Origin of the sequence: Acinetobacter sp. BY419, assembly GCF_019038395.1 — a bacterium.
Taxonomy (GTDB): Bacteria; Pseudomonadota; Gammaproteobacteria; order Pseudomonadales; family Moraxellaceae; genus Acinetobacter.
The window spans coordinates 1-51,195 of the sequence record NZ_JAGFXZ010000024.1; the positions used below are offsets into that span (position 1 = coordinate 1).

Here is a 51,195-nt window from a genome sequence, read left to right on the forward strand (position 1 = left end):
AATTACGCAGAATAATTCGGTACTATTGAACATCAGGACTAGAGTTGTGAGTTTGGTGTGGTAACTCAACTGATGGCTCTAGTCCTCTTATTTTTCAAGTCAATTTCTTATCCGCGATTCGGGTTAAATTAACAAACTTAAATGAGGCAAAATTTCCAACTCCCCGAATCATGCAAATGGTCGCCACAAGTTAAAAAGTCTGCAATCAATACAGAAATAAAGCAATTCAATTGTCAGTAGCAAAATAATAATGTTAGATTTTACCTATCCTCTCTTTTCAGGCACATTTCCGACATGCAGGCCATTATTCTTGATACCGAAACGCATACTTTAAATGGTCAACCCATTGAAATTGCCTATGCGCCTGTCGAAATTGTCGACCATAAAATCAGTCTGGATAAAAGCCGCCTGTTTGATCAGCTTTATTCATGCGATGAAGCAATATCTTTTGCCGCCATGGCCGTCCATCATATTCTAGAATCGGATCTGGAAGGTCAGCCACATTACAGCACTTTTAGCCTGCCTGATGAGACCGTCTACATGATCGGACATAATATTGATTATGACATCCGTGCCATTGAAAAATGTGGTGTAGATACTTCAAAAATTAAAGCGATTTGTACTCTGGCTTTAGCACGTCGGGTCTGGCCAGATGCTGAAGCACATAATATTTCTGCACTGATTTATATGATCACCAAAGGTAGCGAAAGAGCGCGTGAAATGATCCGTAAAGCGCATCGTGCCGATATGGATATTATTTTAACTGCCAATATTCTAATGCATATTGTGCACCATTTAAAAATTAACAGTATGCAGGAATTATTCGATGCTTCTGAAGATGCCCGAATTCCACGTACGATTAATTTTGGTAAACATCGCGGCACTGCAATTGCGGAATTACCTGTTGACTATGTGCAATGGCTATTGCGTCAGGATGAACTGGATCCTTATTTACGTAAGGCACTGGAGAATACAGCGATAACGACATTATAGTTTTATCGAAACAAGCATTTGTATTTTAATAAATACTTCATATTAATGTAATTTTCACAGACTATGCTCTAGCTGAATTCAAGCAACAATCTATTCAGCTATGATGCATTTTCATAAAACTCAACGTGGGATCGAGGTACTACAGGATCGCTCCATTCCACTGACCACACGACAACGCTGTCTACTGGTTCTGATCGGCAGCCAGGATTTCAATTTATTAAATGATGGTTTAAAGCAACAACTTGCTCCTGCCAAACTCTTAGAACAACTTCATGCCATGGATTTAATTGTTCCGGCTGGAGCTGGCAATACAGTAAACAATCAAAAACCTGCTGATGTAAAAGCGGATCTAAGAATTGATTTGGCGCACTCCGAGATTCACCGATCGTTAAGTTCATCTAGACCAGTGACTTCAATGAGGAAAGATCTTGATCCTGAGATGGAATCTATCAAAGCACCGCAGAACATTCCATCGACTGAAACAGATTCAGGACATGAACAAAAGCTCCCTGAACTGTACCCCCTCTCTTTTGAAGATCTCAAATATATGATGATGGAAACTTTACAGAAAAATTGTGGCTTGATGGCCAAGCAGCAAATTCAGCATATTTTACAGGCAGCGGATGTGCGCAGTTTGAAGCTTTGCCAAATACAATGGATTACCTCACTTCAGGAAAGCCGCCTTGCTCCCCAGGAATTGAGTCACATTCATAAGCGGATCAATTTTGCTTTAAATCAATTAAAGTAAAATGAAGCTCATAAATAAGAATTTCTTAGTCTTTTAAACTCTTAAATGAGCGGGTTTAACAATGAGGCAGCTTTAATTTTTTAAGATAACCAATTGTTTAATTGAAGTATTTATATCTGACCGGAAATTAAAGCTCGTAATATCAGACTTAAGCGTGATAGCAAAACAATAACAATCCCGCCATATAGTGAGCATAGTCATCCGATTGGATCATGTATATGTCACACTATTTAGAATTCGATGCATTTGATAATCCCATGCAACTCAGCAAAGTCGGAAACTGGGTAATTACTTTTTTAAGTCCGATTGAAGAACCGCAACTTGTGCAACTGGCGATTACCTATGTGCTTCCTCGCCAGATTAGTGATAGTTTGCAACCGCGTCGTGTGCTGATTGAAAAAGCTCCCCTCGAACATCACTGGCTGATTCAAGCCATTGAATGCTTTGACAGCACGACTCGTCAGGAAATTTCTTTAAGCCCTGAACATAGAATAGCTCAACAAACTTTAATGCAAATTTTGCAAGAATTTGAAAAATATGACGTAAATGTAAGACTTAAGTAGATTTAAGTGTTTGCTCCCTCTGTTAATTTTTTGATCAAAATTAAATATCGCTTCAGCCCATCAAGACCCATTACCATGTTGTCATGTGTAGTCTTCGATCTTGAAATACACTTCTACTTACAAGCTGCATAAATCTATAGTCAAGTTCTCAATTACCAACCTATAAAAAACTCACCTTTTGGGTGAGTTTTTTATAGGTTGGATTGCTGATTTCGGATAAATAAGTTCAATTTTTCTCTACCTACCGGAAGTACACTGATAAAATTATTCTATAACACGATAAATATGTGAAGATTGCTGACTTTCAAACAACAGCTCAATGCTTGGCAGAATGGTTTCACCATCAACCACGATATGTTCAATTTTTTTAACCAGTTCAATCGCCTGATGATTATTGTGCTCGACAAAGGAACGCAGCATGGCTTTCGCTTCAATCACTTTGCTAAACTGATCTTTTACCTTGATATCGATCATCTTTGACATTTCTTTTCCTCCTAAATTATCCAGTTTGCAGTTTTTTATACCACACTTAGTCAAACGATTAAGGTTAAAGATGTTAGCGAATTTGGCAATGTAAACTTTTTTATAGGGATGAATTGTGCGAAAAAGAATATTAAGCTAAGTGCAATATTATTTTAGCCAGATATTAAAAAGCTCGCATTTCTGCGAGCTCTGTGTTGGATGGCTAGTGCTAGATCTTTTGTCTGATGATAAACGTCAAACTCAACTAACTGTCATTGATCCGTCCAACTTATCGGTAGCGTCTTCTTGGTTTTACGACCTACCATGAGTTCAATATAGCAGTATTTTTTTAGCCGACAATACCCTTTTACACTTCTGAAAAAAGACTTATACAAGATTCCAATTGTGATTTTTTTAGAGCATATTAAAATATTATTGGCTCGTTTTATTAAAAATTTTCTATTTAAATAAACCTTATTTAATTCTTTGATTTCTAAAATATCATTTCAAGTACGTGACTTACTGTTGAATAGTTAGCTCAATAATTCCTTAATCTCAATAAGATTTTCAAAATTTAAGCTGGAATACTATTTTGGTAGTGTCCAAAAACAACGTATTTTAATCTAGAATAAATTTAAAAATGGCTGAGCAATAAATCCTAAACATGATCATAGAAACGATAAGCTACGTATATACCCGTTGCCAATCAGCAAATATCTATAAGAACGGGCATAATAAAAGTGGGAATGCGCAGTTCAGATGTAAAGATTGCGGTCGATCAAGTGTGCTCAAACCTAAAATCAAATACACAGAAGAGCAAAAAGAACTCATCATCAATACTTATCTTGAGCAAGGTAGTTTAAGAGGCATGCAGCGTCTATTTGGTGTTGCACCTGATACACTTATGGGATGGATAAAAAAAAGTAAAAACAAGGAAAATCAGTGATGAATTGCTAGATGCAGAACCTACAGATGTACTCGAATTGGATGAACTCTGGAGCTTTGTAAAACTCGTCGTCATAAGGTTTGGACTGATTGCACTCTGTCGTCGTACGCGTCAGGTTGTCGCTTATGTAGGTGGTCAGCGTAATGATAAAACATGCACAGATTTACGTTGTCGTATTCCTTCAGACTATTTTAATTTAGCAACATGTAGTGATTATTGGTCAAGTTATGCTGAGGTATTTAATCCTAAGACCCATCGCTCTGTGGGTAAGCATACAGGTTTAACCAACCTTGTTGAGCGGTTCAATGCCACATTAAGAAATCGCTTAGGACGTTTTACACGGAAAACGTTAAGCATTTCGAAAAAGAAAGAAAATTATGAAGCTGTCTTGCATATGTTTTTATTGAAGTACAATCTGGATATGAAAGATAAGTGGATAGCATGTCAGATTTAAGCACTACCCAAAATTCAAGTTAGCCCTGCTGCTCAGTGTTCGCAAATTTTCACAACAAATGAGCAAGATGGATCATCATATTAATACAGATCCTTTAACCGGCCTGTTGAATCGTCGTGGCTTGAATTACGTCATGACTCAAAAAATGAAGATGAACACTCCTTTTTCAGTTGTGTTGATGGATGTAGATCACTTTAAAAAAATTAATGATAATTATGGTCATGATCAGGGTGATATTGTTTTAAAGGATATTACCAATACTATGCAGCGAAAATTTCGAAAAGATGATATTTGCTGCCGTTATGGCGGTGAAGAATTTATCATTATTATATCGAACAGCAATCTAGCCGAAGTTTATGAAAGTGCAGAAAGGTTCAGAAAAGAGATTGCCTGTAAAGAGATTGAGAATATAGGTCATATTACCATTTCGATTGGCATTGCTTCCTGGCCAGACAGCTCTAAAAATATTCTAGAAGTTTTAAAAATTGCTGATAACAATCTGTATCGGGCTAAAAATGAAGGGCGAAACTGTGTTCGTCACTAATTTGATTTATTTTTCAGTTTTAGACAGTGAATAAATGGTGCGCTCAGCGGGACTCGAACCCACGCCACAGGCTTCGGAGACCTGTACTCTATCCAGTTGAGCTATGAGCGCATCTTTTTTTGGATCGCGCACATCATAACAAAAAAAAGCATAAGGTAAAGCAACTATCTCTAACTTCATCATTTTTATGCTTAAGCTTTATACAATGTTCCAAAATAGCAACACAGAATTGCATGTGAATCACTTGGCTTATTTTGTTAGATCACTCACAATATCTCAACTTTTCACCATTTGAGATATTCATGACTGATGCACTGATCTTAAGGGATTTGTCAAAGACCTATCGCAATGGCTTTCAGGCATTGAAAGGAATCAACTTAAATGTACCAGAAGGTGAATTTTATGCGCTACTGGGACCTAATGGCGCAGGCAAATCCACTACCATCGGTATTATCAGCTCATTAACAAAAAAAACATCCGGTACAGTCGAAATTTTTGGTCATAATCTGGACACCCACCCTTCTGAGGCCAAACAATGCCTAGGTGTAGTACCTCAGGAATTCAACTTTGCCCAGTTTGAAAAAACCTTTGATATTTTGGTAACTCAGGCAGGCTATTATGGCATTCCTAAAAAAATTGCACAGGAACGGGCGGAGATTTATCTGACCAAACTGGGTTTATGGGAAAAGCGTTCCATTCAGGCCCGCATGTTATCAGGCGGGATGAAACGCCGCCTCATGATCGCGCGCGCTATGATGCATGAACCTAAACTTCTTATCCTGGATGAACCGACTGCAGGTGTTGATATCGAGCTGCGTCGTTCGATGTGGGAATTCTTGAACGAGATGAATGAAAAAGGCACATCCATCATTCTGACCACGCATTATTTAGAAGAAGCGGAAATGCTGTGTCGCCGCATTGCGATTATTGATCGCGGGGTGATTAAAGAAGACACCACCATGAAAAACTTCTTGAGTCAGCTCAATGAAGAATCGTTTATTTTTGATCTGGCAGAACCGATAGAACCTTTGCATCTGGATATTATCGGCGTGCGTTTTAACCTGATTGATCCGATGACCTTAGAAATTACCATGGACAAGGCGCATAGCATGAACGATCTGTTCCAGTTACTGGAATCACAGAATATTCAGGTGCGCAGTATGCGAAATAAATCCAATCGCCTGGAAGAACTTTTTGTCAAAATGGTCGAAAAAAATCTGGATGGAGCTGCACAATGAATATCAATCAGCTCAGCGTAGCCTTATATACCATTATCCATAAAGAAGTCCGCCGCTTTATGCGCATCTGGCCGCAGACCCTGTTGCCACCAGCCATTACCATGAGCCTGTATTTTGTGATTTTCGGTAACCTGGTCGGCTCACGAATCGGAGAAATGGGCGGCTATAGTTATATGGAGTTCATTGTGCCTGGTCTGATCATGATGGCCGTAATCACCAATAGCTATGCCAACGTGTCTTCGAGTTTTTTCAGCTCAAAATTCCAGAAAAGTATTGAAGAGCTGATCATGAGCCCGGTACCGATGCATGCCATTTTGTGTGGCTATGTGCTGGGCGGTGTAGTGCGCGGAATACTTGTTGCAATCATTGTCAGTGCAATGAGCCTGTTCTTTACCGACTTATATATCACCAACTGGTTTGTGACTATATATACAGTATTGATCACTTCCCTGCTGTTTTCTCTGGGGGGATTTATCAATGCCGTCTATGCCAAATCTTTCGATGATATCTCAATCATCCCGACTTTTGTTTTAACGCCACTGACCTATTTGGGTGGTGTATTTTACGCCATTTCATCTTTAAGTCCGTTCTGGCAAAATTTATCTTTAATTAATCCTGTCGTATATATGGTCAACGCTTTCCGCTATGGCATTTTAGGTCATAGCGATGTCAATGTCAGCGTTTCACTAACAGTGATTACCTTATGTTGTGCCGTGCTGTACGTCGTGGCCTATCATTTACTCTCCCATGGTTCAGGAATGCGTGAATAATGAGTGTAGAACAATCTCTCCTTGGTAAAGACACCAATTACCCGACAGAATATCAGCCTGATGTTCTGTTTCCGATTTCGCGCGCGCCTGCCCGTGAACAATATGCACATGTTGAAGCGATTCAACAAGGCACGGACTGGTGGCATGTTTTTGAAATTTCCTGGTTAAATCTGGCGGGCGTACCGCAAGTTGCGATTGGCCGGATCAGCCTGCCAGCATCTTCGCCAAATCTGATCGAATCTAAATCCTTAAAACTGTACTTTAATAGCCTGAATTTCGCCAAGTTTGAATCTAAAGATGCATTTATCGCAACGGTCGAAAAAGATTTATCTGCTGCGGCCGAAGCTGAGGTCAAACTGGCACTGTTTCCGGTCGATGAATTAGATATCACTAAACCGGAAGGTATCTGTATTGATGAGCTGACACCTGAGCGTCTGGAAAACCATCCTGATGCCAGTTTGTTGGCTCTGGATATGAACGATACAGCAGAAGGTGAAATCCAGCTGTATTCACATTTACTCAGAAGTAATTGTCCAGTCACTGGCCAGCCGGACTGGGGAACAGTTTTTATACGTTTTCAGGGTAAAAAACCTTGTTATAAGAGCATTTTAGCTTATATTATTTCTTACCGTCAGCATAACGGTTTCCACGAACAGTGTGTCGAGCAGATGTTTGCCGATATCTGGCAGCAACTGAAACCGGAAAAGTTGATGGTATACGCAACTTATACACGCCGTGGTGGATTGGATATCAACCCTTGCCGTGTATCAGACTTAACATGGATGCCTCGCCCTATTCGTTTAGCGCGACAATAAAAACATTGAGGTTTAACAATGCCATTTTTTGGGTTTATTCCTTCTGCAGAGCTTTTAAATACAATTCAGACTGCACAACAAAATAAAAATTCAAGTGAACCGCTTTACCCATTGCGTGACAAAACCGCATTAATGATTAATGATGAAATTATTGATGCGATTCTCACCGAACTGGTGCGGCGCTTTCCTGCAAGCGACAAACGCGATACCGCAGAAAAGCTGGCTGGCTATATCAAGTCTACTGTTGCCGTATTACTGAAGCAGTTATTGAGTAAGGCTCCCAATGATGTGGTGAAGCAATCCATTGCTTTTTCTGAGCGCAGTCTGTTTAAAGACCCGGAAGGACATTTCCGTATCGGTGAGTCACTGGATGCCAATCTGGTGACCAACTTAAAACATCATTATGCGGAACTTAAAGCCGGTCAGAGTATCGATAAACAGACCTTCAGCAATCTGTACAAGCAGTTTGGTGAAGCGACAGTACGACATTTTATGATCGACTTTAATAAAACCCTGGATCTTGGCATGATCAAACGCAAGGCAGCAGATATTGGTGCCTCCGCAGTGATCAAGGCCATTAATATGGCAGCAGATAAAATCATTCTGAATCTGAACAAGGATGAGCTGCGCGCCATGGCCGAATATCATGACACTTTGTTCTATACAGAGTAGTTTTGGAGAGCATGAGCTCTGGATTTTCTGTAAATCTTGAGAAATGAGCCTGACTTCGGTCAGGCTTTTTTATGAACAGTGAAATAGCTTGTTACAGATAAGCAGCTTCACAAGACAGACTGCCGCAAAAATAGCCAGTCTTTTGCTATTTTTGTATAAGCGGCTAGGTCTCTTAATCATCCGAATGTTATCTTTAATCCGGCGCTTTAAGCCTCATGATTGAAAAAATTTATCAATCTTTTTCATGGCATGATTCAAATGACATCGCCAGCAACTCATCTAAAAACTGGAAATCGTACCAAGATGTTGAAATCGGATTTTTATAAAAAATTTAAGCAGCTTTCAATCGCATTTACCGCATTCGGTCTCAGCAGCTTTAGTCTGGCCAACGATTTCCAATATCATCCCTCTTATGCAGGTTTTAAGCAGAATACCATGCAGAGCTATGGGCTCAGTGCCCAGCAAGTAGATTCCGCCATGAGCGGTGCGCGCAACCTGCCCAATATCATTAATATCATGAATCGCCCAGGTGAAAGCAAGCCTTGGTATTCGTATAAAACCAACTTCCTGGCTGAATCAACCATTCAGCGCGGGGTACGCTTTAAACAGCAATATGCAGATACGCTTAATCGTGCCGAACAGCAGTTTGGTGTACCGCAATCAATCATTTTAGGCATTTTAGGCGTAGAAACCGGTTTTGGTAGCAACAAAGGCTCTTTTGTCACCCGTGATGCCCTGGCAACATTAGGTTTCGGCTATGAACGTCGTGCCCAGTATTTTCAGGATGAACTGGCTGCCCTGATCGCCTGGTCTTATAAAGATGGTGTTGCACCCTCTTCTGTAGTGGGCTCATATGCCGGAGCTGTCGGCTACCCACAGTTTATGCCAAGCAACATTCCAAAATTCGGTGTGGACTACGATGGCAATGGTCATATTGATCTGCGTAATTCAGCGGTGGATGCGATTGGCTCGATTGCTAACTATCTGGCACAGCATGGCTGGCAACGTAATCAGCCAATTGCCTTTCCCGCACGTTATAACGGTTCAAATCCCGATACAGTGATTGCCAAGGATCTGACCCAGCCTATCCCCTATGGTGTGCTAAAAACTCAAGGCATTAGCCCAATGAATCCGATTGTAAAAATTGATGATCTGGATTTGGTCAATGTAATTCAATTACAAGAGAATTATGGCTCAATTTACTACATCACTTACCCTAATTTTCAAGTGATTACCACTTATAATCGCAGCCGCATGTACGCCACTGCATTGTGGTTATTAGGTACCGAAATTACCAGCCGTTAACACTAAAAATTAATACAAATTGTGAAAGTCAACATTTTTGTGGGTTGATTTGTACATAAATTAATCAATTTTAACACCATGTTACAATATTGGTTATTTATTGATCAACCATTGTTTATTTTGCGTTCTTTTTTTAACTATTTTAATTAAATGCTAGACAGGGTGTTGCTGGCATGAATATTATCCATTTCGTTAAATGTAGTTGCATAAGTTAAATATCAGGCATGTTTACATGGTTATTCAGCCATTTATGAACAACCAATTAGATATGCTGTTAGGAGTTGATTCGATGCATTCTTCAATTTTGAAGTCTTTTATGGCCATTGCCACGATCGTCACGCTGACGCAATCGCAGGCAGATATGGTCCCGTCATCTTCATTTACCAATGAAAATGACCATTCGCGTCTTGCCACGCGAGTATTAAATAAAGAAGCTCAAAGCTTCAATTCAAATTTCACAAATTTAAACAGCCTTTCAATCACTGAGCGTTCTGGCGATAAAGTTCGCCGTGAAACCATTGCAGCGAAAATTGAACTTCCTGCAGAAGAGCCTTCAGTGATTGAAAAACTGAATACAGTGGCTTCCAATACTGTTCGCAAATTCAGTCAGACAGGTACAGCGTCTTGGTATGGTCGTCAATTTCACGGCCGTAAAACTGCAAGCGGTGAAACCTTTGACATGAACGCAATGACGGCTGCTCATCGTAGCTTGCCATTGAACTGCTATATTCGCGTAACCAACCGCAATAACGGCAAAAGCGTAGTGGTTAAAGTTAATGACCGCGGCCCTTTCCATGGTAACCGTGTCGTTGATTTATCTTACGGTGCTGCGAAACAATTAGGTATTACCAGTGCAGGTACTGCAAAAGTCAGTATTGAGCGTGTCGCTGGTCCAAATTCTTAAGATTTGACCTGCAGTACATTTAACAAAAAGCCACAGCAATGTGGCTTTTTTATTGCACTCATTTTGCAGAAGAATACAAATCCCTTTGCTTAACCCTATTTTTAAAGTGATTTGAGGACAATTTTGGTATGCTCATCATGCTGGAAAAATTTACTTGCTAGCATGAATAACTTTTGACCACACCCAGATTCTGCTTTATATTTCCAGACAAGTAAAACGTGTTCATGGAATGGAGCGAATAATGAAAACAATATCTGAATGGTTGGATGAATATAGTGACAGCCATCAAAATAAAACCAACAAGCTGATTCACTGGGTCTGCGTACCGACCATCTATTTTTCGATTATTGGCATTCTGGCGCATTTCAGCGCTTTACTGACAACCCTACTATTAGTATTGGCTTTTATCTTCTATGCACGCCTGGATCTTGTATTGGCAGTTGCCATGGCTACCTTAACCTTAATCATGGCTTGGCTCATCTGGATTTTGCCAGTCGGTGCCAGTTTCTTTATCGCCTTATTTGTCTTCGCCTGGATTGGACAATTTTATGGGCATAAAGTTGAAGGTAAAAAGCCTTCCTTCTTCAAAGACCTCCAATTCCTCCTCATTGGCCCAATTTGGTGCATGGACGCCTATTTAGGTAAAATCCTACCTAAATGGAAATTACGCCACAACAGCGCAATTGTGAGCGTATAAACGCTACATTCGTTTTATCCTATTGGAAGAACTTTATTGATAGGTTCTTCCTTGATGTTTTAACCAGCAATCCCTATTGTCTTGTGCCGGGTCATAATGGGTCAAGTGAATTACCCCACCTTTTGGCTATACTCATATTCGACGAAGAATTCATCCCATCACCTTTTTGAATATTCTGGATACGTGGTGCCAGATCGATATTGTGAGCCACCAGTCAAGTCTGCCCATTCGACAATTCTCAGCATAAATCTCTGATGGTGTGCCCCTTCATTCTCATCTTTCAATAGAGCGATCACCTGAGCTTAAGAACGGACCTGAAGATCACTTTGTCTTTGGTGGAATACCACGTAGATTTTATTGGTGTCATCTTGAGTAGCAACCCATGTTTGCTAGAACATCAGGATTTGGCGCTACTTGTTTTTATTTTGTGTTAAATGGGATAAGTCATTCATTCCAATATCAGCAGCTGAGAGCAAGCCGATGAATTGGGTTAGACCAATATGGGTATTTTTTAACATTATATTTATTCAATACTTTATTTAAGTACTTTCAATCCTGACAATCTTATTTTTTTGAACCAGATCATCTGCTTAAATTTTTCCATTTTAGAGCAAAAAAAGCCCCATCAGAGACGGGGCTTTTTTCTAATTCGTTAGCGAATTATTTTGCAGCAGCCTGAGCAGCAGCAACTTCTTCAGCGAAGCTCATTTCTGCTTTTTTCTCAATGCCTTCACCCACTTCGAAACGAACGAAGTTTGCAACTGTAGTACCAGTTGCTTTAAGAACGTCTGCAACTTTCTTGTCGTTGTCGATAACGTATTGTTGACGTTCAAGAACAACTTCATTCAAGTATTTCTCAACAGAACCTACAACCATCTTCTCAACGATGTTTGCTGGCTTGCCAGATTCAAGTGCTTTCGCTTCAGCAATTTCTTTCTCTTTCGCGATAAGCTCAGCAGAAACGCCTTCAGCATTTACAGCGACTGGGTTGAACGCAGCAACGTGCATTGCCAAGCCTTTACCAGTTGCTTCATCACCAGTGTAAGAAACAACAACACCGATTTTAAGACCGTGTTTGTAAATTGCAAGGTTTTCGCCTTCAACAATTTTCGCACGACGTACTTGGATGTTTTCACCGATTTTTTGAACAAGAGCGATACGCGCTTCTTCAACAGTCGTACCATCTTCTAGTTTCAATTCAGCGATTTGAGCAGGATCAGTTACGTTCGCAGCAAGTGCAGCAGCAGCAACTTTCGCAGAAAAACCAGCAAAGTTTTCGTCTTTCGCAACGAAGTCAGTTTGACAGTTAACTTCTAGAAGAAGTGCTTTGTTGCCGTCTTGAGCAATTGTGATTGCGCCATCAGCAGCAATGTTACCTGCTTTTTTAGCAGCTTTCGCTTGACCAGATTTACGTAGGTTGTCGATCGCTAGTTCAACATCGCCGCCCGCTTCTGTCAAAGCTTTTTTACATTCCATCATTGCAAGACCAGTACGATCGCGCAATTCTTTAACCATGCTTGCTGTAACTGCAGTCATGTTTATCTCCTAAATTCGGTAGAAAATGAATTCTTTTTAGAACAGAAACGGCCCAGAGGAGTTCTCATGGGCCGCCTGCATACATAACGCTTACTTTGCCACCATCACATGTCGCAAAAATGACAAGCTTGCGTCAAACGCATTAAGCCTCAGAAGCTGGAGCTTCTTCTGCTTTAGCTTGTGCATTCGCTTGTGATTGAGCGTATTCTTTACCAGCAAGAATCGCATCAGCCATAGCAGAAGCATACAGTGTTACTGCACGGATCGCATCATCGTTACCCGGAATAACGTAATCTACGTTGTCTGGGTTAGAGTTTGTATCAACGATACCGATTACAGGAATACCAAGGTTCTTCGCTTCTTTGATTGCAATCGCTTCGTGATCAACGTCGATTACGAATAATGCGTCAGGTAAACCACCCATGTTTTTCACGCCGCCAAGACCGCGTTCAAGTTTTTCCATCTCACGAGTACGCTCTAAAGCTTCACGTTTAGTTAGCTTAAGGAAAGTACCGTCTTGAGATTGAGTTTGAAGGTCTTTTAAACGGTTGATAGATTGGCGAAGTGTTTTCCAGTTCGTCAACATACCACCTAACCAGCGGTGATCTACATATGGTTGACCAGCGCGTTGAGCTTGTTCACGGATGATCGCAGAAGCTGCACGTTTAGTACCAACGAACAAAACTTTGTTCTTTTTGCTAGCCAAGTTGTTAGCAAAGTTCAAAGCATCATTTAACGCAGGAACAGTGTGCTCAAGGTTAATGATGTGAATTTTGTTACGCGCACCAAAGATGTATTCACGCATCTTTGGATTCCAGAAACGAGTTTGGTGACCAAAGTGCGCGCCAGCTTGAAGAAGGTCGCGCATGCTTACGTTGTAATCTGCCATTTTCTTTACCTTAAAGTTTGGGTTAGGCCTCCATATACCCGCATTCTCCACCCCAAAGGGCACCCAGAGTAATGTGTCGGTATATGTGCGGATTTTTTTGCCTCATCGCACAAAGCCCGTGAAATTTATTCACGAAAAAGCATTTGATAAAATGGGCGGCTATTTATACCATAGTCACACACAAATTTCCAAAAGTTTTTAGAGATCATGAACAACACTTACCAAGCTCCACGTCGACTCATCAAAACCCCTGACGAAATTGAAAAAATGCGTGTGGCAGGGCGACTGGCGGCAGAAGTATTGGATATGATCAAACCGCATATTGTTCCGGGTGTAACTACTCTGGAACTTGATACGATTTGTCATGACTATATCGTCAATCAGCAACAGGCGATTCCGGCATGCTTGGGCTATGGCGCTGCACCGGGTCGACCTGCCTTCCAACATTCAATTTGTACTTCTGTGAACCACGTAGTATGTCACGGCATCCCATCAGACAGTAAAAAACTAAAAAAAGGTGACATCCTGAACATTGATGTGACCGTGATCAAAGATGGCTACCACGGTGACACCAACATGATGTATATCGTCGGTGGTGAAACCACCATTCTCGCCAACCGTCTATGTAAAGTAGCGCAAGAAGCCATGTATCGGGGTATCGAAACTGTAAAACCGGGTTCAACCATTGGTGATATTGGTCATGCCATTCAGCAGTATGTTGAATCCGAACGTTTTGGTGTAGTACGTGAATATTGTGGTCATGGGATTGGCACGACTTTCCATGATGAACCGCAAGTCCTGCATTATGGTCAACCAGAAACCGGTATGGTACTTGAAGAAGGCATGACCTTTACCATTGAACCGATGGTCAATGGCGGCGACTGGAAAACCAAATTACTGGGTGATAAATGGACGGTGGTCACCAAAGACCATTCCTTATCGGCACAATATGAACACACACTTCTAGTGACTAAAACTGGCGTGGAAATTTTGACAGCACGCCCGGATGAAGATTTGTCACGCTTCACTGCATAACTACAACTGTAACGCAGTAAAATGGCCACTTTAAAGTGGCCATTTTTATTTTATAATTCATAAATTGTGATAATTTGACTAGGTGTATAAAGATTTTTAGTTCTGCCCTTTTAGCATCGAAGTTCAAGATAAAGGTCAGTCAATACACCATTTTCTCCTTAAAGTTTTCCAAATTCTTTTGCCCTAACTGCACCATTTTAGGCTAAGATAATGTGCTTTTTATTTTTTAATCCCTATAAGAAGGAATACTGCCGTGGACGTACGTCTCTCTGATCGTGTAAATGCCATCAAACCGTCCCCAACGCTTGCTGTGACCAATAAGGCCGCTGAATTAAAAGCTGCTGGTCATAATGTCATTGGTTTGGGCGCAGGTGAACCAGATTTTGACACACCGCAACACATCAAAGATGCAGCAATTGCAGCGATTAACAACGGTTTCACTAAATACACCGCTGTTGACGGTACGCCAGGTCTAAAAAAAGCAATTATTGCTAAATTTAAACGTGACAACAATCTAGATTACGCAGCAAACCAGATCCTGGTTTCTTGTGGTGGTAAACAGTCTTTCTTTAACCTGGCGCTTGCTTTGTTAAACAAAGGTGATGAAGTGATTATCCCTGCTCCTTTCTGGGTAAGCTACCCAGATATGGTGATTATCGCTGAAGGGGTTCCTGTTATTGTGAAATGTGGTGAAGAACAACGTTTCAAAATCACACCTGAACAATTAGAAGCTGCTATCACTGACAAAACTCGTTTAGTGGTATTGAACAGCCCATCTAACCCGACTGGCATGATCTACACCAAAGAAGAACTTCTTGCTTTGGCTGACGTACTTCGTAAATATCCAGAAGTGTTGATCGCATCGGATGATATGTACGAACCAATCCGCTGGGAAGACGAGTTCTACAACATCGCAACTGTTGCACCTGACCTTTATGACCGTACCATTGTATTGAATGGTGTATCTAAAGCGTATGCAATGACTGGCTGGCGTATTGGCTATGCAGCGGGTCCTGCCAAGCTGATCGGCGCGATGAAGAAAATCCAGTCTCAATCGACTTCTAACCCGACTTCAATTTCGCAAGTTGCTGCAGAAGCTGCATTGAATGGTCCTCAAGACGTACTTGAGCCAATGATTGAAGCATTTAAACGTCGTCATGACCTAGTTGTGAAAGGTTTGAATGACATCAAAGGTATTTCTTGTCTTCCTGCTGATGGTGCATTCTATGCATACGCAAACATCAAACCATTAATTCGTGCCAAAGGTCTTAAATCTTGCACAGAATTCTCTGCATGGTTACTGGAAGAAACTGGTGTTGCAGTAGTTCCTGGTGATGCATTCGGTCTAGGCGGTTTCATGCGTATCTCTTATGCAACTGCCGACGAAGTACTGGTTGATGCACTTGCACGTATCAAGAAAGCTGCTGATTCTATCGAAGGCGTAGATGAAGCAATTGCTTCAATCGAAGCTGAAAAAGCTGCTCAATAATCTGATTGAAACAGCAGATTTGAAAAACCCGCGAACTTCGCGGGTTTTTTTATGTGCTACGAATATAATGTCGGTACTTTAGGCCCAAGCATAGTAAACATAAACAAGCAGCGACTGTATAAGCAATGGCAAGCATCCACCAAAAGCCATGTATTCCCAAGGGATTGAAACCAATATTCATAAATGAAATGGGATGATAGGCAATATACCAGCCACCACCCAGACCAAGCACCAAAACTGTACCTGTAAAAATAAACATGGGCAACACCACTTCTTTCCAGCAGCGCAGCATATTTACACTAATCACCAGAATGGCATCAAAGATATGCATCCAACACACCAGCATCATCAAACTGAATGCCACAGCCAATACCTGCTGGTCACCACTAAATAAAGCAATAATCCAACCTTGAAATATCCACACAAAACTAGCGAGGCACAATCCAATCGACAGAACAACTACCACTGCTTTTTTGCTTAATTGCCATGCTGAATCAATATGTTCTGCGCCAATTTTCGTGGATACCAAAATACTAAAGGCAGATCCCATTGACAGCGGCACCATGAACATCAATCCCATCAGACCCAGCATAATTTGATGAGAATTTATAATAATATTACCCAAAGGTAAAATCAGCAGTGCAATCGCACTTACTGCAAATACATCCACAAACGTGACAATACCATTCGGCACACCAATTCTGAGAATTTTAACTAAGGTAGCCCAATGTAAAAATGTGCCTGACCATTGAATTTTTAATTTTTTCTCTAGAAATACAAAATAATAAACAAATAAAAATAACCACTGTATAACCAAACTTGAAATGAAAGCACCTTGCACACCATAAGCAGCGATATAACCTTCAACACCAAAAATCAAGCAATACCCTAATATAACCTTGAAGATCAAATACAAAATATTGGCATAAAATACACGTTTAGCCTGCCCACAAGTTTGCGTCAGAATATATAAAATACGTAATAAAAGATGGCCGGGAATTATCCATGCCATTAACAACAAACATGGTCTAATCAGGGCTTGCAGTTCATCATCGGCTTTTAAAAGATTCAATAAAGGTGTGGCATGGGTAAATAACCAAGCAGCCAAAACAGACAGTGCAAGTACGACCAAAATACCTTGTTTCACAATCCGCTGTAGATCAGGAAAAGCTTGACGCCCCTTGGCTTCAGCCAGTTCTTGCATCATGCCTTGCAGGATTCCGACACCTGAAACAAAACACAATGAATAAATTGAAAGACACACAGCCATAGCAGCAACATGCTGAGGTGAAAAATGTGACAGGAAAATCACATCGAATAAACCACTTAGCATAATAATGGCATTACTTAAAAAAATAGGCACCCAAAGATGCAAAAACTGTTTCATTTCCCCATCACTCAATTTTTTATTCTTTTATAAAGATTCGTTTTTTGGCAGATTATTGAAATCTGAGATCTATCATTAGAAATATATACCAGTATCATGCTAAAAATCTTTAAATTTATTATTTTTATAAAAGAATTTGCTCAATAGCATTCATTTTAATTATGACGAATACACACTTTATGATGACCGCAACTTGCTATTATCGATGTTTCACTTTTAAATAAAGCTCAGGCAACCTAAGAATAATTACAGGAAAAGCAGAATGAATCCAAAAGAAATGAGCGGTTTGGCCTTATTACAAGCGATGCGGAATGGGGAAATTCCAGCAGCCAGTATTAGCGAAACCATGTCGATGCAACCCACTGTGATTGAAAGCGGTCATGTCGAATTTAAGGTCAAAGCCGATCATCGGCATTTAAATCCTTTAGGCGGCGTACATGGTGGTTTCGCTGCAACCGTTTTGGACACCGTGACAGGCTGTGCGATTCACACTCTACTCGAAGCAGGGGTCAGTTATGGCACAATTGATTTAAATATTAAAATGTGCCGTCCGATTCCTCGAGACCAGCAGCTCAAAGCGATCGGAAAATCAATTAATCTCAGTAAGAATTTAGGGATTTCTGAAGGTCAGATTCTGGATGAAGAAGGTCGCCTGTATGCCCACGCCACCGCGACCTGTATGATTATTCGTACTGAAGAAAAATGAATAGTCTATACAATCCATCCGATACTTTATTTAAATAATACTGCTTTTCGCCTGCCCTGCTTCAACAAATGACAAGCGTGGTCGGCTTAGCCCCCGAAACTCAAAATAATGTTTGGAAACATTGGCTAACTCCACCTCTTGGGTTTGGGTTGCTGATGCTTGCCATGCTTTAGACTGATTGCTACCCGTCAAAAGATTGCCTGAAATGGCATAAATAAACAGGTCTTTGCTTTGCTCTTTCAGATAATCTGCATTCAGGAAAACTTCAAAATTAAATTGACGTTCAGTTTCTACTAACCATTTTTCTGCAAACCACAATTGCAGCAAATCACCTAGATACAAGGATTTTTGCGCCAAGGGCCACAGGGTGATATGAGCATCCGTAACAGGAATATAATACTGTGCTGGATCGGCAATAATCTGCAGATAGTTTTCTTGATAATAAGCGAGTTGAGAGAAAATTTGAGGGATGTTGAGCGTATTCATTCGCTGTCTCCGGTTTAGCCATTTTTGTGCTGGCAAGTAGGTTTAAATCCACACTGTTTGACCATTTGGTCAAACTACTTTATGGCTTTAATCTAGCAAGTGAAATTTATTCTGACAAGTATTTTTCATAAAATTTATGCAATTGCCTAAATTAAAAACATATAAGCTGAATTTATAATAAATATGACAGTTTTTGCTTGACCCCTGTTAAAATCTCTCTATAATCGCTTTCAGATTCTCCAATAGCTCAGTCGGTAGAGCGACGGACTGTTAATCCGCAGGTCCCTGGTTCGAGCCCAGGTTGGAGAGCCAAATTCAGGAAAGCCCACTTATTATGAAGTGGGCTTTTTTATTGCCTTAAGATTTTAGCTTATGATGTTCATACAGTTAAAATAAGCAGACTTGCTGAAAAATGAAAAAAATAATCAATTTCGTCCACAATAGAATTCAACAAATTTACGCAGCCATTCAAGCAATGGAGCTATAAAAAATCCCCCATAAATGGAGGATTTTTAAATTTCGCTGAGATTAAGCTGCTTGAGCCGGAACACCGCTATGAAAACGGAAAGTTTCATCAGGTGTCTGAATCAGCTGCTTTTCGACTTCCCGGATATGTTCAATACGAGTTTGAATATCCTCTTTCGGATTTTTCAGTTTCGCAGTCGTTGCTACATCCATAGCCAAAGCCAGATAATCTTCAAAGTGACGAGATTCAGACTTAAGCAGATAACGGTAGTAACGTGCCAGCTCGTCATCTACACGTGAAGCAAGCGCGTAGAAACGCTCACAGGAACGTGCTTCCACAAAGGCACCAATAACCAACACGTCAATCAGGGCTTCAGGCTCAAAAGTCCGGATTTCTTTACGCAAGCCACCAGCATAACGCCCTGCACTCAAATTTTGCCAAGCCTGACCACGCTTGTTCATCAGTTCAAGCACTTGTTCATAATGCAGCATTTCTTCACGTACCAACTGCGCCAGTTTCACCTGCAGATCAACAAAATAGCTGTAGCGAAACATCAGGTTCATGGCTGTGCTGGCTGCTTTTTTTTCACAGTTGGCATGATCTTGCATCAAGATTTCAAGATTTTCGACCGCCATATTTAACCATGCTTGCGGCGTTTCACAACCCAAGAAAGCAATCACGGGCTGCATCAGTTCATCATAATTTATATTCGACATAACGACTCTGATCTTACCGCGCTGACTTAATCACAGCTTTCATTTGCTGGACGGCTTGTGCCAGACCTAAAAATACGGCATCTGCAATCAAAGAGTGGCCAATATTAAGTTCATGAATCTGTGGAATCGCGGCAATTGGCGTTACATTATCGAGGTTCAAACCATGACCTGCATTCACTATCAAGCCTTTCGATGCTGCATATTCAGCACCTTTAACAATGCGCTCAAGCTCCGCCTGCTGTGCCTCAGGTGTTTCTGCATCGGCATAAGCCCCAGTATGAATCTCGATGGTCGGTGCGCCACAAGCAACTGCTGCATCAATTTGTGCAAAGTCGGCATCAATAAACAAAGATACATCACAACCAATGGCTGCCAGTTCTTGCGTAGCTGCTTTGACTGATTCGAAATGACCGATTACATCCAGACCACCTTCGGTTGTCACTTCCTGACGTTTTTCAGGCACAAAACAGACATGCTGCGGCTTGATTTCCTTGGCAAAAGCCACCATTTCATCCGTTACCGCCAGCTCTAGGTTCATACGGGTTTTCAGCGCAGGACGCATACGACGCACATCTTCATCCTGAATATGACGACGGTCTTCACGTAGATGCAAGGTAATTCCCTCTGCCCCGGCATGCTCGCAGATCAATGCAGCATTGACTGGGTCTGGGTACGTCGTACCACGTGCTTGTCTTAATGTTGCGACATGGTCAATATTGACACCAAGTAATGCAGCCATAATCTTTTCCTAACTACGTTTGAGATTGAGAGTTTTGAATCCACAATTGCCGACTTTTCAGCGGCCGATCACCGAGCAAGGCCGTGATCACTTGTCGATACAGTTTCGTCAGTAATTGTAACTGTTCCGGATTAAAATCCCCACCATTTTCATGCTTCAACATGCTTAAAATCTGCTGACCAGACATGGTTGAGCGTAAGGCTTTGGCTGATGGCATAAAACCGGCATTGAGCTGAAAATAATATTGCTGTAGCGGATCGATGTGTACCTGATTGGCATCTAGTGAAAAATCCAGACCATAACCAAGCTCTTCCAGCAAAATATGTTCAAACTGACGCAAGATCTGTTTTAAATATAAGTTTGGATTCGATTGCTCTGATAATTGCTGCAATGCGGTTAAGGTTTCTGCATATTTGGCAAAGGTTTGCGGCATTTCGACTTCTAAGGGACATAGCCTTAGCAGGATTTCATTCAGATAAAAACCCGAGAAAAAGGCATCGCCAAAAAAGAAAATTGGCTGATTGACAATTTCCAGCTTAGTAAAATTTTTGAGTTCTGATTTACCCGAGGCTTGCAAACGAATGGGCTGGTATTGTGGTGGTGGCATCTGCCGGAGAATCCCGTCAATACGGCCGTATTCCTGGGTAAATAAATGCACAATATGACTGCGTTCACGGTACTTACGATGATGAATCAGATAGCCATGCAGTACTTCATTACGCATAAGCGGACACTTTAATCCTTATCTTTTTTTGATTTTTTATCATCTTCTTCGTCATCCCCATCCGGGATGACCGCGCCCACAACAGCCGCAGTCCCTTTGACTGCGACTTTTGTGGTTTTATAAGCAACTTTCACAGGAACAGTGACAATTTTATGAATGCAGCCCTGCAGGAATAAAACACATGCAACCACGGCCACTACTTTCATCATCACGACATTCCTTGAGGCGTATTATAAATTAGATATCACTATAACCTAAACTTTTTAATGCACGTTCATCATCAGACCAGCCGCCTTTGACTTTCACCCAAAGCGTCAGCATGATTTTCTGTTCGAACATTTTCTCCATGTCGAGGCGTGCATCTATCCCAATTTTTTTCAGTTTGACGCCTTTCTCACCAATCACAATGGCTTTTTGACTGGCACGATCGACAAAAATTGTGGCGTCAATATAGGTACAGGCCGGCTTCATACGACCGGTTTTCTCATTCATCACCGGTTGTTCAGTTTTGAATGATTCAATCTGAACAGTTAAATCGTATGGAAGTTCTTCACCCAGCTGACGCATGATTTTTTCACGGATAATTTCAGAAGCCAAGAAGCGCTCTGAACGATCGGTCAGCTGATCCAATGAATATAGCGGTGGCTGGAACGGAAGATATTTGGCAATCGTGTTACGCAAATGATCAAGGTTAGCACCACGAAGTGCAGATACTGGTACGATTTCTGCAAAATTCATCAGCTTTTCGCGCTCACGAATAAGCGGCAAAGCTTCATTCTTGTTTTCAAACGTGTCTAATTTGTTGATCACCAGAATCACCGGCATCTCAGCATTTTTCAGCTTTTCTAACACCAGATCATCATTCGGCGTCCACTTCTGCGCATCCACCACAAATAAAACCAGGTTGACATCACGTAAAGCCGAATGTGCCGCACGGTTCATCATTTTATTGATGGCACGTACTTCTTTTTTATGCATCCCCGGCGTATCCACGAATACCGCCTGAGACTTTTCACGTGAATCAATCCCGACAATTTTATGACGTGTCGTTTGTGGTTTACGTGAGGTAATTGAGAGTTTCTGACCCAAAATATGGTTCATTAAGGTAGATTTACCCACATTCGGGCGGCCTACAATAGCCACAAAACCACTGCGATAATCCGATGGGATTTCGGTACCTTGTGCGCTAAAAAATTGATTTACCAGGTCGTGACTGTCGCTTTGCGACTCGTGATCAGCATCAATGTGATCGGAATGAGTAGTCATTAAGACTTATGCTCCAAAAGTTTCAAAATATCTGCCGCAACGGCTTGTTCAGCAAAACGTCGGCTCGCACCTTCGCCCTGCATGGTCGGCAAGCCCGCAATCTGGCATTCCACTGTAAAATGCTGATTGGGTGCATCACCTTGAATATCTACAACCTCGTAAACTGGGAGAGGTTTCTTACATGCTTGTAAATACTCTTGTAAGCGGGATTTAGGGTCTTTAAGCTGATCTGTCGGCTCAATATGGTCTAAATAGGGTTCGTACCATTTTAACACAATCGGTTCTAGTACGGCGAGATCACCGCAATCGATATAGATCGCGCCAATAATGGCTTCTACCGTATCTGCCAGTATCGACTCCCGATGATGACCGCCAGATTTCAATTCACCGGTACTGAGAATTAAATGTTGGCTCAGCTTTAAATCATTGGCAATTTTTCCTAATGCTTCCTGACGAACCAGGGTGGCACGCATACGCGTCAACCGGCCTTCGTTTTCGCTTGGATAGGCATTAAAAAGATAATTCGCAATGATCATCCCTAAAAGCGAATCGCCCAGAAATTCCAGGCGTTCGTAGTTGTGTTTATGACTGACTGAACGATGAGTCAATGCCAGTTTCAGCAAATCAGCCTGTTTAAACTGATAGCCGATTCGTTTGGCAAGACGTTCATCATTTAGCTTTGACTGTGCTTTGATCAAACTCTTTCTCAAACTTCATCACTAAATCGATATTCATTATGAAATTTTTACGAATCTCATAATTCTTGTGTACCTGTAAACCATCGGTATTGATGACTTTGGCAATTCCATCAAAGGTCAGATCACGAATATTATTCATCGCTAAACGCTGACCCATCTGCTGACGGAATTGTTCTGGCGTTATATTGGCTGGAGCGCTTTTTAACAGCGCCTCAATCTCACCATCAACCATCCGATCGTCAAAGTATGGCGCCCACACTGCAATTGCTACTTTTGCCAGAAATGCAAAGCCCACAATTGCAAATAAAACCCCAATATAAGAAGCACCTTGTTGATGTCTCATTTTTTATTTTCCTGCTTGAAACAATTAATCAATTGTTCCGTTTCGACTAAACGATGGCAATTTAAAGCCAGGTTCTTTATGCATCCAGATATAGAATGCACGACCTGTTAAGTTTTCTTCCGGAACAAGCCCCCAGAAACGACTGTCAGCACTTTGATCGCGATTATCCCCCATCGCAAAGTAATAACCTTCTGGCACTTTCACTTCCCAATATAAACCATTTTCACCTGAATATTTACCATTTTCCAAATAGTTAATATAAGGTGCCTGGCGAGCGACATTCACCCCTTCCAGCTCGCGCATGGTAAAGGTATGATCGCCGAGAGTCTCTTTATGATAAATGGCATTCGGGGTATCTAAACGGTCTTTTTCGCGACTGAATTCCACTGGAACTTTCGCCACTTTTTCACCATTAATGCTCAACTGACCATGATCATAAACAATATGATCACCTGGCAAGCCGACAATACGCTTGATATAACTGATGGTCGGTTGTGGTGGATAACGAAAAACAGCTACATCGCCACGTTCCGGACTACCGGTATCAATAATTTTGGTGTTCACTATAGGCAGTTTTATGCCATAGTCGAATTTATTCACCAAAATAAAATCACCGGTTTCCAGGGTTGGCACCATCGAGTCAGATGGAATATTAAATGGTTCAAATAAAAACGAGCGCAGCACCAGCACAACGGCCAGTACCGGCCAAAAGTCATAAGCCCAGGTGATGATAAAATTCTCATTGCCCTTGCCACGGGTTTGTCTCTGTTTCAAAACAAACTTGTCTAGCAACCACACTGCGACAAAAAATAAAGTCGCAGGCACAAGAATCAAATTAAAATCAAAATCCATGGGCTTATATCCTTATTATTTTAGCGTTCGACTTTCAATACGGCTAGGAACGCTTCTTGCGGGATTTCGACACTACCCACCTGTTTCATGCGTTTCTTACCTTCTTTCTGCTTAGACAGAAGTTTTTTCTTACGTGATACGTCACCACCATAACACTTGGCCAATACGTTTTTACGCATGGCTTTTACAGTGGAACGTGCAATGATTTGTGCACCAATCGCCGCCTGAATCGCCACATCAAACATTTGACGCGGAATCAGCTCTTTCATTTTTTCAACCAACGCAATACCACGATGACGTGCATCATTACGGTGACAGATCATCGCCAAGGCATCGACTTTTTCACCATTGATCAGTACATCTACTTTGACTAAAGATGAACTTTCAAAACGGATAAAGTTGTAGTCGAGTGAAGCAAAACCACGTGAACATGACTTCAATTTATCAAAGAAGTCCATCACCACTTCAGCCAGTGGAATTTCAAAGGTAATTGATACCTGATTCGCCATAAACTTCATGTCTTTTTGCACACCACGGCGCTCAACACACAATGTCATGACATTACCCAGGTATTCTTGCGGCACGAGTATATGACATTCAGCAATCGGTTCACGCAAATCTTCGACGGTTGAACCATCCGGCATTTTTGATGGGCTGTCGATATAAATCGTCTGGCCATTCTTCATGACCGCTTCATAAATTACGGTTGGCGCAGAAGAAATCAGGTCAAGATCGTACTCACGTTCTAAACGCTCCTGTACAATCTCCATGTGCAGCATGCCAAGGAAGCCACAACGGAAACCAAAACCAAGCGCATCTGAACTTTCAGGTTCAAAAAACAAGGCCGAGTCATTAATTTGTAGTTTATGTAACGCTTCACGGAAAGGTTCAAAATCACTGGCATCAATCGGGAACAAACCGGCATATACCTGCGGTTTGACCTTTTTAAAGCCCGGTAATGTTGCAACGCCAGGTGTTGTTGCCAGAGTAATCGTATCACCGACAGGTGCGCCGAAAATATCTTTAATCCCTGCAATCACAAAGCCTACTTCACCCGCTTCCAGCATACCTGTTTCAGTATGTTTCGGGTTAAAGATACCCACAGAAGTAATGATGTGCGTTTGACCGGTTGATTTAATCAACATCTTGTCGCCTTTACGCACACGACCTTGCTTGACCCGAACCAGAGATACAACACCCAGATAGTTATCAAACCACGAATCCACTATCAGGGCTTGCAGCGGCGCTTCACGATCACCTTCCGGTGCAGGAATCACATTGACCAGTGTTTCAAGCACGCCTTCAATACCTAATCCTGTTTTTGCAGAACAGGTCGGCGCTTCCGTAGCTTCAATACCGATAATGTCTTCAATTTCCTGAATGACACGCTCAGGTTCGGCTTGCGGCAGGTCAATTTTGTTCAGTACCGGAAGTACTTCCAGACCTTGTTCAAGTGCAGTATAGCAGTTGGCAACAGACTGAGCTTCTACACCCTGTGCTGCATCTACGACCAGTAAGGCACCTTCACAGGCAGCGAGCGAACGTGATACTTCATAAGAGAAGTCAACGTGTCCCGGCGTATCAATAAAGTTCAACTGATACTCTTGACCATTTGGATGAGTATAGTACAAGGTCACCGAAGTGGCTTTAATGGTAATCCCACGTTCGCGCTCAAGCTCCATTGAGTCAAGGACTTGCGCCTGCATTTCACGATCTTGCAAACCGCCACAAGTCTGAATAAAGCGATCTGCTAGGGTCGATTTACCGTGGTCAATGTGCGCAATAATCGAGAAGTTACGAATGTTTTTAATATCAACAGATTTTTTAGCTTGCGCCATGGGTTACCTTGAGAAAAAACGCGTTATGTAATTTAAAAATATTACATAACAAAAGCCGAATAGAAATTGCGAAGGATTATAGCAGAATGGTGATCTAGAAAAAGAATTATATTTTTTCCTTTCTTTACTCTGTCCCCTAAACCTCAATCAAATAAAATCTGAATCATCGCGATGAGACTTTAACTGCTAGACTACATTTCTTCCTCAATTGGCACCCAGATGCGATGCTCAAGCTGGACAAGCTATGCCTCATTCATCCAGATATAAAGTTGAAAAATCAAAAGGGTTCATACGGTCTGAAAGTGGCTGATAAGCCTGGGTAAATGTCGGTGACATGCGTTTAGGACGCCCGGTGGCCATTTCTATGCAGGCCCATTGCGTACTTCCGGTAAATAACAGGGTTTGATCCTGTGGCCGATAAAATGCGTATTGTCTAAATGAATACAGGGCATTGATATCATTAAGCCAGGTTCGCAGAATAATTTCATCTCCCTCGAAAGCTGCCTTGCGATATTGCACCTGATGCTCAACTGCCACCATGGCATGTTTCAATTCCACATACTGCTTTAATCCCAAGCCCAGTTTTTCAATATGGGCTGATGCGACATCCTGCATCCATTGCACATACACCACATTATTCACATGACCCAATCCATCGATATGTTTAGTTTGAACCTTTAAAGCAAGATCAAAAATACCGCTCACTTTTCTCTTATCCTTTCCATGATTTTAAGGCTATAGAGTCTACCGAATTTATCACCGGGATAAATTGCAAAAAACAAAAACCGCTTTTCAAAAGCGGTTTTCTATATGAGGAAGTCTCGATCGGATTAGATTCGCATCCCGACAACTGCAAGCTGCCCCTCGCGAATCAAGGTGACACGCGCGATGCTACCCTTCTTCAACTCGGATATTTCTTGTACAAACTGATTGGAATTCAGTACTGTCTGGTTATTAATCTGGGTGATCACATCATTCGGCATGATTCGTGCCTGTGCTGCAATACCACCCGGACGTACATCCTGAATCACCACGCCACCCTTGATTTCCATGCGCGCTAACTCTGCTGGATTTAGATCACGAATTGAAACCCCGATGACTGGCCCTTTGCCTGGTTGAGCCAGAGCGCCTGCTTTTGCTGGGGTATCATCTGGTGCTGCACTTAAAGTCGCTGTAACATTACGGCGTTTATCATCTCGCAAGATTTCAAGTTGTACCTGCTGCTGAGGTGCCGTACGGTTCAGATAGTTTAACAACTCGCTGGTACGTAAGATTGGGGTGTCGTTATATTTTAAGATCACGTCACTGGCACGCAGACCTGCACGTGCTGCCGGTGAGTTTGGCGCAACCTGGGTAACCAGGGAACCCTCAGGTTTAGGCAGGTTATAGGACTCGGCCAGGTTACGGTCGATATCCTGCAAACTCACACCCAGATAAGAACGGGTCACTTTACCATTCTTCTTCAGCTGATCAGCAACTTCAATCGCGACATCAATCGGAATCGAGAAGGACAAGCCCATATACCCACCGGTTCCACTAAAAATCCGAGAGTTAACACCCACCACTTCCCCACGCTGGTTAAACAGCGGTCCACCAGAGTTACCTGGGTTGAGGGCCACGTCTGTCTGGATAAAAGGTACTGCAGTTTCGCCCATCATGTTACGCATTTTGGCACTGACGATACCGGCAGAAGCTGAATAATCAAAACCAAATGGCGAGCCAATCGCAAGTACAGGCTCACCGACACGTAAGCGACCTACATCCCCGGTACGTAATTCGGGAAAATTCGAACCATTGACCTTAAGTAAAGCCACGTCGGTACGTGCATCACTCCCAACAACAGTGGCATCAATTTCGCGGCGGTCATTCAGGGTAATCGTGACTTTCGAAGCATCCTCAACCACATGATGATTGGTCAGCAGATAACCATCCTTGCTGATAAAAAATGCACTGCCATAGCCGGTTTTTTCCTGTGGCATACGCTGCTGCGGGATAATCACCTGATTACCAAAGAAGCGACGTAGAATTTCCGGAACTTGTTGTTGTAAGAGTTCTTCTTCGCTCATTTTTTTAACGACATTGACACTGACCACCGCAGGACTGACCTGCTCGACCAGGTTTGAAAAATCAACCGGCGTGACGGCCTGCAATTGTGCAGCACTCATGATCAGGGTCGCTGCAAATAATCCTTTTTTTAAATCTAGAATTTTCATATAAATTATTCACTCAAATTATTGATAATTTTATGTAAATAGGTTTTATCACAAACTTTGTAAAGTTTAAGTAATAATATGTTTCAATGCTTCGTCCTAGACAATATCTTATTATTAAAACACTAAGTTAAGGCTTTGATTAGTTTTTTCATCAATAAATGAGCACTTAAATGCTTGCATTTTGTACAAAAAAGCGCTGTGATGAGCGAACTTTTTCAAATTAGCGGATGGACATGTCTAATTTATCCCTGACCCATCATTTTGACGTGATTATTGTGGGCAGCGGCGGTGCCGGTTTAAGCTTAGCCCTCTCGCTCCCTGATCATTTCAACATTGCCATCTTAGCAAAATCCACGCTCAGCGATGCCAGCACTTTTTATGCGCAAGGAGGTGTGGCTGCGGTACTGGATGAAATGGATTCGATTGAACAGCATATTGATGACACCATGATTGCCGGTGCACAACTCTGTGAAATGGACGCGGTCAAACAGACGGTGGAAGGCGGCAAACCTTCAGTCGATTTTTTGCTGAAACACGGCGTGCAATTTACCTTGGATGGTCAGGAACAGTTACATCTCACGCGTGAAGGTGGCCATTCACAGCGACGCATTATTCATGCTGCTGATGCCACAGGTCGTGCAATTTCCAACACCTTGGTACAACGTGCTCAAGAAAAGCCGAACATCAGCATTTTTGAAAATTATATTGCGATTGACCTGATCTGTTCACAAAAACTCGGTGTAGACGGTGATAATCGCGCGTTAGGTTTATATGTACTAGACGAAAAAACTGAAAAAGTTCATACCTTTTTAGCGCCATTTACCGCCCTTGCCTGTGGCGGTGCAATGAAAGCCTATTTATATACTTCGAATCCGGACATTGCCACAGGTGACGGCATTGCCATGGCCTATCGTGCCGGCTGCCGGGTGGCCAACATGGAGTTTAACCAGTTTCATCCGACCTGCCTTTATCATCCACAAGCGCGTTCCTTCCTGATCACTGAAGCAATGCGTGGCGAAGGCGCTTATCTACGCCTGCCCGATGGCGAACGCTTTATGCTGCGTTTTGACGAGCGTGCCGAACTCGCACCACGTGATATCGTGGCACGAGCGATCGACTATGAAATCAAGCGACTGGGGATTCGTCATGTCTGGTTGGACATTACTCATAAAGATGAAAGTTTTGTTAAAGAACATTTCCCCACCCTATATGCCCGCTTGCTGGAGCTTGGCATTGATATTACCAAAGACATGATTCCGGTGGTTCCTGCGGCCCATTACACCTGTGGTGGCGTCGTGGTCGATGAAAACAGCCAGACCGATATCGCCGGGCTCTATGCGATTGGGGAAACGTCTTATACTGGTTTGCATGGTGCTAACCGAATGGCAAGTAACTCACTTTTAGAATGCTTTGTTTATGGCATGAGTGCAGCCAGGCATATCGAATCTCATTTTGATGATGAATATCAGTTCCCGATTGTGTCCGCTTGGGATGATTCTCAAGTAACCAATCCGGATGAAGATGTCGTGATTCTGCAGAACTGGGACGAGTTACGTCAAACCATGTGGAACTATGTCGGTATTGTACGCAGCACTAAACGCCTGGAACGTGCCTTGCATCGTATTGAAATGCTGAAAAAAGAAATCACCGAATACTACCAGGATTATCAGGTCAGTAAAAACCTGATTGAATTGCGTAATCTGGTGCTGGTTTCAGAGATGATTGTGCGCTGTGCCATGCACCGTAAAGAATCTCGCGGTCTGCATTTCACTCTGGATTATCCAGAACTGCTACCAGAACTACGTAAGACCGTACTCGCCCCGCCAAATTTTGAAGTCGAAACGCCTTTGGTCAATATTTAAATAATCTGGGAGATGTGATGATCGGAATCATATCTCCTCTTTTTTTTAAATTCTTACCCACTCAAATTTAGCTTAGGCTATTTATACCGAGTCTTCTATTTTTTATAGTATCTAGCGTTGAGGCGGGATTGAATATGTGCCCGTGACATGTGCGACAGGTTCTTCGTTATCTATCGAATAAATCCAGACTTCTCCAACGATCAGTGCCTTGCCTACCTTGATCAGCTTACACTCTCCGCGTATATCGGTTCCACCTGAAGGTTTACGTAAAAAATTGATATTCAGGTTAGTGGTCACAGCCAAACCGACTAAGCCAATTTCACCAAGGATTGCGACATAAAGCGCAAAATCCGCTAAGGTCATCATGGTTGGACCAGAAACCGTGCCGCCTGGACGTAATTCCTCTGATCTCACCTGATAAAGCAAAGTAGCTCCACGCGGAGAAACTGCTTCAATCCGGCATTTCTCCAGGCTTTGCGGAAATTCTTGTTGTAAAAATTGTTCAATCTCTGTTTTAGTCTTTTTCATATTATAAAAAATCTTCTATATCCATTTTAATATAGAAGATTTTTCACGAATTAACCTAGAGAAAAGTTAAATAAAAATTATTTTAAGACCCAGCTTATTTTAAATAACTTAAGGCCTGTTCAAATACCTGTTCAGGTATCTGGGTCGCATCCAGACGTTTGATCCGTTCCGGATGGCGTTGCCATAAGGTTTCATAACCCGCTCTCACTTTCTCAAAGAAAGTGACTTTCTCTTGTTCAAAGCGATCCAGCGCACCCCGTTCGCGTGCCCGGTTCATTCCCAGTTCAATAGGAGCTTCTAACCAGAAAGTAATATCCGGCATACGTGCTACAAAGTGATCATTCAGTAACTGCAACTTCGTTTCACTCAAACCCCGACCTGCACATTGGTAAGCAAAACTGGCATCAGTAAAACGGTCACACAGGACAATTTTCCCAGCTTCTAATGCAGGTAGAATCACTTGTGCCAGATGCTGGGCACGCGCTGCATACATCAACAGCAACTCGGTATCATGTGCCATGGCTTCTTCATGATTAACCGCCAAAAGTAAGGAGCGGATCTGTTCGGCCATCGGAGTACCACCTGGCTCGCGAGTAAGAACGACATCTTTGCCTTGTGAGATAAAATCATCATAGATCGAACGAATGAGCGTGGTTTTCCCTACACCTTCTGTGCCTTCAAAGCTAATAAACATACTCATTCCTTATTTTTCGAGCGTAAAATCATTAGATATTCCTGCACAGCCTTATTGTGATCATTCAGATTGGTCGTGAATTTATGTCCGCCATTACCTGTGGCCACAAAATAAATGTTGTCTGAATTATCCGGATGCATGGCTGCTTCAATAGCTTTCTTGCTAGGCAACGCAATAGGTGTTGGCGGCAAACCAGAAATAGTATAGGTGTTATACGGCGTCGGTGTGCGTAAATCCTTGCGGGTAATATTGCCGTTATAGCTGTCACCCATTCCGTAAATTACGGTTGGATCGGTCTGTAAACGCATGCCATTTTTTAAACGGCGCATAAAAACACCGGACACCTGTTCCAGCTCACTATCAATGCTAGTTTCTTTTTCAATGATGGAGGCCATAATGAGTGCCTCATACTTATTCTTATAAGGAAGATCACTCGCACGTTTTGCCCACGCCTCATCGAGTGCTTTCATTTGACGCTTATACAGATTGGTCAGAATCTTTCGGTCTGTTTCACCTTTAGCAAAGAAATAAGTATCCGGTGCAAATAACCCTTCAGGATGTGAATACGTAATATTGAGTTCTTTCAGTAATTGCGCAGTAGGCAAGTGCAGCACTTCCTTGGTAACCAGATCATTGTTCTTTAGGGTATCAACCAGTTGCTTAAATGTTGTGCCTTCAATCACCAGAATCCGGCTCATCTGGGCATTGTCTGCATCGGAAATCATTTCCATTACCTGACGAATACTCATGCCCTGCTGCACTTCATACACGCCCGCTTTCATGCTGTCGTGAATCATGATGCGCTGATACAGCTTAAGAATGATTGGAAAACTCACCTGGTTTTCTTTGGCCAAGTGATCAATAAAACCGGAATACGTTTGACCAGATTCAATCGCGAGCAGCTGTTTTTTTCCTTCGACAGGATAATCCTTTAACAGACTGCTTTTCAGGATCAACGTCACGATCAAAGCAATACCAAGGAATACCAAGGCTATTCCTTTGAAAGATGAGGAAAATCTCGCTTTATTGTTCTTTTTGGCTTTAGGTTTGGAAGCTGGCATATTAAGACATCTGGTTTAATCGAAGACGGTTAAAAAGTTCAATACAAGCATTGGCATCCAAGGCTCGCTGCTCAAATTGCGTGACAATTTTCATCGGGCTGAGTGCATTGCAGAAAAACAGGCTTTGAATATGGAGAATTTCATCCATATCGATGTATCGTTGTTGACAGGCAACCCCCTGATCTTGCATACGTTGCAGAATTTCTGCACGCATTACCCCAAAGACACCATTATAACGAAGTTCAGGCGTAATCCATGTATTGTTTATAAGAATGAAACAATTACTGCTCACCCCTTCTACAATTCCACCCTGTACATCTGTTACCAGCGCCTCAGGCCAAGCACGTTGATCGGCTTCCTGCTTGAGTAAAACCTGCTCCAGACGATTCAGGGTTTTCAATCCTACCAGACTTGGCATGGTCAAACCCAGCGCCTGCTGCAATACACCACTTTGAATCTGTTCAAACTCAAAATCCGCTACAACCTGAGGATAATAAAACAGCCACAAATCTGCAGGATGCTCCGGCAGGCTATAACCGCGCTGGCCGATTCCGCGACTGAGCACAATCTTTAATGTTCCGTTCAATTCACTTTCTGATTCACATAAAAGCTCTAAACTTTCTGTGATCAGATCCAGATTGGCATTCAGGCTTAATTTTTGATTGCTGATTTGCAAACGTGCCAAATGACGATCATATAATTCAATCCGGTTATGCCGAACCCGGGCCGTGGTAAAACAACCATCACCATAATGAAAGCCACGATCCAGCACCTCTATATGGCTGGCAGGTTGGGCATTTTTTAAATACAGCATATTTTTGCGGCCTCTAAAATATAAATTGAGCAGTAAGATCCAAGCTTCACCTATATATCTGTTTTACTCACATCCAATTCTTTTTTAATTATTTTTTATGCAAAAAAACTCAAGCTATTCTTGCTTCATCTAACAAAAGCTAAAAAACTTGAGGCAAAAATGAATATTCATAAATTAAAAATTGGGGTATTGGCTGCACTGGTTTCAGCCACTGCTTTCAGTGTCTCTGCAAAAGATTTCCTGAACGTGTCTTATGACCCAACCCGCGAATTATATGACAATTTTAATAAGGAATTCAGTGCATACTGGAAAAAAACCACAGGACAGGACGTAAATTATAAACAGTCACATGGCGGCTCAGGAAAACAGGCACGTGCTGTGATTGATGGTCTGGATGCGGATGTCGTGACGCTCGCGCTAGCTGCTGACATTGATGAAATTGCAGAACGCGGTTTTCTGCCTAAAGACTGGCAGAAAAAATTCCCGCAGAACTCGACTCCCTATACCTCAACAATCGTTTTTCTGGTCAAAAAAGGTAATCCTAAAGGGATTAAAGATTGGGGAGATCTGGTGAAGCCAGGCGTAGACATCATTACCCCGAACCCGAAAACTTCTGGCGGGGCGCGCTGGAACTATCTGGCTGCATGGGCATGGGCCAAACATCAACCTGGTGGCAATGACAGCAAAGCACAAGATTTTGTGCGTCAAATTTATAAACAGACCAAAGTGCTGGACTCAGGCGCACGTGGTGCAACCACCACTTTTGCTGAGCGTGGGATCGGTGACGTTTTACTGGCTTGGGAAAATGAAGCGCATCTCGCTACACGTGAACAGCCGGGTAAATTTGAAATCATTACTCCCACTCTCTCGATTCTGGCTGAGCCACCAGTCGCCATCATAGAGAAAAATGCCAAGAAAGATGGTAATGAAAACCTTGCCAAAGCCTATTTAAATTATCTCTATTCACCAGCCGGGCAAACTGTGGCAGCGAAAAACTTTTACCGTCCACGTAATACGAATGTCCTGAAGCAGCACAGCAATGTGTTTAAGTCATTAAAACTGGTGACTATTGATAAAGAATTTGGTGGCTGGACCAAAGTACAAAAAGCGCATTTCGATAATGGCGGTATCTTTGATCAGATTGTAAAAGCCAATTACGCAAAATAATTTTTAATTTTACAATCTACAATGGCCTTTATTGATAAGGCCATTGTTATTTCAAGAACTTAAGCCTTTACTTATCTTTTATTTTCATATTAAATTCGTTTTTAATTATTTTTTACGCATAAAGAATAGGTTTATTCTTCACCTATATTACAAAACGTGTAAGAGATTGAGGTTTCTATGAGCATTTCAAAAACAATAAAACTTGGGGTTTTAGCGGCTGTTATCTCGACAACATCGTTTGGTGCGGCAGCACGCGACTTTCTGAATGTTTCCTACGATCCGACACGTGAACTATATGAAGATGTAAACAAGAATTTTGGTAAATACTGGGAAAGCCGTACCGGTCAAAAGATCAACTTCAAGCAGTCACATGGCGGTTCAGGCAAACAGGCACGTGCTGTGCTTGATGGTCTGGATGCAGATGTCGTGACTTTAGCTTTGGCAGCAGACATTGATGTGCTTGCAGAAAAGGCCAAGATACTACCCGCAGACTGGCAAAAGAAACTTCCACAAAACTCTACACCTTATACCTCAACCATTGTGTTCCTGGTGCGTAAAGGCAACCCTAAAGGGATCAAGGACTGGGGTGATCTCGTGAAACCTGGTGTTGGCATTATTACTCCAAATCCGAAAACCTCAGGTGGCGCTCGCTGGAACTACCTGGCGGCATGGGCATGGGCCAAACATCAAGCAGGCGGCAATGATACGACTGCACAGGAATTCGTTCGTAAAATTTATAAAAACACCAAAGTACTCGACTCAGGTGCACGCGGTTCAACCACGACCTTTGCTGAACGAGGCATCGGGGATGTCCTACTGGCTTGGGAAAATGAAGCGCATTTAGCCATCCGTGAACAACCGGGCAAGTTTGAAATCATTACCCCGACCCTTTCAATTTTGGCTGAACCACCAGTCGCAATTGTAGAAAAAAATGCCCATAAAAAAAGTAACAAGTACCTGGCTCAAGGTTATTTGAACTTCCTGTATTCGCCACTCGGTCAGGAAATTTCGGCACGTAACTTCTACCGTCCACGTAATGCCAAAGTACTGGCCCAATACAGCCAGGTATTTAAGCCATTAAAACTGGTTACGATTGATCAGGAATTTGGTGGTTGGGATAAAGTGCAGAAAGCCCATTTTGAAAATGGTGGTGTGTTCGACCAAATTGTAAAGGCAAACAGCGCAAAGTAATTCGCAGCTGATCTCAGAGGAGCATCGATATGACACATACGCTTATTGTTCCAGGTGTCGGTGGTAGCGAATACAATCACTGGCAGACCTGGTTACAACATCAGCTCACTCGATGCTCTCGTGTGCAACAAAAAGACTGGAATCATCCCGTTTTGCAGAAATGGATCGCTGAATTTATTAAAGCACTTCAAGCCATTCAGGACGATGTCCAGATTGTCGCACACAGCTTTGGTTGTCTCACCTCAGTCGCTGCACTGGCACAACATCCAGAATTAGGTACTAAAGTTAAAAAGCTGATTCTGGTGGCGCCGGCCAATCCGGCACGTTTTGGGGAAAATGGCTTTGCCCGTGACAGCCAAACCGATTACAGCGATTATTTTCAGCAGCTCAAGCTTCAGGTGCCAACAACTTTATTGATCAGCGAAAATGATCCCTGGTTAAGCTTTGAAGATGCCCACATACTGGCTCAAGCCTGGAAAATTAAACCGATTAATCTGGGCGCAGTCGGTCATGTCAATGTCGCTTCAGGCTTTGGTCCCTTTCCTGAAATTAAAACCTATTTGATTTCAGGAAACACTATGCCGCATATCAGCAAAGTTGATGATAGCAAGTATTATTTTAAATTTGCATTTTAGTCGCTGCAAACTATGCTTGTGCCAAATTTATTTTCTAGTTTCGCTGGTTAGCTTTAACCAGCATTCTCTCTTTTGAGGAGTAATCATGTCGCAGCGATCCCGAGTGCTGCCAGGATTTGGTCTTTCTCTAGGCTTTACCCTAGCGTATTTGTCATTAATCGTTTTGATCCCACTGTCTGCCGTTTTTATCAAATCACTGGGCATTGGCTGGGAAGGCTTATGGGAAATCCTGAGCTCTGAACGTATCCAAAAATCACTGCAACTCAGTTTCAGTACAGCGATTTTTGCCGCACTGGTAAATGTAGTGTTTGGTTTGTTACTGGCCTGGTGTCTGGTACGTTACAGCTTTCCGGGTAAACGTATTGTCGATGCCCTTGTAGATTTGCCATTTGCCTTGCCAACTGCAGTTGCGGGTATTGCCCTGACCTCTTTATATGCACCGACCGGCTGGATTGGTCAATATCTAGAGCCGATCGGCATTAAAGTCGCTTATACCCCGATTGGTATTACGCTGGCGCTGATCTTTATTGGTCTGCCTTTTGTGGTGCGTACCGTACAACCGGTACTGAGTGATCTGGAAACTGAACTGGAAGAAGCGGCTTCTGCACTGGGTGCAAACCGTTTTCAGATTGTCACCAAAGTCATTTTTCCGATTCTGCTGCCAGCGCTAATCACTGGCTTCGCTTTGGCCTTTGCCCGTGGTGTCGGTGAATATGGTTCGGTGATCTTTATTGCCGGTAACCAGCCCTTTGAAACAGAGATTGCACCGTTAATGATTATTTCTCGTCTGGAAGAATATGACTATGCCGGTGCGACCACAATTGCTGTAGTAATGTTGCTCATTTCATTTGTCTTGCTGTTTTTGATTAACTTACTGCAAGCTTGGGCCAGCCGTCGCACAGGGAGAACTGCAGGATGAGTCTAAATACCAACAGCAATGCGCTGGCTGAAAAGCTGCAATCCCGTGATGCAACCCGCGAGCCAACCTGGGTGCGCTACACCCTGATTACCATTGCACTGATTTTCTTTTTGAGCTGCCTGATTCTGCCCTTGATTCTGGTTTTTGTGGAAGCCTTTAAACAGGGAATTGGTGTCTATAGCCAGGCACTGGTGCATCCAGATACCTTATCGGCAGTGAAATTAACCTTACTCACTGCTGCAATCGCGGTCCCACTCAACGTAGTATTTGGTGTTGCTGCTGCATGGTCAGTGGCAAAATTCAATTTCCGTGGCAAGTCATTCCTCACCACCTTAATTGATATGCCTTTCTCGGTTTCACCCGTGATTGCCGGTTTAATGCTGGTACTGATTTTCGGTACGCAAGGCTGGATGGGTTCCTGGCTGATGGACAATGACATCAAGATCCTTTATGCAGTACCTGCAATTGTCTTGGCGACCATCTTTATTACTGTACCTTTCGTGGCACGTGAATTAATTCCTTTAATGGAAGCGCAAGGCACAGAAGAAGAAGAAGCGGCTATTGTGCTCGGTGCTACTGGCTGGCAAACCTTCTGGAAGGTGACCTTACCCAATATCAAGTGGGGTCTGATCTACGGCGTGATTCTGTGTAATGCCCGTGCCATGGGTGAATTCGGTGCGGTGTCGGTAGTATCCGGTCATATCCGCGGTGAAACCAACACCTTGCCTTTACACGTCGAAATTCTTTATAACGAATATACCTTTAGTGCTGCGTTTGCCGTGTCTTCGCTTCTGGCTCTCCTCGCAATTGTGACCCTGATTTTAAAAACATGGGTAGAACTGCGCCAGGAAAAACAAGACAAACGTAATGAAGATTCAACAGTTTCTTAAGGAATGCCAACATGAGTATTCAAGTACAAAATATTGAAAAACACTTTGGTGCATTCCATGCACTGAAAAATATCTCGCTGGATTTTCCAGACGGTCAACTGGTGGCACTGCTCGGGCCATCAGGTTGCGGTAAAACCACTTTACTCCGGATTATTGCCGGTCTGGAAACTGCGGATGGCGGTCAGGTCATTCTTGAAGGTCAGGATGCGACCAATGTTCATGTACGGGAACGGGAAGTCGGCTTTGTGTTCCAGCATTATGCCCTGTTCCGTCATATGACGGTATTTGACAACATCGCTTTTGGTCTGCGCGTTCGTCCGCGTAAAACCCGTCCTTCAGAAGCAGAAATTAAAAAACGTGTTACACGTTTACTCGACTTGGTTCAGCTCGGTTTCCTGGCTGACCGATATCCAGCTCAACTCTCTGGTGGTCAGCGTCAGCGTATTGCTCTGGCACGTGCCCTAGCCGTTGAACCACGCGTTTTGTTACTGGATGAACCTTTCGGCGCACTGGATGCCAAAGTCCGTAAAGAGCTGCGTCGCTGGTTACGTACCCTGCATGATGAACTTCATATTACTTCTATTTTCGTAACACACGACCAGGAAGAAGCGCTTGAAGTTGCGGATCAGATCGTGGTAATGAACAAAGGTGATGTCGAGCAAATCGGTTCACCACGTGAAGTCTATGAAACACCGGCAACCCCATTTGTCTTCGACTTTTTGGGTCAGGCGAATCGTTTTGAAGGTCAGAACCATGGCGGCATGATCCATCTCGGTGAAGACCGAATCCAGTTTGATGGGGCAAAAAATGCCGCTCAAGGCGAAGTGATTTTATTCGCACGTCCAGATGATTTACGCATTCATGCGCAGCCGCATGACAATGCGATTCAGGCGACTTTCATCCGTGAATTATGGATTGCAGGCAAGGTCGTTGCGGAGCTGAATGATCGTCAGGGTAATCTGATTGAAATTTTACTGACACCTGATGAAGCAAGAGCACATCAATTCCGCCCCAATCAAACCGTTTGGTTAAGTGCGGTTAACTTGCATTTATTTGAAAACCAGGTCGCTTAAGACTAAAAGATGGGGCTTTAAAATGCCCCATCCTCTTATAGGGTAAAGAGAATCATGAATTTCCAACAATTAAGAATTATACGAGAAACCGTTAGACAGAACTTTAATTTAACTGAAGCTTCAGCTGCGCTTTATACCTCACAGTCTGGAGTAAGTAAGCATATTAAAGATCTGGAAGATGAACTTGGGGTGCAGCTCTTTATCCGCAAGGGTAAGCGTCTACTGGGATTAACCGAACCGGGTCAGGCACTTTTAGGCATTGTGGAACGCATGCTGGTCGATGCTGATAATATTAAACGTCTGGCTGATGATTTTAATAAAGTCGATGAAGGTACATTAACCATTGCAACGACGCATACCCAGGCGCGTTATGTATTGCCACCGATTGTCAGTCAATTCAAAAAAGAATTTCCTAAAGTACATTTGATTTTGCAACAGGCGAGTCCGGTTGAAATCACGGAAATGCTACTTCAAGGTCAAGCCGATATCGGCATTGCGACTGAAGCGCTCACGACTGAAGACAATCTGGCCAGCATTCCTTACTATAACTGGCAACACAGTATTATTACGCCGCAAAATCATCCGCTGGCGAGTAAAGAGCAAGTACGTATTGAAGATCTGGCCCCTTATCCGATTATCACTTATCACGGTGGTTTTACCGGTCGCTCCAAGATTGATACCGCCTTTGAAGAGGCAGGTTTTGATGTAGATATTGTGATGTCTGCTCTTGATGCCGATGTCATCAAAACCTATGTGGAAATGAATATGGGGGTCGGTATTGTCAACGATGTTGCCTATGATCCGGAGCGTGATTACCGTTTAAAGAAAATCAAGACAGATATTTTCGGGGTAAACACTACCTGGATCGCAGTCCGTAAAGGTCATTTACTGCGTGGTTATGGCTATGAATTTATTTCACTCTGCTCGCCAGATGCAGATATTAAGGTACTGAAAAAAGTGGCTTATCCAGACGAATAAAGCGCATTATTTTAAGTTTTTAATCAAAGAGGCTAAATGGCCTCTTTTTTATTTCTGGTGCAGATAAAATACTAAAACTCTAATTGCATCCTCAACTGTCATGCAGACTGATTTGCGACCCGTCTTATCATATGGATCTTGCCCATTCTTATCAGCATATGGTTGCAGGTGCAGCTTTGCCAATTAAAGCCGCCACCATTCAGTTTGTGAGCCGTAACCTGAGGTCACTCATGGGCTTTTAACCAGACGATGGCTCTGGAATTTTTATATAGAAAAAAGTTTGAAAACCTGAAACTTCTTTATCTGAATCTATTAGATCCCAGATGGTAGGCTTATCCGCAATTTCTGATCATAGTGCCCGATCTCAGGTTAATCATTTAAAATAATTTAAGTGACATATAAAAAAACGAGCCGAAGCTCGTTTTTTTTATATGGGGTTAAGCAGCTAAAACTTAGAAGCGGAAGCTTACACCGAGTTTCGCTACCGGGAACCATTCATACTTGTTATCTTCGCGAATTTTGCGCTCTTCATCTACAATTGCTTGAGCTAAAGTACGACCATCATCTCCTGGTGGTACGGCAATTAGAGCTTCTGGATTAGCTCTTAAGTTTACTTCTGGGTTACCATTGTAATAGGCGCCAATTTCACCAAATACGCCCCAACGGTTGGTAATAGCTGGTGAGAAACCAATCCCTACATAAGGAGCAATACTATTCTTATATGATAAATCACCCTTAATACGAACATCTGCACCGGTTGGATTACTAAAACGAGTACCATCTACTTCAAATGAAGCATTTGTACCTGGTCGGCGTTCAAGGCCATAGTCATTATCGGTATAACCTACCCCTGCTGCCATATAGAACCAGTTTGCCCAAGGACGGATTTCAGCATTTAAATAAGTCAGGTTATTATCCAGATCAAGATCATATTTCGTACCGCTAATGGACAAGTCATCAGACCAGGAAATATCACCGCCGTTATAACCTAAAGTTACACCTACATATGGGTTAGCACTCCAGGAGATTGCACCACCATAACCGGTAGTACCGACTTCAGCACGAACAGAAGCGGGTTTAAAAAAAGAAAAAGATGCAACACCCTCATCTGTGACAATCGTCTCATCTGCAGCCATAGCAGAACTAGCTGCTAAAGCTAAAACAGATACTGCTAAAATATTATTTAAAGGTTTCATTATTTCTCTCCTCAAAAGAACTTAATTTTTGATCATTAATTATTCGTGATAGGCTCAATATAAAGGACTTAAAAAATATTTTTTATTCACATTTTGCTAATCTTTTGTTATTTTTTGATACAAATTAATTTTTCTTGTTCAGAAGCAAGCGTTTTCTAACACTTCTCCTACACTTCAATATTATGAAAAATAATACTTATCACTTTAATAATTTTACGCTTTCTATCGTTTTGGTTATTTTTCACCTATTTTTAGGGCTTTCAACTATTTTTCCAGCAATATAGTGTAAAATCTAGAAAATTTTTTTCTGGAAGGAAGATCATGTCGCAGCTTTCAACAATCATTGAACAAGCGTTTGAAGACCGTGCGAATTTTACAGCTGCAGATTGCTCTGCTGAAATTCGTCAAGCAGTTGAGGAAGTAATTGCTGGTCTAGACAATGGTACTTTACGTGTTGCTGAAAAAATCGATGGTGAATGGGTTGTTCATCAATGGATTAAAAAAGCAGTATTGTTATCATTTAAGTTAAACGACAACAAACCAATGGAAGCTTGTGATCTTCGTTTCTATGACAAAGTAGATACTAAATTCTCAGGCTGGACTGAAGAACAGTTCAAAGCTGCTGGTGTACGTGTAGTCCCTCCTGCTGTTGCGCGTAAAGGTTCATTCCAGGCTAAAGGCGTGATCTTGATGCCTTCTTATGTCAACATCGGTGCTTATGTAGATGAAGGTACGATGGTTGATACATGGGCAACTGTCGGTTCATGTGCGCAAATTGGTAAAAATGTTCACCTGTCAGGTGGTGTAGGTATTGGTGGCGTACTTGAGCCACTTCAAGCGAATCCGACTATTATTGAAGATAACTGCTTTATTGGTGCACGTTCTGAAATTGTTGAAGGCGTGATCGTTGAAGAAGGTTCTGTCATTTCTATGGGCGTGTTCATTGGTCAGTCGACCAAGATTTATGACCGCGCAACTGGCGAAATCCATTATGGTCGCGTGCCAGCAGGTTCAGTTGTTGTTGCTGGTAGCCTTCCATCTAAATGTGGTACTTACAGCCTGTATGCTGCCATTATTGTGAAAAAGGTTGATGCTCAAACTCGTTCTAAAACAAGCCTGAACGATCTATTACGCGAAGACTAAGATGTCTTGAGTTCCTCATAGAACGAGAGTCATCTTGCTCCTCATCTCTACGGTTAGTAATGATCGTAGGGATTTTTATTTTTATACCTGGTTATTTATTTTTCATTGGTTAGTTTTGTTATGAATACGCTTCGATCTTCCGCAATTCCTGTCTCTGATCCGTCTGCGGGTTTACGCATTACGGAGATTTTCTATTCATTGCAAGGTGAAGCCAATGCCGCAGGATTGCCAACGGTATTTATCCGTCTAACCGGCTGTCCATTACGTTGCAGCTACTGTGATACGACCTATTCATTTGAAGGGGGTGAGCGTCAGTCTCTGGAAGATATTATCCAGACCACGCTCAATTTTAAAACACCCTATGTCTGTGTGACCGGCGGTGAACCCTTGGCACAACCCAATGCCCTGCCCCTGATGCAGCGACTGGCCGATTTAGGATGTGAAGTTTCACTTGAAACCAGTGGTGCTTTGGATGTTTCCAAAGTAGATCCGCGCGTTTCCAAAGTTTTAGATTTAAAAACGCCAGCTTCAGGTGAAGTTGCACGGAATTTGCTTTCCAATCTCGATCATTTAACGCCACATGATCAAATCAAGTTTGTCATTTGTAACCGCGAAGACTATGAATGGTCAAAGCAGCAGGTTGAACAGTACCAGCTTCAAGAGAAAGTGAGCACTGTCTGGTTTTCGCCTGCATTTGCGGTCGAAAAAGGTGCAGTTCGTTTACCTCAACTGGCGCGTGACTTGGCTCAGTGGATTTTAGAAGACCATCTCCCTGTTCGTTTCCAGTTACAGCTGCACAAGTTGTTATGGAATGATGAAACTGGTCGTTAATTTTTTGTAAAGTATTTTTTTGGAGAATCAGCTTATGCGCCCTCGTGCCATTGTCCTGTTATCTGGCGGATTAGACTCAACAACATGTCTGGCTTGGGCACAGGCACGCTATGATGAATGCATCGCACTCAGTTTTAGCTATGGCCAACGCTCAACCACGGAACTGGATGCAGCCAAAGCACTGACTGAACGTGCAGGTGTAGAACATCGTGTCATCAATATTGATCTGGGTAATCTGGGTGGTTCAGCTCTTACCGATCATAGTATTGAGGTGCCTGATCATGAACAAGCCGGCATTCCGATTACCTATGTTCCTGCACGTAATACCATCTTCTTGTCTTATGCTTTAGCCGCTGCAGAAGTCTTTAAGGCTGAAGCGATTGTAATCGGAATAAATGCGGTCGATTACTCCGGTTATCCGGATTGCCGTCCGGAATTTATTGAAGCATTTGCCAACATGGCACGCCTTGCTACCAAGGTTGGTGTGGAAGGTCAGGCGCTCAAATTTGAAACACCTTTGTTACATTTATCCAAAGCAAATATTATTCGCTTGGGTATAGAACATGGCGTAGACTACAGTCAAACGGTATCTTGCTATCAAGCAGATGACCAAGGCCGTGCCTGTGGTAAATGTGACAGTTGTCGCTTACGTAAACAGGGTTTTGCGGACGCAGGTGTTGAAGACCCGACACGTTATATACCGTAATAACAAGGTAGAGTTTATGAAGAATCTAAAATCAAGCATCGTGCTTTCAGCAATTGTTTCAGCTGCGGCTATGTTCGCAACTACGGCTCAAGCAGCTGATGACAAATTACAACAAGCATATAAAAGCACCAATGTGAAATCTGCATTGATCAATGTTTGTAAAGATGAAACTGGCAAAAGCAAGAAACTGACCTCTGCTGAAGTCAGTAAATATTGTACTTGTGCTGTTGAAGCAGATGGTAAATTAACCAATGCGCAAAAATGGGAAATTCAAAGCACGATTAACCAGAAGAAAAGCCCTGGTAGTTTAGCTTTTGTACAAAAGCAGAATAAAGATCTTCAAGCATGTTTTGGTCCACAGTTAACAGGTAAACTGAAAACTTTGACTGAAGAAGCGATGAAATCAGCTCAAGCAGCACCAAAGAAATAAAGTCTGATTATTCTTTGTGAAGTAAGCCACTATAATGTGGCTTATTTTTTTGAAATATTTTAGAGAAAACAGGAGTTTTTATGTCTGAAATAAGTTTAGTTGACCAGAATTTCCCTGCGACGACCGGCGAGATCAATTTAACCCAGCTGGATACAGACTGGCTGGTCATCTATTTTTATCCTAAGGATTCTACACCGGGCTGTACCACTCAGGCTGTTGGATTTTCCTGTTTAGAAGACCAGTTTGATGCCTTAAATACCACGATTCTGGGTGTATCCCGCGATTCGATAAAAGCGCATCAGAACTTTACTGAAAAGCAGAATTTGAGTATTAATCTGATTAGCGATAAAGAAGAAATCCTGTGCCATCATTTTGACGTGATCAAAGAAAAGAATATGTATGGCAAACAAGTCATGGGAATTGAGCGTTCAACTTTTATTTTCCATAACGGCGAACTGGTCAAAGAATATCGTAAAGTGAAAGCCGCTGGGCACGCTGAACAAGTGCTAGAAGATTTAAAAGCATTACAAGCTGCCTGATCGCAACATTCACGATAAAAGCCCATCCGGTTGGGCTTTTATCTTTCGGACAAAGCACTCAAAATAGTCAAAATTTTTGTGTTTATCTTCTGCTTAGATTTTTAAAAGTGCAGTTGGCTAATAGGCTGAGCATCATATTCAGATTAAAATAAGATTGAGCCAATAACCAGATATTGATAAATACTCACTTAATTCAGCTCACATTGTCCCGAAAGCTGAAGATTTACTTTCTCCCCAACGCCGGCAATACCTTTTCTCATTCCAAAATCACTGCGCTTAATCACCGCTGAGGCTTGCACATTCAGCAGATTGGCATTAGAAGGATTCGGTTTAAAGGTAGTCACAAAAGTTACCGGTTTGGTCACGCCACGTAGGGTTAAATGACCTAAAACATTGTAATTTCCATTACCTAAATCTTTAAACTGGATACTTTTAAACTGTACAGTTTTATATTTTTTGGCATAAAACAGGTCTTCACCCAAAATCATAGGCTTCAATAGAGGTTTACTAAAGCTCAAACTATCAACATCCATGACCAGATGGGTGGATGCATTTTGTGGGTCTCTGGCATCATAGTGCATACTGGATTGCACCTGATTGAATTTGGCTTTCACCACCGTCATTCCCATCGACTTGATCTCAAAACCGACATCACTTGTGGGGGTTAAGGTCCATGATCTTGCAAAGGACTGGCTGGTCAAAGCTAAACAGATCACCACGCTGGCGAAACCAGTTTTTATTATTGTTTTCAATTTAAAATCTACCTTATTTAATTTCTTATTGGTCGGATTCAGGTACACGGCTTAATCTGAAATTAAATTTTCTTTTTTTGTGGTCGAACATCTTTTCGTTATTTTTATATCAGTTTATTCAAGTTTTTGTAAAATGATTCATGACTAATGGAAAAAATAATCGATATAAATTCTCGGTAAAATAGATTGATATAAGCCAACTAGAACGATTTCACATTATAAAATTTTGTTTTTTAAAAAATTTAGCTCTAAAATATGACTATTCATTGTAAATTTTAATAGGGGATTTAAATCTACCCGCGGCTTGGAAGTACAATAGCCTTTACCACTAATAGAATAAAATGATTACGCAATAACGTAAAACTCAGCAATCAAAAAATACTTTTAGCCAGTTTTTTAAATATGTAACTATCGTAGTTTCCATTGTCCATCTAACTCAATGTTCACTTTTCCCCCTATCCCCCCAAACGCTTTTTTCATACCAAAATCACTGCGGTTGACCACGGCTTTGGATTCAACATCCAAAAGTTTTGGGTTGGCTGGATTGGGTTTTAAAACTGTATGCAGGGTTACAGGCTGGGTGATACCGCGTAAGGTCAAATCTCCTTTTATACTATAGTGATGATTACCTAAAACTATAAATTCATGACTCTTAAACATCGCTGTTGGATATTTTTTTGCATAAAATAAATCTTCACTCAAAATCATGTTTTTTAGTGAAGGCTTGCTCAAGATTAGGCTATTTATATCCAAAACAAACTGTGCCGAGGCATTTTGTGGCTCTTCGGGGTCGAAGCTCATACTGGATTGAACCTGCTCAAATTTCCCTTTCACCACAGAAAAATCTATTGACCTGATATTAAAACCGACATGGGTTTGTGAGGTTAGTGTCCATTCCTGTGCATGTGCTGGAGCAAGCAGGCTTAGACTAACCACACCCGCAATTACGATACTTTTGATGGTGGTCTGGAGCTTCATCTTACCCACTCCTGAGTCGTTGCAATTTCTTGCCCCGACTTAAAAGTTTACTTGAGATTCTTCCAGATTGGTTTGATCTTGTGTCAGGTATTTGTGCTGCAATTGTTGGTAAGTAGACGTATTCTGAAATTTCTGTAAAAACTCGCGGGTACCTAGAGGAAAGGCTGATTCGATAATTTCACCCCGATAATAAGCTTCACGCAGCGGGGTCGCGGAAATTGCACCTTTCAGGCTTTCAAGTTCAACCATCTCCCATTCCGGAAAAAACTTCAAATAATACGAAGAATCATCTTTAAAATGCCCAATCAATCCGACTTTGGCATTCGGTTCTATGGCCTGATTCACCAGCGATTTCACCAGTTTTTGCCATTTTTCATCATTATAAACATCAATGACTTCTACAAATTTGATGCGTGCCTGATCTTCCGGACTAAAATTTGAAAGAATCATGGCTTCACGCTCCGAGGCCAAGAAGGGATTCTTGATATTGCGTTCATTTTGCGCAGAACCGAGGGCCAAAATCACATTTCGGCTGTGTTGCAAGGCAATATTGATGGTTTGCATGTGCGCCAGATGAAAAGGCTGAAAGCGGCCAATGAAAACCAGGTAATCAAATGTATAGTTCATAAGGAATCAGTTTTTTATGACTCATGAGTTGTGCCACCCCAATAAATATGCGACATAATAATTCCCATAAAATCAAATTAAGTTTTAAAGCAAGGATAGTACGATGACACTGAGCTGTATTCAACAACCTCATGAGCATTTGAATGCGAATTTAGAACATGGTGTACTCACTTTAGCCATCAATCGCCCAGAAGCGAAAAATGCGTTATACAGCGAGCTTTATTTATGGATCGCTCAGGCACTCGATGAAGCAGATCAAGATAATGAGGTTCGTGTAGTCGTATTACGTGGTCAGGACGCAGACTTTAGTGCCGGTAATGATATGCAGGATTTTATGAAATCTGCTGCCAAGAAAGGTCAGGCACCTGCTGCTGAAGGCCCGCCGTTTATTTTACTCAAATCTGCTGCAAAATTTTCCAAGCCATTAATTGCAGCGGTACGTGGGGTTGCGATCGGAATTGGGGTGACGATCTTACTGCATTGTGATTTGGTCTACAGTGATAACACTGCCCTGTTCCAGATTCCATTTGTCAGTCTGGGCCTATCACCTGAAGGTGCATCGAGCAAATTACTGATTCAACAGGCGGGTTATCATAAAGCAGCTGAATTATTACTGACTGCGCAAAAATTCAATAGTGAAAAAGCACTCAGTGCAGGTCTGGTTAACAGTATCGAAGAAGACAGCTATGCTGCTGCACAAAAACAGGCGCAAACCCTCGCAGCTTTACCCTTGGCATCTTTGAAGCAAACTAAAGCGTTGATGAAACATAATCTGGATGAAATTGTTGAATGGATCGACCATGAGGCAGAAATCTTCATGCAGCGCGTCGGCTCACCTGAAATGCTGGAAGCTGTCCAGGCTTTTATGCAAAAACGTAAACCTGATTTCACACAATTCAACTAATTTTCAAACTTAGGAATCAATGAGGTAGTTTACACTGCCTTATTGATTCCTTTACTTGCCAGAATAAAGAATATGTCTACTGAAAAATTGATTGATAAATCTCATCAAATGCCTGATAGCACCAACCCTGACAACAAACGCTATTATGAGCCTGCTCCTCAGGATATAGATGTAGATAATTTTCGTAAGGTGGTTGAAAGCCGACGTTCAGTCCGTAAATTTACCAAAAAGCCAATTCCTGCCGAAGTTCTGGATGCCTGTCTGGATCTGGCATTGCTGGCACCGAATTCGTCAAACTTACAGCCATGGACCTTTTATGTGGTACAAAACCCGGGCAAGAAAAAACGTCTGGTCAAAGCCTGCATGGGTCAACTGGCAGCAAAAACTGCTTCCGAGTTAATTGTTTGTGTGGCACGTACCGACCGTATTGATGAAATGGCGAAGCGTAATGTGAATGAATTCCCATTCCCAGAAGCACCACCCGCGATTAGAAAATACTATAAATATATTCCATACAACTATAAGACCGGTTATCTGAATGCTTTTGGTAACTTTAAGAAAATGGCGTTCAAAGTTGCCCGTACTTTAGACAAACAGATGCCGGTATCTGCCTTTAGTCCAGCAGATGCCAAACTTTGGGCGACTAAAACAACGGCACTGGCTTGTGAAAATATGGTCTTGTCCTTACGTGCCTATGGCTTTGATAGCTGCATGATGGAAGGTTTTGATGAACCAATGGTACGGGATATCTTAGGCTTAAATGATCAACAGTATCCCGTCATGGTGATTGGTGCAGGTGAACGTGCGAATGATGGTGTGTTCTTCCCACAGTACCGATTTGACCGCGAGTTGTTTATTCAGAAGGTTTAATAGCAGCTATAGAAAAACAAAGCCTTAAGTTCATCCTCATTTGGTGACATGGATATCGCGCTTAGGCAGAGATTCAAGGATGAATTCCTGCCTGACACATAATTTTGCTTATCTTATGCAATATATTCCTTGTCCTTTAAAGCCATATCAACCTGCAAACAGAGAGTGAATTCTTCATACTATATGAAGACTATGCCATCTTAAAAATGCCAGTAAATAATCAAAACCTATGAATAGTGGGTTTTCAGTTCCCGATAATCAATCCAGTTACAATGAAACCCGACCGGCACACGAACCGGCAAATGAATCGTTGCAATCGGTCCTTCAGTCATATGCTGTGCATCCAGAATCACTACTCTAGATGGACTCCCATCCAAAGCATGAATATAAGACATGAGCCAGCCCTCATTTTCAGCTTGAGAACCTTCCCGGGCGATGAATATCACCTCCCCTGCTACCCAGTTTGCACCAAAGGAATAACTTTCTGAACTGCCAGTTTCCAGATCATGGCTCAAGAGCCTATTGCTGCTGATATGAACAGGATCATCAAACTCGCCAAAGGAAATACTGTAGACATAACGATAAGGCCGCCCTGTATAAGCGTCATTGATCCGTGGGAATTCCTGTTTCATCCCGGATAATACCGTCCGAGTCACCTTCCCGGCGGCTTGCTCGAAAATAAAACGCTCCAGTCGAATATCCTGAGCCTCAATCGGTCCCTGTATAGAATTGACTAATGCTTTGGAGTGAATTACGGCATCCATCACTACATCGCCAGTATTCAGGTCATACGCATTTACGGTATGAAAAATAAAACAGGGATCAATCTCATACCAGCGAATATCAGCCACTTTACCGCCAAAAGGTAATACTCCAATACGTGCCTGCCGTTTGGGATTCCATTGATATGGCAGCATTGAACCCTTTAACAGACTGCGTACCGAGAATTTTACATTCAGATCCAGAATCAGCACCTGAGATTTGGTAATGGCACAATCGTGAATCATCGGGCCATGTTTTACTGGTATTTCGACCTGATGTTTCAACTTTCCTTCTGAATCTATTTGCAGATAAAAAACTTTATTCTGAGTTAAAGCATCATAACAAACCGCATGAATATCACCGGTTTCAGGATCAATATGCGGATGAGCAGTAAAGGGTAGATCCTGATCATTTTCAAATAAATGATGCCGTTTTGACTCCAGTGCAGCATTCAGTTCAACTGGATAAGCCCCCGCTTCTACCAGCGCCCAGATTTTTCCGGCGAAGTGGATGACGTTGGTATTGACAGCATCCGCAACACCTCGCGATTTACCGGGAATTTGTGGCCGATGAAGTTTTTTCTGTACACTGGCAGAGCCAATATAACTACTTTTATACCAGTGTGCCTTGCCACCTTTGAGTCTGAGCGCATGCAGCATGCCATCGCCCGTAAACCAATGATAGTTGCGTGGGTTTTTGACTGTGATAGGATTTGGACCAATCCGCATCAGTGCGCCATCCAGTTCTGCAGGAATCTGTCCTTCCACCCTTAAATCTGTAAAAAAGTGTTCCTGTCGTTGCGGTGCAAACATACCTTCCAGGTAAGGGTTGTCATGCGAATATGGAATGCGCTGATGCAGGATTTCTGTACCATACTGGATAGATTTGCTGAGAGTATTTTTAAGCATGCTGTTCAGCAGTTTTGGCCACTGCATTGTAATTATCCTTATTGTATTTTTTCTTTGGATTATTCTGGCAGAGATTATAATAACAAAAGCCATCTGGCTATTTTCTGAATCTAGACTAACGGCGCGTTAAATCGAACACGCCGTAGTAACAGAACGTCAAACTTATAATTTTAGACCTTGATATCTAAAAGCTGAATAAACTCAAAGGCTGGCTCTTCATAAGGATGACTTTCCTTGAGAGCC

The 51,195-nt window shown here is 42.2% G+C and carries 55 protein-coding genes, 2 tRNA genes and 3 pseudogenes; 32 read left to right on the forward strand and 28 right to left on the reverse strand.

Features of this window, described 5'->3' with window-relative positions; all coding sequences use genetic code 11:
• The first annotated feature begins 294 nt into the window (after nucleotides 1–294).
• The 3 genes from KUG37_RS10170 to KUG37_RS10180 all read left to right on the forward strand — a co-directional run bounded on the left by KUG37_RS10170 (nucleotide 295) and on the right by KUG37_RS10180 (nucleotide 2,304).
• On the forward strand, nucleotides 295–993 hold the full coding sequence (locus KUG37_RS10170) for a DUF3820 family protein (protein WP_216935334.1): 699 nt from the start codon (nucleotides 295–297) through the stop codon (nucleotides 991–993).
• A 100-nt stretch (nucleotides 994–1,093) separates the two neighbouring features.
• Nucleotides 1,094–1,741: a hypothetical protein gene (locus KUG37_RS10175; RefSeq protein ID WP_216935336.1), complete on the forward strand. Its 648-nt coding sequence runs from the start codon at nucleotides 1,094–1,096 to the stop codon at nucleotides 1,739–1,741.
• A gap of 218 nt (nucleotides 1,742–1,959) precedes the next feature.
• Complete coding sequence (locus tag KUG37_RS10180; protein ID WP_216935338.1) at nucleotides 1,960–2,304, forward strand: hypothetical protein; 345 nt, start codon at nucleotides 1,960–1,962, stop codon at nucleotides 2,302–2,304.
• A gap of 264 nt (nucleotides 2,305–2,568) precedes the next feature.
• Here the strand turns inward: KUG37_RS10180 and KUG37_RS10185 are convergent, their stop codons facing one another.
• On the reverse strand, nucleotides 2,569–2,787 hold the full coding sequence (locus KUG37_RS10185) for a hypothetical protein (protein WP_216935339.1): 219 nt from the start codon (nucleotides 2,785–2,787) through the stop codon (nucleotides 2,569–2,571).
• Nucleotides 2,788–3,430: 643 nt separating this feature from the next.
• Between KUG37_RS10185 and KUG37_RS10190 the strand changes: the two genes are divergently transcribed.
• From KUG37_RS10190 to KUG37_RS10200, 3 genes and pseudogenes are all read left to right on the forward strand, one after another.
• Nucleotides 3,431–3,712, forward strand: coding sequence for an IS1 family transposase (locus KUG37_RS10190; protein WP_216935340.1), 282 nt, complete (start codon nucleotides 3,431–3,433; stop codon nucleotides 3,710–3,712).
• Nucleotides 3,713–3,716: 4 nt separating this feature from the next.
• Entirely contained in the window at nucleotides 3,717–4,166 is a 450-nt protein-coding gene (locus KUG37_RS10195; RefSeq protein ID WP_216935341.1) for an IS1 family transposase, read from the forward strand.
• 10 nt (nucleotides 4,167–4,176) lie between these two features.
• Nucleotides 4,177–4,710: pseudogene (locus tag KUG37_RS10200) on the forward strand (GGDEF domain-containing protein); the annotation flags it as partial.
• Between the two features lie 35 nt (nucleotides 4,711–4,745).
• On the opposite strand, the gene KUG37_RS10205 reads toward KUG37_RS10200, so the two are convergent.
• Nucleotides 4,746–4,821: transfer RNA gene (locus KUG37_RS10205), tRNA-Arg, on the reverse strand.
• Nucleotides 4,822–5,012: 191 nt separating this feature from the next.
• Here KUG37_RS10205 and KUG37_RS10210 point away from each other — a divergent pair.
• The 7 genes from KUG37_RS10210 to KUG37_RS10240 all read left to right on the forward strand — a co-directional run bounded on the left by KUG37_RS10210 (nucleotide 5,013) and on the right by KUG37_RS10240 (nucleotide 11,111).
• A complete protein-coding gene (locus KUG37_RS10210; RefSeq protein WP_216935342.1) occupies nucleotides 5,013–5,948 on the forward strand; it encodes an ABC transporter ATP-binding protein in 936 nt (311 codons plus the stop codon).
• Nucleotides 5,945–6,718 carry an ABC transporter permease gene (locus tag KUG37_RS10215; RefSeq protein ID WP_216935343.1) on the forward strand — a complete coding sequence of 258 codons (774 nt, stop codon included), beginning with the start codon at nucleotides 5,945–5,947 and terminating at the stop codon, nucleotides 6,716–6,718. The genes KUG37_RS10210 and KUG37_RS10215 overlap by 4 nt, the downstream gene beginning before the upstream one ends.
• A complete protein-coding gene (gene queF / locus KUG37_RS10220) occupies nucleotides 6,718–7,533 on the forward strand; it encodes an NADPH-dependent 7-cyano-7-deazaguanine reductase QueF (protein ID WP_216935344.1) in 816 nt (271 codons plus the stop codon). The genes KUG37_RS10215 and queF overlap by 1 nt, the downstream gene beginning before the upstream one ends.
• A gap of 18 nt (nucleotides 7,534–7,551) precedes the next feature.
• Nucleotides 7,552–8,205: a hypothetical protein gene (locus KUG37_RS10225; protein ID WP_216935346.1), complete on the forward strand. Its 654-nt coding sequence runs from the start codon at nucleotides 7,552–7,554 to the stop codon at nucleotides 8,203–8,205.
• Between the two features lie 303 nt (nucleotides 8,206–8,508).
• Nucleotides 8,509–9,510: a lytic murein transglycosylase B gene (gene mltB, locus KUG37_RS10230; RefSeq protein ID WP_216935434.1), complete on the forward strand. Its 1,002-nt coding sequence runs from the start codon at nucleotides 8,509–8,511 to the stop codon at nucleotides 9,508–9,510.
• A 289-nt stretch (nucleotides 9,511–9,799) separates the two neighbouring features.
• Entirely contained in the window at nucleotides 9,800–10,414 is a 615-nt protein-coding gene (locus KUG37_RS10235) for a septal ring lytic transglycosylase RlpA family protein (RefSeq protein ID WP_216935348.1), read from the forward strand.
• Nucleotides 10,415–10,655: 241 nt separating this feature from the next.
• The gene (locus KUG37_RS10240) at nucleotides 10,656–11,111 is read left to right on the forward strand and encodes a DUF962 domain-containing protein (RefSeq protein WP_216935350.1); all 456 of its coding nucleotides are present in this window, start codon (nucleotides 10,656–10,658) and stop codon (nucleotides 11,109–11,111) included.
• Nucleotides 11,112–11,144: 33 nt separating this feature from the next.
• On the opposite strand, the pseudogene KUG37_RS14895 reads toward KUG37_RS10240, so the two are convergent.
• The 3 genes and pseudogenes from KUG37_RS14895 to rpsB all read right to left on the reverse strand — a co-directional run bounded on the left by KUG37_RS14895 (nucleotide 11,145) and on the right by rpsB (nucleotide 13,536).
• Nucleotides 11,145–11,265: pseudogene (locus KUG37_RS14895) on the reverse strand (DUF3465 domain-containing protein).
• A gap of 506 nt (nucleotides 11,266–11,771) precedes the next feature.
• On the reverse strand, nucleotides 11,772–12,647 hold the full coding sequence (gene tsf, locus KUG37_RS10250) for a translation elongation factor Ts (RefSeq protein WP_216935352.1): 876 nt from the start codon (nucleotides 12,645–12,647) through the stop codon (nucleotides 11,772–11,774).
• A gap of 142 nt (nucleotides 12,648–12,789) precedes the next feature.
• Nucleotides 12,790–13,536, reverse strand: coding sequence for a 30S ribosomal protein S2 (gene rpsB, locus KUG37_RS10255; protein WP_216935354.1), 747 nt, complete (start codon nucleotides 13,534–13,536; stop codon nucleotides 12,790–12,792).
• 207 nt (nucleotides 13,537–13,743) lie between these two features.
• Between rpsB and map the strand changes: the two genes are divergently transcribed.
• Together map and KUG37_RS10265 are read left to right on the forward strand one after the other, a co-directional pair.
• Nucleotides 13,744–14,571: a type I methionyl aminopeptidase gene (gene map, locus KUG37_RS10260; RefSeq protein WP_216935356.1), complete on the forward strand. Its 828-nt coding sequence runs from the start codon at nucleotides 13,744–13,746 to the stop codon at nucleotides 14,569–14,571.
• Between the two features lie 253 nt (nucleotides 14,572–14,824).
• Nucleotides 14,825–16,060 (forward strand): pyridoxal phosphate-dependent aminotransferase, encoded by a 1,236-nt coding sequence (locus tag KUG37_RS10265; RefSeq protein ID WP_216935358.1) that lies wholly within the window; start codon nucleotides 14,825–14,827, stop codon nucleotides 16,058–16,060.
• A gap of 49 nt (nucleotides 16,061–16,109) precedes the next feature.
• Here KUG37_RS10265 and KUG37_RS10270 read toward each other — a convergent pair whose 3' ends face one another.
• Nucleotides 16,110–17,447, reverse strand: coding sequence for an MATE family efflux transporter (locus KUG37_RS10270; protein WP_216935361.1), 1,338 nt, complete (start codon nucleotides 17,445–17,447; stop codon nucleotides 16,110–16,112).
• Nucleotides 17,448–17,709: 262 nt separating this feature from the next.
• Here KUG37_RS10270 and KUG37_RS10275 point away from each other — a divergent pair, with 262 nt between their 5' ends.
• Nucleotides 17,710–18,153, forward strand: a complete 444-nt coding sequence (locus KUG37_RS10275) for a PaaI family thioesterase (RefSeq protein ID WP_216935363.1) — start codon at nucleotides 17,710–17,712, stop codon at nucleotides 18,151–18,153.
• A gap of 30 nt (nucleotides 18,154–18,183) precedes the next feature.
• Here KUG37_RS10275 and KUG37_RS10280 read toward each other — a convergent pair whose 3' ends face one another.
• Nucleotides 18,184–18,639 carry a hypothetical protein gene (locus KUG37_RS10280; RefSeq protein ID WP_216935364.1) on the reverse strand — a complete coding sequence of 152 codons (456 nt, stop codon included), beginning with the start codon at nucleotides 18,637–18,639 and terminating at the stop codon, nucleotides 18,184–18,186.
• 236 nt (nucleotides 18,640–18,875) lie between these two features.
• Between KUG37_RS10280 and KUG37_RS10285 the strand changes: the two genes are divergently transcribed.
• Nucleotides 18,876–18,951, forward strand: a tRNA-Asn gene (locus tag KUG37_RS10285).
• Between the two features lie 216 nt (nucleotides 18,952–19,167).
• Here the strand turns inward: KUG37_RS10285 and KUG37_RS10290 are convergent.
• The 11 genes from KUG37_RS10290 to KUG37_RS10340 form a co-directional block, all read right to left on the reverse strand.
• A complete protein-coding gene (locus tag KUG37_RS10290) occupies nucleotides 19,168–19,821 on the reverse strand; it encodes a tRNA-(ms[2]io[6]A)-hydroxylase (RefSeq protein ID WP_216935365.1) in 654 nt (217 codons plus the stop codon).
• 13 nt (nucleotides 19,822–19,834) lie between these two features.
• Entirely contained in the window at nucleotides 19,835–20,560 is a 726-nt protein-coding gene (gene pdxJ / locus KUG37_RS10295; protein WP_216935366.1) for a pyridoxine 5'-phosphate synthase, read from the reverse strand.
• A 13-nt stretch (nucleotides 20,561–20,573) separates the two neighbouring features.
• Nucleotides 20,574–21,284, reverse strand: a complete 711-nt coding sequence (locus KUG37_RS10300) for a DNA repair protein RecO (protein ID WP_216935367.1) — start codon at nucleotides 21,282–21,284, stop codon at nucleotides 20,574–20,576.
• A gap of 11 nt (nucleotides 21,285–21,295) precedes the next feature.
• Nucleotides 21,296–21,493 (reverse strand): NF038104 family lipoprotein, encoded by a 198-nt coding sequence (locus KUG37_RS10305; RefSeq protein ID WP_216935368.1) that lies wholly within the window; start codon nucleotides 21,491–21,493, stop codon nucleotides 21,296–21,298.
• A gap of 28 nt (nucleotides 21,494–21,521) precedes the next feature.
• Nucleotides 21,522–22,550, reverse strand: coding sequence for a GTPase Era (gene era / locus KUG37_RS10310; RefSeq protein WP_216935370.1), 1,029 nt, complete (start codon nucleotides 22,548–22,550; stop codon nucleotides 21,522–21,524).
• Nucleotides 22,550–23,248 (reverse strand): ribonuclease III, encoded by a 699-nt coding sequence (gene rnc, locus KUG37_RS10315; RefSeq protein WP_216935372.1) that lies wholly within the window; start codon nucleotides 23,246–23,248, stop codon nucleotides 22,550–22,552. The genes era and rnc overlap by 1 nt, the downstream gene beginning before the upstream one ends.
• Nucleotides 23,220–23,591 carry a DUF4845 domain-containing protein gene (locus KUG37_RS10320; RefSeq protein WP_216935374.1) on the reverse strand — a complete coding sequence of 124 codons (372 nt, stop codon included), beginning with the start codon at nucleotides 23,589–23,591 and terminating at the stop codon, nucleotides 23,220–23,222. The genes rnc and KUG37_RS10320 overlap by 29 nt, the downstream gene beginning before the upstream one ends.
• 24 nt (nucleotides 23,592–23,615) lie before the next feature.
• On the reverse strand, nucleotides 23,616–24,443 hold the full coding sequence (lepB, locus tag KUG37_RS10325; RefSeq protein WP_216935377.1) for a signal peptidase I: 828 nt from the start codon (nucleotides 24,441–24,443) through the stop codon (nucleotides 23,616–23,618).
• 20 nt (nucleotides 24,444–24,463) lie between these two features.
• Complete coding sequence (gene lepA, locus KUG37_RS10330) at nucleotides 24,464–26,281, reverse strand: translation elongation factor 4 (protein ID WP_216935378.1); 1,818 nt, start codon at nucleotides 26,279–26,281, stop codon at nucleotides 24,464–24,466.
• Nucleotides 26,282–26,530: 249 nt separating this feature from the next.
• The gene (locus KUG37_RS10335) at nucleotides 26,531–26,986 is read right to left on the reverse strand and encodes a thioesterase family protein (RefSeq protein WP_216935380.1); all 456 of its coding nucleotides are present in this window, start codon (nucleotides 26,984–26,986) and stop codon (nucleotides 26,531–26,533) included.
• 125 nt (nucleotides 26,987–27,111) lie between these two features.
• Entirely contained in the window at nucleotides 27,112–28,494 is a 1,383-nt protein-coding gene (locus tag KUG37_RS10340) for a Do family serine endopeptidase (RefSeq protein ID WP_216935382.1), read from the reverse strand.
• A 227-nt stretch (nucleotides 28,495–28,721) separates the two neighbouring features.
• Between KUG37_RS10340 and nadB the strand changes: the two genes are divergently transcribed.
• Nucleotides 28,722–30,356, forward strand: a complete 1,635-nt coding sequence (nadB, locus tag KUG37_RS10345; protein WP_216935384.1) for an L-aspartate oxidase — start codon at nucleotides 28,722–28,724, stop codon at nucleotides 30,354–30,356.
• A gap of 111 nt (nucleotides 30,357–30,467) precedes the next feature.
• Here the strand turns inward: nadB and KUG37_RS10350 are convergent, their stop codons facing one another.
• The 4 genes from KUG37_RS10350 to pabC all read right to left on the reverse strand — a co-directional run bounded on the left by KUG37_RS10350 (nucleotide 30,468) and on the right by pabC (nucleotide 33,453).
• On the reverse strand, nucleotides 30,468–30,884 hold the full coding sequence (locus KUG37_RS10350; protein ID WP_216935387.1) for a PaaI family thioesterase: 417 nt from the start codon (nucleotides 30,882–30,884) through the stop codon (nucleotides 30,468–30,470).
• A gap of 94 nt (nucleotides 30,885–30,978) precedes the next feature.
• On the reverse strand, nucleotides 30,979–31,578 hold the full coding sequence (gene tmk / locus KUG37_RS10355) for a dTMP kinase (protein ID WP_216935388.1): 600 nt from the start codon (nucleotides 31,576–31,578) through the stop codon (nucleotides 30,979–30,981).
• Between the two features lie 2 nt (nucleotides 31,579–31,580).
• On the reverse strand, nucleotides 31,581–32,639 hold the full coding sequence (gene mltG / locus KUG37_RS10360; protein ID WP_216935389.1) for an endolytic transglycosylase MltG: 1,059 nt from the start codon (nucleotides 32,637–32,639) through the stop codon (nucleotides 31,581–31,583).
• A gap of 1 nt (nucleotide 32,640) precedes the next feature.
• Nucleotides 32,641–33,453 carry an aminodeoxychorismate lyase gene (gene pabC / locus KUG37_RS10365; RefSeq protein ID WP_216935390.1) on the reverse strand — a complete coding sequence of 271 codons (813 nt, stop codon included), beginning with the start codon at nucleotides 33,451–33,453 and terminating at the stop codon, nucleotides 32,641–32,643.
• A 159-nt stretch (nucleotides 33,454–33,612) separates the two neighbouring features.
• Here pabC and KUG37_RS10370 point away from each other — a divergent pair, with 159 nt between their 5' ends.
• The 7 genes from KUG37_RS10370 (at nucleotide 33,613) to KUG37_RS10400 (ending at nucleotide 40,306) form a co-directional block, all read left to right on the forward strand.
• A complete protein-coding gene (locus KUG37_RS10370; RefSeq protein ID WP_216940417.1) occupies nucleotides 33,613–34,620 on the forward strand; it encodes a sulfate ABC transporter substrate-binding protein in 1,008 nt (335 codons plus the stop codon).
• Nucleotides 34,621–34,797: 177 nt separating this feature from the next.
• The gene (locus tag KUG37_RS10375) at nucleotides 34,798–35,811 is read left to right on the forward strand and encodes a sulfate ABC transporter substrate-binding protein (protein WP_216935391.1); all 1,014 of its coding nucleotides are present in this window, start codon (nucleotides 34,798–34,800) and stop codon (nucleotides 35,809–35,811) included.
• Nucleotides 35,812–35,840: 29 nt separating this feature from the next.
• Complete coding sequence (locus tag KUG37_RS10380; RefSeq protein ID WP_216935392.1) at nucleotides 35,841–36,446, forward strand: alpha/beta hydrolase; 606 nt, start codon at nucleotides 35,841–35,843, stop codon at nucleotides 36,444–36,446.
• 85 nt (nucleotides 36,447–36,531) lie between these two features.
• Entirely contained in the window at nucleotides 36,532–37,365 is an 834-nt protein-coding gene (gene cysT / locus KUG37_RS10385) for a sulfate ABC transporter permease subunit CysT (RefSeq protein ID WP_216935393.1), read from the forward strand.
• Nucleotides 37,362–38,255 carry a sulfate ABC transporter permease subunit CysW gene (cysW, locus tag KUG37_RS10390; protein WP_216935394.1) on the forward strand — a complete coding sequence of 298 codons (894 nt, stop codon included), beginning with the start codon at nucleotides 37,362–37,364 and terminating at the stop codon, nucleotides 38,253–38,255. Before cysT ends, cysW begins: the two co-directional genes overlap by 4 nt.
• Nucleotides 38,256–38,266: 11 nt before the next feature.
• On the forward strand, nucleotides 38,267–39,328 hold the full coding sequence (locus KUG37_RS10395; protein ID WP_216935396.1) for a sulfate/molybdate ABC transporter ATP-binding protein: 1,062 nt from the start codon (nucleotides 38,267–38,269) through the stop codon (nucleotides 39,326–39,328).
• A 54-nt stretch (nucleotides 39,329–39,382) separates the two neighbouring features.
• Nucleotides 39,383–40,306 (forward strand): CysB family HTH-type transcriptional regulator, encoded by a 924-nt coding sequence (locus tag KUG37_RS10400; protein WP_216935398.1) that lies wholly within the window; start codon nucleotides 39,383–39,385, stop codon nucleotides 40,304–40,306.
• Between the two features lie 452 nt (nucleotides 40,307–40,758).
• Here KUG37_RS10400 and carO read toward each other — a convergent pair whose 3' ends face one another.
• Nucleotides 40,759–41,502, reverse strand: a complete 744-nt coding sequence (gene carO / locus KUG37_RS10405; RefSeq protein WP_216935400.1) for an ornithine uptake porin CarO — start codon at nucleotides 41,500–41,502, stop codon at nucleotides 40,759–40,761.
• 321 nt (nucleotides 41,503–41,823) lie between these two features.
• Here carO and dapD point away from each other — a divergent pair, with 321 nt between their 5' ends.
• The 5 genes from dapD to KUG37_RS10430 all read left to right on the forward strand — a co-directional run bounded on the left by dapD (nucleotide 41,824) and on the right by KUG37_RS10430 (nucleotide 45,151).
• Nucleotides 41,824–42,645: a 2,3,4,5-tetrahydropyridine-2,6-dicarboxylate N-succinyltransferase gene (gene dapD, locus KUG37_RS10410; RefSeq protein WP_216935402.1), complete on the forward strand. Its 822-nt coding sequence runs from the start codon at nucleotides 41,824–41,826 to the stop codon at nucleotides 42,643–42,645.
• Nucleotides 42,646–42,765: 120 nt separating this feature from the next.
• Nucleotides 42,766–43,476 (forward strand): 7-carboxy-7-deazaguanine synthase QueE, encoded by a 711-nt coding sequence (gene queE, locus KUG37_RS10415; RefSeq protein ID WP_216935404.1) that lies wholly within the window; start codon nucleotides 42,766–42,768, stop codon nucleotides 43,474–43,476.
• A 34-nt stretch (nucleotides 43,477–43,510) separates the two neighbouring features.
• A complete protein-coding gene (gene queC, locus KUG37_RS10420) occupies nucleotides 43,511–44,182 on the forward strand; it encodes a 7-cyano-7-deazaguanine synthase QueC (protein WP_216935406.1) in 672 nt (223 codons plus the stop codon).
• A gap of 16 nt (nucleotides 44,183–44,198) precedes the next feature.
• Nucleotides 44,199–44,612 carry a hypothetical protein gene (locus KUG37_RS10425; RefSeq protein WP_216935408.1) on the forward strand — a complete coding sequence of 138 codons (414 nt, stop codon included), beginning with the start codon at nucleotides 44,199–44,201 and terminating at the stop codon, nucleotides 44,610–44,612.
• An 80-nt stretch (nucleotides 44,613–44,692) separates the two neighbouring features.
• The gene (locus tag KUG37_RS10430; RefSeq protein ID WP_216935410.1) at nucleotides 44,693–45,151 is read left to right on the forward strand and encodes a peroxiredoxin; all 459 of its coding nucleotides are present in this window, start codon (nucleotides 44,693–44,695) and stop codon (nucleotides 45,149–45,151) included.
• A 188-nt stretch (nucleotides 45,152–45,339) separates the two neighbouring features.
• Here KUG37_RS10430 and KUG37_RS10435 read toward each other — a convergent pair whose 3' ends face one another.
• The 3 genes from KUG37_RS10435 to KUG37_RS10445 form a co-directional block, all read right to left on the reverse strand.
• Nucleotides 45,340–45,903 (reverse strand): YceI family protein, encoded by a 564-nt coding sequence (locus tag KUG37_RS10435; RefSeq protein WP_216935425.1) that lies wholly within the window; start codon nucleotides 45,901–45,903, stop codon nucleotides 45,340–45,342.
• A 408-nt stretch (nucleotides 45,904–46,311) separates the two neighbouring features.
• The gene (locus tag KUG37_RS10440; RefSeq protein ID WP_216935426.1) at nucleotides 46,312–46,881 is read right to left on the reverse strand and encodes a YceI family protein; all 570 of its coding nucleotides are present in this window, start codon (nucleotides 46,879–46,881) and stop codon (nucleotides 46,312–46,314) included.
• A 39-nt stretch (nucleotides 46,882–46,920) separates the two neighbouring features.
• Nucleotides 46,921–47,508 (reverse strand): nicotinate-nicotinamide nucleotide adenylyltransferase, encoded by a 588-nt coding sequence (locus KUG37_RS10445; RefSeq protein WP_216935427.1) that lies wholly within the window; start codon nucleotides 47,506–47,508, stop codon nucleotides 46,921–46,923.
• A 103-nt stretch (nucleotides 47,509–47,611) separates the two neighbouring features.
• Between KUG37_RS10445 and KUG37_RS10450 the strand changes: the two genes are divergently transcribed.
• Both KUG37_RS10450 and KUG37_RS10455 read left to right on the forward strand, forming a co-directional pair.
• Nucleotides 47,612–48,412, forward strand: a complete 801-nt coding sequence (locus tag KUG37_RS10450; RefSeq protein ID WP_216935428.1) for an enoyl-CoA hydratase — start codon at nucleotides 47,612–47,614, stop codon at nucleotides 48,410–48,412.
• Nucleotides 48,413–48,520: 108 nt separating this feature from the next.
• Complete coding sequence (locus KUG37_RS10455; RefSeq protein WP_216935436.1) at nucleotides 48,521–49,282, forward strand: nitroreductase family protein; 762 nt, start codon at nucleotides 48,521–48,523, stop codon at nucleotides 49,280–49,282.
• A 227-nt stretch (nucleotides 49,283–49,509) separates the two neighbouring features.
• Here KUG37_RS10455 and KUG37_RS10460 read toward each other — a convergent pair whose 3' ends face one another.
• The gene (locus tag KUG37_RS10460; protein WP_216935429.1) at nucleotides 49,510–50,979 is read right to left on the reverse strand and encodes a carotenoid oxygenase family protein; all 1,470 of its coding nucleotides are present in this window, start codon (nucleotides 50,977–50,979) and stop codon (nucleotides 49,510–49,512) included.
• Between the two features lie 143 nt (nucleotides 50,980–51,122).
• Nucleotides 51,123–51,195 (reverse strand): annotated as a pseudogene (locus KUG37_RS10465) (NGG1p interacting factor NIF3); the annotation flags it as partial.

Bases quoted from the DNA above. Each gene is read 5' to 3' on its own strand.
- carO (WP_216935400.1), bottom strand. From the start codon at position 41,502: ATGAAACCTTTAAATAATATTTTAGCAGTATCTGTTTTAGCTTTAGCA.
- KUG37_RS10455 (WP_216935436.1), top strand. From the start codon at position 48,521: ATGCCTGATAGCACCAACCCTGACAACAAACGCTATTATGAGCCTGCT.
- KUG37_RS10235 (WP_216935348.1), top strand. From the start codon at position 9,800: ATGCATTCTTCAATTTTGAAGTCTTTTATGGCCATTGCCACGATCGTC.
- KUG37_RS10270 (WP_216935361.1), bottom strand. From the start codon at position 17,447: ATGAAACAGTTTTTGCATCTTTGGGTGCCTATTTTTTTAAGTAATGCC.
- KUG37_RS10175 (WP_216935336.1), top strand. From the start codon at position 1,094: ATGATGCATTTTCATAAAACTCAACGTGGGATCGAGGTACTACAGGAT.
- nadB (WP_216935384.1), top strand. From the start codon at position 28,722: ATGGACATGTCTAATTTATCCCTGACCCATCATTTTGACGTGATTATT.
- pdxJ (WP_216935366.1), bottom strand. From the start codon at position 20,560: ATGGCTGCATTACTTGGTGTCAATATTGACCATGTCGCAACATTAAGA.
- KUG37_RS10290 (WP_216935365.1), bottom strand. From the start codon at position 19,821: ATGTCGAATATAAATTATGATGAACTGATGCAGCCCGTGATTGCTTTC.
- KUG37_RS10210 (WP_216935342.1), top strand. From the start codon at position 5,013: ATGACTGATGCACTGATCTTAAGGGATTTGTCAAAGACCTATCGCAAT.
- cysW (WP_216935394.1), top strand. From the start codon at position 37,362: ATGAGTCTAAATACCAACAGCAATGCGCTGGCTGAAAAGCTGCAATCC.
- KUG37_RS10380 (WP_216935392.1), top strand. From the start codon at position 35,841: ATGACACATACGCTTATTGTTCCAGGTGTCGGTGGTAGCGAATACAAT.
- tmk (WP_216935388.1), bottom strand. From the start codon at position 31,578: ATGTTTATTAGCTTTGAAGGCACAGAAGGTGTAGGGAAAACCACGCTC.
- map (WP_216935356.1), top strand. From the start codon at position 13,744: ATGAACAACACTTACCAAGCTCCACGTCGACTCATCAAAACCCCTGAC.
- KUG37_RS10240 (WP_216935350.1), top strand. From the start codon at position 10,656: ATGAAAACAATATCTGAATGGTTGGATGAATATAGTGACAGCCATCAA.
- KUG37_RS10320 (WP_216935374.1), bottom strand. From the start codon at position 23,591: ATGAGACATCAACAAGGTGCTTCTTATATTGGGGTTTTATTTGCAATT.
- KUG37_RS10350 (WP_216935387.1), bottom strand. From the start codon at position 30,884: ATGAAAAAGACTAAAACAGAGATTGAACAATTTTTACAACAAGAATTT.
- mltB (WP_216935434.1), top strand. From the start codon at position 8,509: ATGTTGAAATCGGATTTTTATAAAAAATTTAAGCAGCTTTCAATCGCA.
- rpsB (WP_216935354.1), bottom strand. From the start codon at position 13,536: ATGGCAGATTACAACGTAAGCATGCGCGACCTTCTTCAAGCTGGCGCG.
- queF (WP_216935344.1), top strand. From the start codon at position 6,718: ATGAGTGTAGAACAATCTCTCCTTGGTAAAGACACCAATTACCCGACA.
- KUG37_RS10225 (WP_216935346.1), top strand. From the start codon at position 7,552: ATGCCATTTTTTGGGTTTATTCCTTCTGCAGAGCTTTTAAATACAATT.
- KUG37_RS10215 (WP_216935343.1), top strand. From the start codon at position 5,945: ATGAATATCAATCAGCTCAGCGTAGCCTTATATACCATTATCCATAAA.
- KUG37_RS10430 (WP_216935410.1), top strand. From the start codon at position 44,693: ATGTCTGAAATAAGTTTAGTTGACCAGAATTTCCCTGCGACGACCGGC.
- KUG37_RS10190 (WP_216935340.1), top strand. From the start codon at position 3,431: ATGATCATAGAAACGATAAGCTACGTATATACCCGTTGCCAATCAGCA.
- KUG37_RS10425 (WP_216935408.1), top strand. From the start codon at position 44,199: ATGAAGAATCTAAAATCAAGCATCGTGCTTTCAGCAATTGTTTCAGCT.
- KUG37_RS10445 (WP_216935427.1), bottom strand. From the start codon at position 47,508: ATGAACTATACATTTGATTACCTGGTTTTCATTGGCCGCTTTCAGCCT.
- KUG37_RS10375 (WP_216935391.1), top strand. From the start codon at position 34,798: ATGAGCATTTCAAAAACAATAAAACTTGGGGTTTTAGCGGCTGTTATC.
- pabC (WP_216935390.1), bottom strand. From the start codon at position 33,453: ATGCTGTATTTAAAAAATGCCCAACCTGCCAGCCATATAGAGGTGCTG.
- KUG37_RS10460 (WP_216935429.1), bottom strand. From the start codon at position 50,979: ATGCAGTGGCCAAAACTGCTGAACAGCATGCTTAAAAATACTCTCAGC.
- KUG37_RS10185 (WP_216935339.1), bottom strand. From the start codon at position 2,787: ATGTCAAAGATGATCGATATCAAGGTAAAAGATCAGTTTAGCAAAGTG.
- queC (WP_216935406.1), top strand. From the start codon at position 43,511: ATGCGCCCTCGTGCCATTGTCCTGTTATCTGGCGGATTAGACTCAACA.
- KUG37_RS10280 (WP_216935364.1), bottom strand. From the start codon at position 18,639: ATGAATACGCTCAACATCCCTCAAATTTTCTCTCAACTCGCTTATTAT.
- KUG37_RS10340 (WP_216935382.1), bottom strand. From the start codon at position 28,494: ATGAAAATTCTAGATTTAAAAAAAGGATTATTTGCAGCGACCCTGATC.
- KUG37_RS10395 (WP_216935396.1), top strand. From the start codon at position 38,267: ATGAGTATTCAAGTACAAAATATTGAAAAACACTTTGGTGCATTCCAT.
- KUG37_RS10300 (WP_216935367.1), bottom strand. From the start codon at position 21,284: ATGCGTAATGAAGTACTGCATGGCTATCTGATTCATCATCGTAAGTAC.
- tsf (WP_216935352.1), bottom strand. From the start codon at position 12,647: ATGACTGCAGTTACAGCAAGCATGGTTAAAGAATTGCGCGATCGTACT.
- KUG37_RS10275 (WP_216935363.1), top strand. From the start codon at position 17,710: ATGAATCCAAAAGAAATGAGCGGTTTGGCCTTATTACAAGCGATGCGG.
- cysT (WP_216935393.1), top strand. From the start codon at position 36,532: ATGTCGCAGCGATCCCGAGTGCTGCCAGGATTTGGTCTTTCTCTAGGC.
- dapD (WP_216935402.1), top strand. From the start codon at position 41,824: ATGTCGCAGCTTTCAACAATCATTGAACAAGCGTTTGAAGACCGTGCG.
- KUG37_RS10400 (WP_216935398.1), top strand. From the start codon at position 39,383: ATGAATTTCCAACAATTAAGAATTATACGAGAAACCGTTAGACAGAAC.
- KUG37_RS10440 (WP_216935426.1), bottom strand. From the start codon at position 46,881: ATGAAGCTCCAGACCACCATCAAAAGTATCGTAATTGCGGGTGTGGTT.
- KUG37_RS10305 (WP_216935368.1), bottom strand. From the start codon at position 21,493: ATGATGAAAGTAGTGGCCGTGGTTGCATGTGTTTTATTCCTGCAGGGC.
- lepB (WP_216935377.1), bottom strand. From the start codon at position 24,443: ATGGATTTTGATTTTAATTTGATTCTTGTGCCTGCGACTTTATTTTTT.
- KUG37_RS10170 (WP_216935334.1), top strand. From the start codon at position 295: ATGCAGGCCATTATTCTTGATACCGAAACGCATACTTTAAATGGTCAA.
- era (WP_216935370.1), bottom strand. From the start codon at position 22,550: ATGACTACTCATTCCGATCACATTGATGCTGATCACGAGTCGCAAAGC.
- lepA (WP_216935378.1), bottom strand. From the start codon at position 26,281: ATGGCGCAAGCTAAAAAATCTGTTGATATTAAAAACATTCGTAACTTC.
- mltG (WP_216935389.1), bottom strand. From the start codon at position 32,639: ATGCCAGCTTCCAAACCTAAAGCCAAAAAGAACAATAAAGCGAGATTT.
- KUG37_RS10180 (WP_216935338.1), top strand. From the start codon at position 1,960: ATGTCACACTATTTAGAATTCGATGCATTTGATAATCCCATGCAACTC.
- KUG37_RS10370 (WP_216940417.1), top strand. From the start codon at position 33,613: ATGAATATTCATAAATTAAAAATTGGGGTATTGGCTGCACTGGTTTCA.
- KUG37_RS10450 (WP_216935428.1), top strand. From the start codon at position 47,612: ATGACACTGAGCTGTATTCAACAACCTCATGAGCATTTGAATGCGAAT.
- queE (WP_216935404.1), top strand. From the start codon at position 42,766: ATGAATACGCTTCGATCTTCCGCAATTCCTGTCTCTGATCCGTCTGCG.